At 60.0% G+C, this 56,116-nt stretch carries 53 protein-coding genes (2 of these 53 running past the window's edge); 33 read left to right on the top strand and 20 right to left on the bottom strand.

The genetic code is table 11. The features are described 5' to 3' along the window. Positions 1 to 830 carry the 5' portion of a high-affinity branched-chain amino acid ABC transporter permease LivH gene (gene livH / locus ABIE16_RS04820; protein ID WP_007947264.1) on the bottom strand. 94 nt of this gene lie to the left of the window's left edge, so only the first 830 of its 924 coding nucleotides appear in the window; its start codon is at positions 828 to 830; the stop codon falls past the left edge of the window. Between the two features lie 233 nt (positions 831 to 1,063). Next, the gene (locus ABIE16_RS04815; protein ID WP_046816661.1) at positions 1,064 to 2,191 is read right to left on the bottom strand and encodes a branched-chain amino acid ABC transporter substrate-binding protein; all 1,128 of its coding nucleotides are present in this window, start codon (positions 2,189 to 2,191) and stop codon (positions 1,064 to 1,066) included. Positions 2,192 to 2,541: 350 nt separating this feature from the next. Here ABIE16_RS04815 and ABIE16_RS04810 point away from each other — a divergent pair, with 350 nt between their 5' ends. Further along, positions 2,542 to 2,847: a DUF2288 domain-containing protein gene (locus ABIE16_RS04810; protein ID WP_008052913.1), complete on the top strand. Its 306-nt coding sequence runs from the start codon at positions 2,542 to 2,544 to the stop codon at positions 2,845 to 2,847. A 284-nt stretch (positions 2,848 to 3,131) separates the two neighbouring features. Here ABIE16_RS04810 and ABIE16_RS04805 read toward each other — a convergent pair whose 3' ends face one another. Beyond that, positions 3,132 to 5,330: a hypothetical protein gene (locus ABIE16_RS04805; protein ID WP_154861793.1), complete on the bottom strand. Its 2,199-nt coding sequence runs from the start codon at positions 5,328 to 5,330 to the stop codon at positions 3,132 to 3,134. Positions 5,331 to 5,526: 196 nt separating this feature from the next. Here ABIE16_RS04805 and ABIE16_RS04800 point away from each other — a divergent pair, with 196 nt between their 5' ends. Then, positions 5,527 to 6,423, top strand: a complete 897-nt coding sequence (locus tag ABIE16_RS04800; protein WP_429520644.1) for an NAD(P)-dependent oxidoreductase — start codon at positions 5,527 to 5,529, stop codon at positions 6,421 to 6,423. Here the strand turns inward: ABIE16_RS04800 and ABIE16_RS04795 are convergent. Continuing rightward, complete coding sequence (locus tag ABIE16_RS04795; protein WP_429520643.1) at positions 6,380 to 8,596, bottom strand: putative bifunctional diguanylate cyclase/phosphodiesterase; 2,217 nt, start codon at positions 8,594 to 8,596, stop codon at positions 6,380 to 6,382. The genes ABIE16_RS04800 and ABIE16_RS04795 overlap by 44 nt on opposite strands. Positions 8,597 to 8,743: 147 nt before the next feature. Then, positions 8,744 to 9,109, bottom strand: a complete 366-nt coding sequence (locus tag ABIE16_RS04790; protein WP_046043993.1) for a YkgJ family cysteine cluster protein — start codon at positions 9,107 to 9,109, stop codon at positions 8,744 to 8,746. 267 nt (positions 9,110 to 9,376) lie between these two features. On the opposite strand from ABIE16_RS04790, the gene ABIE16_RS04785 reads away from it, so the two are divergent. Continuing rightward, positions 9,377 to 10,726, top strand: coding sequence for a spinster family MFS transporter (locus tag ABIE16_RS04785; RefSeq protein ID WP_429520642.1), 1,350 nt, complete (start codon positions 9,377 to 9,379; stop codon positions 10,724 to 10,726). Between the two features lie 170 nt (positions 10,727 to 10,896). Here the strand turns inward: ABIE16_RS04785 and rapA are convergent, their stop codons facing one another. After that, complete coding sequence (gene rapA, locus ABIE16_RS04780) at positions 10,897 to 13,743, bottom strand: RNA polymerase-associated protein RapA (protein WP_057716096.1); 2,847 nt, start codon at positions 13,741 to 13,743, stop codon at positions 10,897 to 10,899. 217 nt (positions 13,744 to 13,960) lie between these two features. Here rapA and ABIE16_RS04775 point away from each other — a divergent pair, with 217 nt between their 5' ends. The 3 genes from ABIE16_RS04775 (at position 13,961) to ccoM (ending at position 14,817) form a co-directional block, all read left to right on the top strand. Next, entirely contained in the window at positions 13,961 to 14,302 is a 342-nt protein-coding gene (locus ABIE16_RS04775; RefSeq protein ID WP_057716095.1) for a hypothetical protein, read from the top strand. Between the two features lie 99 nt (positions 14,303 to 14,401). Then, positions 14,402 to 14,563 (top strand): hypothetical protein, encoded by a 162-nt coding sequence (locus tag ABIE16_RS04770; RefSeq protein WP_008016476.1) that lies wholly within the window; start codon positions 14,402 to 14,404, stop codon positions 14,561 to 14,563. A gap of 143 nt (positions 14,564 to 14,706) precedes the next feature. Next, the gene (gene ccoM, locus ABIE16_RS04765) at positions 14,707 to 14,817 is read left to right on the top strand and encodes a cytochrome c oxidase subunit CcoM (protein WP_007976669.1); all 111 of its coding nucleotides are present in this window, start codon (positions 14,707 to 14,709) and stop codon (positions 14,815 to 14,817) included. A 268-nt stretch (positions 14,818 to 15,085) separates the two neighbouring features. On the opposite strand, the gene ABIE16_RS04760 is transcribed toward ccoM, so the two are convergent. Beyond that, positions 15,086 to 16,561 carry an inorganic phosphate transporter gene (locus ABIE16_RS04760; RefSeq protein WP_057716094.1) on the bottom strand — a complete coding sequence of 492 codons (1,476 nt, stop codon included), beginning with the start codon at positions 16,559 to 16,561 and terminating at the stop codon, positions 15,086 to 15,088. Between the two features lie 376 nt (positions 16,562 to 16,937). After that, the gene (locus ABIE16_RS04755) at positions 16,938 to 17,138 is read right to left on the bottom strand and encodes a hypothetical protein (protein ID WP_007986337.1); all 201 of its coding nucleotides are present in this window, start codon (positions 17,136 to 17,138) and stop codon (positions 16,938 to 16,940) included. A 686-nt stretch (positions 17,139 to 17,824) separates the two neighbouring features. Here ABIE16_RS04755 and pcaR point away from each other — a divergent pair. The 11 genes from pcaR to pcaC all read left to right on the top strand — a co-directional run bounded on the left by pcaR (position 17,825) and on the right by pcaC (position 28,672). Beyond that, positions 17,825 to 18,667 (top strand): pca regulon transcriptional regulator PcaR, encoded by an 843-nt coding sequence (gene pcaR / locus ABIE16_RS04750; RefSeq protein ID WP_057716093.1) that lies wholly within the window; start codon positions 17,825 to 17,827, stop codon positions 18,665 to 18,667. 123 nt (positions 18,668 to 18,790) lie between these two features. Further along, positions 18,791 to 20,137, top strand: coding sequence for an MFS transporter (locus ABIE16_RS04745; protein ID WP_429520641.1), 1,347 nt, complete (start codon positions 18,791 to 18,793; stop codon positions 20,135 to 20,137). A 271-nt stretch (positions 20,138 to 20,408) separates the two neighbouring features. Beyond that, positions 20,409 to 21,266 (top strand): CoA transferase subunit A, encoded by an 858-nt coding sequence (locus ABIE16_RS04740; RefSeq protein ID WP_008054173.1) that lies wholly within the window; start codon positions 20,409 to 20,411, stop codon positions 21,264 to 21,266. Continuing rightward, on the top strand, positions 21,266 to 22,045 hold the full coding sequence (locus ABIE16_RS04735) for a CoA-transferase subunit beta (RefSeq protein ID WP_102672185.1): 780 nt from the start codon (positions 21,266 to 21,268) through the stop codon (positions 22,043 to 22,045). The genes ABIE16_RS04740 and ABIE16_RS04735 overlap by 1 nt, the downstream gene beginning before the upstream one ends. Then, positions 22,042 to 23,247, top strand: a complete 1,206-nt coding sequence (pcaF, locus tag ABIE16_RS04730) for a 3-oxoadipyl-CoA thiolase (RefSeq protein ID WP_174245503.1) — start codon at positions 22,042 to 22,044, stop codon at positions 23,245 to 23,247. Before ABIE16_RS04735 ends, pcaF begins: the two co-directional genes overlap by 4 nt. A gap of 37 nt (positions 23,248 to 23,284) precedes the next feature. Next, positions 23,285 to 23,989 (top strand): protocatechuate 3,4-dioxygenase subunit beta, encoded by a 705-nt coding sequence (gene pcaH, locus ABIE16_RS04725; RefSeq protein WP_057716089.1) that lies wholly within the window; start codon positions 23,285 to 23,287, stop codon positions 23,987 to 23,989. Position 23,990: 1 nt separating this feature from the next. Next, a complete protein-coding gene (pcaG, locus tag ABIE16_RS04720; RefSeq protein ID WP_223502358.1) occupies positions 23,991 to 24,557 on the top strand; it encodes a protocatechuate 3,4-dioxygenase subunit alpha in 567 nt (188 codons plus the stop codon). Positions 24,558 to 24,752: 195 nt separating this feature from the next. Continuing rightward, a complete protein-coding gene (locus tag ABIE16_RS04715) occupies positions 24,753 to 26,057 on the top strand; it encodes an MFS family transporter (protein WP_090453557.1) in 1,305 nt (434 codons plus the stop codon). 43 nt (positions 26,058 to 26,100) lie between these two features. Next, the gene (locus ABIE16_RS04710; protein WP_429520640.1) at positions 26,101 to 27,465 is read left to right on the top strand and encodes a 3-carboxy-cis,cis-muconate cycloisomerase; all 1,365 of its coding nucleotides are present in this window, start codon (positions 26,101 to 26,103) and stop codon (positions 27,463 to 27,465) included. Between the two features lie 12 nt (positions 27,466 to 27,477). Further along, positions 27,478 to 28,269: a 3-oxoadipate enol-lactonase gene (pcaD, locus tag ABIE16_RS04705; protein WP_429520639.1), complete on the top strand. Its 792-nt coding sequence runs from the start codon at positions 27,478 to 27,480 to the stop codon at positions 28,267 to 28,269. A 10-nt stretch (positions 28,270 to 28,279) separates the two neighbouring features. After that, positions 28,280 to 28,672, top strand: coding sequence for a 4-carboxymuconolactone decarboxylase (pcaC, locus tag ABIE16_RS04700; RefSeq protein ID WP_008016493.1), 393 nt, complete (start codon positions 28,280 to 28,282; stop codon positions 28,670 to 28,672). Between the two features lie 121 nt (positions 28,673 to 28,793). Here pcaC and ABIE16_RS04695 read toward each other — a convergent pair whose 3' ends face one another. The 4 genes from ABIE16_RS04695 to emhA all read right to left on the bottom strand — a co-directional run bounded on the left by ABIE16_RS04695 (position 28,794) and on the right by emhA (position 36,274). Further along, positions 28,794 to 30,053 carry an OprD family porin gene (locus ABIE16_RS04695; protein ID WP_429520638.1) on the bottom strand — a complete coding sequence of 420 codons (1,260 nt, stop codon included), beginning with the start codon at positions 30,051 to 30,053 and terminating at the stop codon, positions 28,794 to 28,796. A 438-nt stretch (positions 30,054 to 30,491) separates the two neighbouring features. Then, entirely contained in the window at positions 30,492 to 31,952 is a 1,461-nt protein-coding gene (emhC, locus tag ABIE16_RS04690; protein ID WP_057716083.1) for an efflux RND transporter outer membrane subunit EmhC, read from the bottom strand. After that, positions 31,952 to 35,113, bottom strand: a complete 3,162-nt coding sequence (emhB, locus tag ABIE16_RS04685) for an efflux RND transporter permease subunit EmhB (protein ID WP_090453569.1) — start codon at positions 35,111 to 35,113, stop codon at positions 31,952 to 31,954. The genes emhC and emhB overlap by 1 nt, the downstream gene beginning before the upstream one ends. A gap of 3 nt (positions 35,114 to 35,116) precedes the next feature. Beyond that, a complete protein-coding gene (gene emhA / locus ABIE16_RS04680; protein ID WP_057716081.1) occupies positions 35,117 to 36,274 on the bottom strand; it encodes an efflux RND transporter periplasmic adaptor subunit EmhA in 1,158 nt (385 codons plus the stop codon). A 277-nt stretch (positions 36,275 to 36,551) separates the two neighbouring features. On the opposite strand from emhA, the gene emhR reads away from it, so the two are divergent. Beyond that, positions 36,552 to 37,184, top strand: coding sequence for an efflux system transcriptional repressor EmhR (gene emhR, locus ABIE16_RS04675; RefSeq protein WP_057716080.1), 633 nt, complete (start codon positions 36,552 to 36,554; stop codon positions 37,182 to 37,184). Between the two features lie 307 nt (positions 37,185 to 37,491). Here emhR and ABIE16_RS04670 read toward each other — a convergent pair whose 3' ends face one another. The 4 genes from ABIE16_RS04670 to ABIE16_RS04655 form a co-directional block, all read right to left on the bottom strand. Next, the gene (locus ABIE16_RS04670) at positions 37,492 to 38,025 is read right to left on the bottom strand and encodes a hypothetical protein (protein ID WP_057716079.1); all 534 of its coding nucleotides are present in this window, start codon (positions 38,023 to 38,025) and stop codon (positions 37,492 to 37,494) included. Between the two features lie 261 nt (positions 38,026 to 38,286). Further along, the gene (locus ABIE16_RS04665) at positions 38,287 to 39,336 is read right to left on the bottom strand and encodes an alkene reductase (RefSeq protein WP_102672173.1); all 1,050 of its coding nucleotides are present in this window, start codon (positions 39,334 to 39,336) and stop codon (positions 38,287 to 38,289) included. 21 nt (positions 39,337 to 39,357) lie between these two features. After that, positions 39,358 to 40,527 (bottom strand): MFS transporter, encoded by a 1,170-nt coding sequence (locus ABIE16_RS04660; RefSeq protein WP_223502351.1) that lies wholly within the window; start codon positions 40,525 to 40,527, stop codon positions 39,358 to 39,360. Between the two features lie 35 nt (positions 40,528 to 40,562). Then, complete coding sequence (locus tag ABIE16_RS04655) at positions 40,563 to 40,865, bottom strand: ArsR/SmtB family transcription factor (protein WP_008019443.1); 303 nt, start codon at positions 40,863 to 40,865, stop codon at positions 40,563 to 40,565. Positions 40,866 to 41,035: 170 nt separating this feature from the next. On the opposite strand from ABIE16_RS04655, the gene ABIE16_RS04650 reads away from it, so the two are divergent. Then, a complete protein-coding gene (locus tag ABIE16_RS04650; protein WP_429520637.1) occupies positions 41,036 to 41,614 on the top strand; it encodes an ACP phosphodiesterase in 579 nt (192 codons plus the stop codon). A 107-nt stretch (positions 41,615 to 41,721) separates the two neighbouring features. Here ABIE16_RS04650 and ABIE16_RS04645 read toward each other — a convergent pair whose 3' ends face one another. After that, complete coding sequence (locus ABIE16_RS04645) at positions 41,722 to 42,513, bottom strand: lysophospholipid acyltransferase family protein (RefSeq protein WP_150812964.1); 792 nt, start codon at positions 42,511 to 42,513, stop codon at positions 41,722 to 41,724. Next, a complete protein-coding gene (gene olsB, locus ABIE16_RS04640; protein ID WP_057400777.1) occupies positions 42,513 to 43,268 on the bottom strand; it encodes an L-ornithine N(alpha)-acyltransferase in 756 nt (251 codons plus the stop codon). The genes ABIE16_RS04645 and olsB overlap by 1 nt, the downstream gene beginning before the upstream one ends. Before the next feature lie 155 nt (positions 43,269 to 43,423). On the opposite strand from olsB, the gene ABIE16_RS04635 reads away from it, so the two are divergent. From ABIE16_RS04635 to ABIE16_RS04615, 5 genes are all read left to right on the top strand, one after another. Then, positions 43,424 to 44,311, top strand: a complete 888-nt coding sequence (locus ABIE16_RS04635; RefSeq protein ID WP_429520636.1) for an acyl-CoA dehydrogenase family protein — start codon at positions 43,424 to 43,426, stop codon at positions 44,309 to 44,311. Between the two features lie 155 nt (positions 44,312 to 44,466). Then, positions 44,467 to 45,561 carry a serine hydrolase domain-containing protein gene (locus ABIE16_RS04630; RefSeq protein WP_429520635.1) on the top strand — a complete coding sequence of 365 codons (1,095 nt, stop codon included), beginning with the start codon at positions 44,467 to 44,469 and terminating at the stop codon, positions 45,559 to 45,561. Then, complete coding sequence (locus ABIE16_RS04625; protein ID WP_154909684.1) at positions 45,558 to 45,881, top strand: amidase; 324 nt, start codon at positions 45,558 to 45,560, stop codon at positions 45,879 to 45,881. The genes ABIE16_RS04630 and ABIE16_RS04625 overlap by 4 nt, the downstream gene beginning before the upstream one ends. 271 nt (positions 45,882 to 46,152) lie before the next feature. Then, a complete protein-coding gene (locus ABIE16_RS04620; RefSeq protein WP_429520634.1) occupies positions 46,153 to 46,743 on the top strand; it encodes a YceI family protein in 591 nt (196 codons plus the stop codon). A 1-nt stretch (position 46,744) separates the two neighbouring features. Further along, complete coding sequence (locus ABIE16_RS04615; protein ID WP_090453582.1) at positions 46,745 to 47,902, top strand: phospholipase D-like domain-containing protein; 1,158 nt, start codon at positions 46,745 to 46,747, stop codon at positions 47,900 to 47,902. Positions 47,903 to 48,041: 139 nt separating this feature from the next. Here ABIE16_RS04615 and bglX read toward each other — a convergent pair whose 3' ends face one another. Continuing rightward, positions 48,042 to 50,333 (bottom strand): beta-glucosidase BglX, encoded by a 2,292-nt coding sequence (bglX, locus tag ABIE16_RS04610; RefSeq protein WP_057716068.1) that lies wholly within the window; start codon positions 50,331 to 50,333, stop codon positions 48,042 to 48,044. A gap of 263 nt (positions 50,334 to 50,596) precedes the next feature. Here bglX and ABIE16_RS04605 point away from each other — a divergent pair, with 263 nt between their 5' ends. The 6 genes from ABIE16_RS04605 to ABIE16_RS04580 all read left to right on the top strand — a co-directional run bounded on the left by ABIE16_RS04605 (position 50,597) and on the right by ABIE16_RS04580 (position 53,699). Next, on the top strand, positions 50,597 to 51,202 hold the full coding sequence (locus ABIE16_RS04605; RefSeq protein ID WP_150717735.1) for a LemA family protein: 606 nt from the start codon (positions 50,597 to 50,599) through the stop codon (positions 51,200 to 51,202). 37 nt (positions 51,203 to 51,239) lie between these two features. Further along, positions 51,240 to 51,995: a TPM domain-containing protein gene (locus ABIE16_RS04600; RefSeq protein ID WP_057716066.1), complete on the top strand. Its 756-nt coding sequence runs from the start codon at positions 51,240 to 51,242 to the stop codon at positions 51,993 to 51,995. A 28-nt stretch (positions 51,996 to 52,023) separates the two neighbouring features. Continuing rightward, a complete protein-coding gene (locus ABIE16_RS04595; protein ID WP_057716065.1) occupies positions 52,024 to 52,641 on the top strand; it encodes a TPM domain-containing protein in 618 nt (205 codons plus the stop codon). 131 nt (positions 52,642 to 52,772) lie between these two features. Next, a complete protein-coding gene (locus tag ABIE16_RS04590; RefSeq protein WP_090453585.1) occupies positions 52,773 to 53,075 on the top strand; it encodes a helix-turn-helix domain-containing protein in 303 nt (100 codons plus the stop codon). Continuing rightward, positions 53,062 to 53,421 carry a putative holin gene (locus ABIE16_RS04585; protein WP_090453587.1) on the top strand — a complete coding sequence of 120 codons (360 nt, stop codon included), beginning with the start codon at positions 53,062 to 53,064 and terminating at the stop codon, positions 53,419 to 53,421. Before ABIE16_RS04590 ends, ABIE16_RS04585 begins: the two co-directional genes overlap by 14 nt. After that, positions 53,418 to 53,699 (top strand): phage holin family protein, encoded by a 282-nt coding sequence (locus tag ABIE16_RS04580; RefSeq protein ID WP_090453589.1) that lies wholly within the window; start codon positions 53,418 to 53,420, stop codon positions 53,697 to 53,699. Before ABIE16_RS04585 ends, ABIE16_RS04580 begins: the two co-directional genes overlap by 4 nt. A 16-nt stretch (positions 53,700 to 53,715) precedes the next feature. Here the strand turns inward: ABIE16_RS04580 and ABIE16_RS04575 are convergent, their stop codons facing one another. Further along, entirely contained in the window at positions 53,716 to 54,144 is a 429-nt protein-coding gene (locus tag ABIE16_RS04575; RefSeq protein WP_057716061.1) for a helix-turn-helix domain-containing protein, read from the bottom strand. Between the two features lie 300 nt (positions 54,145 to 54,444). On the opposite strand from ABIE16_RS04575, the gene ABIE16_RS04570 reads away from it, so the two are divergent. From ABIE16_RS04570 to ABIE16_RS04560, 3 genes are all read left to right on the top strand, one after another. Next, positions 54,445 to 54,723, top strand: a complete 279-nt coding sequence (locus ABIE16_RS04570; protein WP_349733369.1) for an ogr/Delta-like zinc finger family protein — start codon at positions 54,445 to 54,447, stop codon at positions 54,721 to 54,723. 2 nt (positions 54,724 to 54,725) lie between these two features. Continuing rightward, complete coding sequence (locus tag ABIE16_RS04565; RefSeq protein WP_429520633.1) at positions 54,726 to 55,088, top strand: hypothetical protein; 363 nt, start codon at positions 54,726 to 54,728, stop codon at positions 55,086 to 55,088. A gap of 133 nt (positions 55,089 to 55,221) precedes the next feature. Then, a protein-coding gene (locus ABIE16_RS04560; protein WP_218495083.1) for a class I SAM-dependent methyltransferase crosses the window boundary here: on the top strand, positions 55,222 to 56,116 show its 5' portion. 320 nt of this gene lie beyond the right edge of the window; 895 of the gene's 1,215 nt are visible here — the first part of the coding sequence; it begins with the start codon at positions 55,222 to 55,224; the stop codon falls past the right edge of the window.

The following is a 56,116-nucleotide window of genomic DNA, read 5'->3' as shown; positions in this document are numbered from 1 at the left end:
TGGTCGCCGAAGATATCGGCACCAAAGGCTTCCGCCACACCCAGTACCAGCCCGCCGAGCATGGCGCCCGGAATACTGCCGATACCGCCCAGTACCGCGGCGGTGAAGGCCTTGAGGCCGACGAGGAAACCGGCGTTCGGGTTGATCACGCCGTATTGCATGCTCAGCAGCACGGCGGCGATGGCTGCCAGAGCCGCACCGATGACGAAGGTCAGGGCGATGATGTTGTTGGTGTTGATACCCAGCAGGTTGGCCATCTTGATGTCTTCGGCACAGGCACGGCAGGCGCGGCCCAGGCGAGAGCGGGAGATGAACAGGGTCAGGCCGAGCATGGCGACGAGAGTCACCACGAACACCACGATTTGCATGTAGGAAATCAGCACTTCATGTGCGCCACCTGGCCCAAAGGCAAAGTTGCCCGGAATCAGGTTGGGGATGGATTTGTCCTTGGAGTCTTGCGCCAGCAGAACGGTGTTCTGCAGGAAGATCGACATGCCGATGGCGGAGATCAGCGGGATCAGACGGTTGCTGCCGCGCAAGGGGCGGTAGGCGATCCGTTCGATGCTGTAGCCGTAGGCACTGGTTACAACGATGGTTGCGAGAAAAGCGGCGGTCATCAACAGCGGCACGCTGTCGAGTCCCAGCATGGCCAGCCCGGCGATGGCGATGAACGCCACGTAGGAGCCAATCATGTACACCTCGCCATGGGCGAAGTTGATCATTCCAATGATGCCGTAGACCATCGTATAGCCGATGGCGATCAGGGCATACGTGCTGCCAATGGTCAGGCCATTAACCAGCTGTTGGAAGAAGTGATAGATGTCAGGCATTACAGCGCTCCTAAAAACCTGATACGCATTTCACTGGTGGAGTCATTTTCCCGCCCGAGCCCCGTGGATCTGCATCCACTTCGAATTCGGGGTTTGCCAGCGAACCGCTGATGACGGTTTTGAGATTTTCAGGTGGGGAGACTGGCGGATCACGCCAGCGCGGCCCAGATACGTTCGTAAAACAAAGCCCACGGCACGCCGTGGGCTTTATTGGCAGTCAGTCTGGCAACGCCTTACTGAGGCTTGGCTTCAGTTTTTGGTTTGCCGAAGTGCCACTCGTAAACCACGAATTTGAAGTCTTTCAGGTCGCCTTTCTCGTCGAAGCTCAGGTCGCCGGTAGGCGTCTTGAAGGTGCCGGCGTGGATGGCTTCAGCCACTTTGGCGGAGTCTTCGGACTTGGCAGCCTTGATGCCGTCGGCGATCACGGTCACAGCCGAGTAGGCCGGGAACACGAACGGACCGCTTGGATCTTCTTTCTTGGCTTTGAACGCATCAGCCAGGGCAACGTTGGCCGGATCCTGGTCGAAGGATTTCGGCAGGGTCACCAGCAGGCCTTCGGAAGCGTCCTTGGCGATCTGCGAAATGGAGTCGTTACCCACGCCTTCCGGACCCATGAACTTGGCTTTCAGGCCTTTTTCCGCAGACTGACGCAGGATCAGGCCCAGCTCCGGGTGGTAGCCGCCGTAGTAGACGAAGTCGACGTTGGCTTGCTTGAGCTTGGCGATCATCGAGGAGAAGTCTTTGTCGCCGGCGTTGACGCCTTCGAACACGGCAACCTTGACGCCTTTTCCTTCCAGGGTTTTCTTCACGGCAGAGGCGATGCCTTCACCGTATTGCTGTTTGTCGTGCAGAACAGCAACGATCTTCGGTTTTACGAAGTCGGCAATGTAGTTACCGGCGGCAGGGCCCTGGGCGCTGTCCAGACCGATGGTGCGGAACACCATTTTGTAACCACGGGCGGTGATGTCCGGGCTGGTGGCAGCCGGGGTGATCATGATCACGCCTTCGTCTTCGTAGATGTCCGAAGCCGGTTGAGTGGAGCTGGAGCACAGGTGACCGACTACGAACTTGACGCCGTCGTTGACGACCTTGTTCGCGACTGCCACAGCTTGTTTCGGATCACAGGCGTCATCGTATTCAACGGCTTCGAGTTTCTTGCCGTCCACGCCGCCCTTGGCGTTGATTTGCTCGATGGCCATTTTGGCGCCACTGAACTGCATGTCGCCGTATTGGGCTACAGGGCCGGTCTTAGGGCCGGCGATGCCGATCTTGATGGTGTCAGCTGCGAACGAATGGCTGGCAACCCCGGCCAGAACCATAGCGGCAAACAGTTTGGAAATCTGCTTAGTAGCCTTAGTCATAGTGCTCCACTCTTACTGTTGTAGTTTTTATAGTCCTGGCGCCGAAAGCAGCAGAACCGGGTCGGATATCTGCGACATTCCCCGGAAAAGTCCCTCGGCAACTGTACCGGTACAGTGTAGAGCGCCGATTGTCAGCCTGGGAAGGCAGCGCCGGGGGACAAAACCTGCAAGTGTCGCTTTATTGAAAGTAAAAGACAGAATTGCGGCGGGGTGTTGAGGGGCTTATAGCCGTATTCAGTGCATTCCCTGGCTTTCCTGCGCTTTTCATTTCGGTCACTCAATTGCATCCGGGTTTTTCTGCCAGTCCACCGACGTTATCATTCGCGTCGATTTCTTTTCCGGACAGTCCCATGAATCAAGAACCTAGCACCCTCTATGCCAAGCTGCTTGGTGAAACCGCATCTATTACCTGGAAAGAGCTGGAGCCGTTCTTCGCCAAGGGTGCCCTATTGTGGGTCGATCCTGGCCTGGATCTGATCGCCGCCGCCGAGGCCGTGGCCCAGGATGAAGGGGAGAAAGTGGCTGCCTGGCTGGCCGCCGACAAGCTCGGCAAGCTCTCTGAAACGCGGGCGCTGGATCTTTTTGAACGTGATCCACAGCTGTGGGCCGTGGTTGTTTCGCCGTGGATTCTGATCCAGGAAAGGGCGCAGGCTTAAAAGGTTGCACCTGATTGGTGCGTTCATTTCTGAGGGAAAAGTGTGTAGCCGAGTAGCGTGATGGCATGTTGCCGTAGAGAAAGGCCACAGCCTCACGGTGACGTAAACGTAACGGGAACAGTTGGGAGGGCAACTGAACGTCTGCTCAATTGTTTCTGAATGTTGAATTGCGTTGATTGTGGGGCCGCCTTCGCGAGCAAGCCCGCTCCCACATTTAACCGTGTTCTTCCAGAAGGAATGCAGTCGAATGTGGGAGCGGGCTTGCTCGCGAATGGGGACGACGCTTAGTGAGCGGTCTTACCCGTATGGTTATTCAACGAAATAACCTTGGTCTTGCCGATGCGGTGACGGTAGATCTCGCGCAGGTACTTGATCGATTTCTTCACGCAATCCCGGGACAGGCGGATGTCGTTGATCGAGACGAACTTGTCCTTGTCGTTGATCAGCTCACGGTACTTCTTCTCGTACATCGGCTTGATCGCGTACCAGTTGGTATCGAGGATCTTCGCCGGGTTCTCGAATTCGTTGAGTAGTTCGTCAATCCGGTCTTCATCGAACTGTTCGTTGATGATGAAGTCCAGGATCGAGTTGTCCAGGGTCTCGTCGAAGCGGTACGGGTTTTTCGCGAAGCAGCGCTTGATGAAGGCCACGATCAGCGTCAGGAAATCGTCCGACAGGCACGGGCTCTTGGCGATCAGGGTGGTCAGCGACAGGTTGGCCGAAGCACCGATCACCAGCGCGTAGCGCTTGAGCGTGGTGTTGGGGAACAGGCTGTTGAGATGAGTCTTCAACCGGTTCAAATCCATGTAGGACAGCTTGTAGTCCTTCGGCAACGAAACGATCGACACCACCGACGAGCAATTCTTGAAGAAGTGCAGGTCATGCAGGGCCGCCGCGTCGTAACCCGAGTTCTTGTACTGCTCCAGTGACGCACGATAGCGCTTGGACTCGATCGGCAACAGGCTGATGCCCTCGATGGCCTGGGTGACCTTGTTGAAGTGCGGCAGGTCGATCGAGCGGAAGAACAGGTCGTCGATGTTCAGGCGTTGCGGCTCTTTCTCGAACACCTTGAATTTGTCGCTGCTCGGCGCCGGGGTTTCCGGCACCACGGACTCGGCGTAGGCAATCGCCACCGGACCGGCCAGGCTCATGAACAGGTCGTTGGCGTCCAGGCGGATGGTTTCGCCGATGTCGATGCCGGCGCGACGGAAATAGTTCTGGTCGTAGTCGGTGGTCACCGCCTGGGCCGTCAGAATGTTGAAGATCTGCTGCGAGATATATTGGTTGGCATGCTTTTCCATGGCATTGACATCAATGTTCTGGATATTGCCGTCATCGTTCTCTTCGGCGTAACGCATGATGTCGTTGGAGATCAGCATCATCGCGTTCCATGGGCGGATGCGGCCCATGACGCTGGCTTCGCTGCTGTCTTCGTTGGCGAAGTTGTAGGAGAAGTCCCACTCTTCCGACAGGTATTTGCACAACAGGCGACCGGCGTTGATGTGCAGCGCCTCGGACATTTCACTGCGGTGATCTGAAATGTTCGGCAGTACACAGATGCCACTGGTGAAGATCGGTTCGAAGACGAAGGAGTGGCCGCTCTTGCTGTCGTGCTCGTCCATCGGCTTGGTGTCGAACGTCTTGTTCATGTACGAGTGCTGCTGGGCCAGGCCGAACTCTGAGGCCATGCCCGAGCCGGTACCGCCGCCGGCACTGAAGATCGAGAAATACAGGCGCGACTGGTTGGCCTTGATGCCGCAGCTGTCGATCAGGTACGAGTGAATCATTTTCCAGTCGGGGCTGGAGAAGCGCTGGGTGTCCTTGTTCAGGATGATCTTGGCCAGGTACTGGCCGAGGATCGGCGCGTTACCGGCGCCACCGGCGTGGACTTCCGACAGGTCCATGATCTTCATCTTGCTGTAGTCGCGCAGAAAGCCGCTTTTTTCGCCCTTGCGCGAGAAACGGATGCGCCCGGCGATGTCCTTGTCCAGGTCGCCGAGCATCACCAGCGGCTCGACCAGAAACACCGGCTTGGTGTTTTTGTTCTGGCCCAGGCGCAGGTTGTTGCGGATCCACTGGGCCGGGCTGTAACCCTTTTCGGCAAAGCGCTTGTCCGGCGACAGGCGATCTTCGTTATTGAATTCATTGAGGTAGAACTTGCGGGCGTTGTACACCAGTTCCGCCACGTCCAGCGCAATGTTCGAGCCACAGCGGCCCAGGCCGATCAGGCATACCGACGGGAATTCCTGATCGCTGTGCTGTTCGCTGTCGCCTTCCAGGTGCGGTGCGCGCGGGAACACCATGTCGCGCAGGCCGTCGAGGTTGTCGAGGATGCGGTCGGTGTTGGTTTCGGTGAAGTACAGGTATTGCTGGGTCGCCAACGGGCGCGATTGAATCAATGGCTTAGGTGATGACGGGCTGTTGGCCGCGGGGCTCAACGTCAGATCGGTTACCGCAGTGGCCGGGTTGTTTTTAGAAGTCATAGTTCGCCATCTACCTGGGCTGATTGGTTGGCCGACTCACTGTCGTCGAACCGTCACGGAATACAATCGCGTCTTTTTTCAGCGCGTACTTGGACCATGCCTTGGTCTTTAGCCTGAGCATTGCTCGGAGTGAATCCTTTCCTGAGTCATGATGAATCGGCCAATATTCAGTGATCTTTAATCAAGAAGACGCAAAATGATGTCAACGCTACCTTCGCTAGGGTTTGCCGGGATCGGCCTGATGGGGCTGCCGATGTGCCGGCGCCTGCTGGCCGCGGGTTATCCGCTGGCGGTATGGAATCGCAATCCGGACAAGTGCAAGCCGCTGGTGGAGGCCGGCGCGCGCCAGGTCGCCAGCCCGGCCGAACTGTGCCAGCACGCTGACGTGGTGATGCTGTGCCTGGCCGATACCTCGGTCGTACGCGAGGTGGTGTTTGGTCCGGCAGGTGTTGTGGAGGGTGCCAAAAAAGGCCAGCTGCTGGTGGATTTCTCCAGCCTGGAGCCCAACGCTACGCGGGAAATGGCCGCAGAACTTGCCGCTAAAGCCGGTATGGGCTGGCTCGATACGCCGGTGTCCGGTGGCGTGGTCGGTGCCGAGGCTGGAAGCCTGGCGATCATGGTCGGCGGTGAGCTACAGGATCTGGAGCGGGTCCGGCCTGTGCTGTTGAACCTGGGGCAGCGTGTGACCCACATGGGCGGCGTCGGGGCGGGGCAGGTGACCAAGGCGTGCAATCAGATGATCGTCGCCTGCAATGCATTGGTGATTGCCGAAGTGGTGGCGCTGGCGGAGCGTTCCGGGGTTGATGCCAGCCTGATCGCCGAAGCGCTGGCCGGCGGCTTTGCCGATTCGAAACCCTTGCAGATCCTGGCTCCGCAGATGGCGGAAAACCGATTCGAACCGGTCAAGTGGCACGTACGGACGTTACTCAAGGATCTGGATACAGCGGTGAAGTTTTCCCGTGAACAAGGCTCGGCGACACCGATCAGCGGTTTGGCCGCGCAGTTGATGCGCCTGCATGGGAGTCAGGGGTTTCTTGAAAAGGACCCGTCTACATTAGTACAGATGTACCGTGAACCAGGCTCAGCGTCGTGACGGTGAAGGCGTGCTTGCGCTGGTTGATTTCGTTCAGCACCGGATGCAGTTCGGCCAGTGGCACCGGCCGACTCAGCAGGTAGCCCTGAACGAAGTCACAGCCATGGTCTTCCAGGAACTGGTATTGCTCGAAGGTTTCGACCCCTTCGGTGACCACTTGCAGGTGCAGGGTATGGGCCATGACGATAATCGCCTGGACGATTTCCATATCCTGGGTCGCCTTGGGAATGTCCTGGATGAACGAGCGGTCGATTTTCAGCGTGTTGAGCGGCAAGCGCTTGAGGTAGGCCAGGGATGAATAGCCGGTGCCGAAGTCATCGATCGACAGCGAAACGCCAAGGGCGCGTATCTGGCGCAGCAGCACCAGGGTGTCGGCGATATTGCCCATCAAGGCGTTTTCGGTGACCTCCAGTTCCAGACGGTGGGGCTCTACACCGGAGGCCCGCAATGCGTACTCGATTTCATCGGCCAGTTCTTCGCGCGCCAGGTTCAGGGGCGAGCAGTTCACGGCGATCTTCAGGTCTTCACAGCCTTGGCGCGATAACTCGCCCAGATCCTCGCAGGCCTTGCGCAGCACCCAGTTGTCCAGCTCGGCGATCAGGCCATTGGCTTCGGCGATGGCGATAAAACGATCCGGTACGAGGAAACCGTGGACCGGGTGTTGCCAGCGGATCAAGGCTTCGAGCTTGCTCACCTGACCGGTCTTGAGGTCATAGATTGGTTGGTAATAGAGCATCAGGCCGGTGTCTTCACGCAGGGCGTGGCGCAACTCTTCTTCCAGTTGCAGCTCGAGTGTGGCGCGGGTTTTCAGGTCGGCACTGAAAAAACTCAGCCCGTTGCGGCCGCTGCCCTTGGACTGATACAGCGCCAGGTCGGCGTTTTTCAACAGTTCCTCACAGGTCTTGCCGTCTTCCGGAAACAGGCTGATGCCGATGCTGGTGGTCATGACCATGCGCCTGCCGGCCAACTCGATGGGCTCCTTCATTTTCAGCATGATGCGTTGGGCCATCTGCCGCGCTTCGTCACGATCACGCAGGTCGATGAGCAGGCAGAACTCGTCGCCGCCGAAGCGAGCGACCACATCCTCATGACTGCGAACAGAGCTCTTGATGTGCCCGGCAAGCACTTTGAGCAGTTCGTCACCGGCATCGTGGCCAAGGCTGTCGTTGATCCGCTTGAAATGGTCGATGTCCAGGAACATGACCGCCAGCATCCCGCCTTTGTTGCTTTTCTCGATGAGTTTTTCAGCGAAGACCTGGTTGAACCCGCGGCGGTTGATCAGGTTGGTCAGCGCATCGTAGTGCGCCAGTTGTTGCAGCGACATGCGCGCCTGGTCAAGTTGGCTTAGCAGGGAGTTGACCCGTTGCAGGTCGTGGTCCTTGTGTTGCAGCTTCTTGTCCGCCAGTGCCGCGCTGATGCTGCTGCCGATGATCAGCAGGGTGATGACCGTCACGGTCAGCGCCAGTTGCAGATGGCTGTGTTCGCCGGTTTGCGCTGGCAGGCTGTCGCTGGGCATCACCATGTTGAAGGCGGCCATGGCAGTGAGGTGCATACCGAGGATGCCCGCCCCGAGCACCAGGCTGGCGCAGAATTTGAAAAGCTGATGCAGCATGCCGGCGCCGTCGCGCAGATACCATGCCAGCAACAAGGCGGCCAGCGCGGCACCGATCGCGATCGCGATGGAAAGGGCGAACAGGCCCGGATGGTAATAGACCGAGGCATTGGAGTGCATGGCCGTCATGCCCACGTAATGCATGGTCGCGATACCCAGGCCGATCCCGACCGATGACGTGAGGCACTGTCGAAAACTCAGCTCAGGAAGGCTGAGGGTACGCATCGCCAGCCATGCGGCGAACAGCGCGATGGTTAGCGAGAACACCGTGACAGGCAGTTGGTAGTGAAGATCGATAGGCGCCTGGAATGCCAGCATCCCGACAAAATGCATGGCCCAGATGCCGCCGGCCAGGCATCCGCTGCCCACCCAGCGCCAGAGCGTTTGGGACGCGGATTTTTCAGCGTGAGCAACCCGTTCGGCCATGTCCAGTGTCGCGAAACCGCCGACACAGGCGACCAGATAAGCCAGCAGCACCAGAAACGGGTCATGTGTGCAATTAAGTATGACCTGCCCAGTCTCTGGTAGCTCGGTAATGAAATGCAAACCAAGCCACTCCATAGCATGCCCCATCGTTAAGCTTCAGGTCGGCGCAAGGAGCGTCGGCGAATGTCGTGGAGTATAGAGGGCGTGGATGGAGCGCAAGCGGTAGTGGCACATTGATGCCAATTTTTTTGATATTAGCCTAATAGCGATTAGTGCTATGACTCAGGCGATTTGCTTCTGAGGCGTCTCGAACGCGGGTTGCAGGGCCGGCAAGCCGAAAGCGGCACGGGCCGCGTCGCAATCGGGATTTGCCAGGCCGTCGACCCACGAAGCGTCGAACTCCCGACAGGTGCTGGAGCGTTTTTCGTAAATGGAGCACTGCACCGTACTGCCCACGTCTCCGACCAGGCTGGTGCAGCGCACGGGTTTGCAGCCGGTTCCGAGCATCGCGACCCGACTGGGGCTGATCTGCTCGACAAGCTCATCGGGTACCGTCCCCCCGGACGAGGCGCATTCACCCCAGAAAAATGACACGCGAAAATGAGAACAGCAGGCACCGCAATTCAGACACGGACTGGCTTCGGACATGGGCGATTATCTAAGGAGGAGTGGAGACACAGGGGGGAAACAAGGCCGCTATTCTAGGCTTCGCCAACGGCTTGGGAAGGGGGGCTGAAAGGTATTTTTCATCGGTCGGACGGACTGCGAAATACCCGTCCCGCGAAAGCTCCTACAGGTTGCGTCCCATGGGTTGGTATCAGCCTGGCGAATAATGAAAGACAGGCGCGGCCGGCCTGTCTAGATTGCAAAGACCGGGGGCAGTGACGCCCCAAAAACAATAAAAGAGACGGACCCATGCAGAACTCGACCCAAGCGGCCAATGCCTGGCGCATTCTGTTCCTGTTGTTCCTGGCCAATCTGTTCAATTTTTTCGACCGCACCATCCCGGCCATCATCATCGAGCCCATTCGCATGGAATGGCACCTCAGTGATTTCCAGTTGGGGATCATCGGGACGGCATTCACCATCGTCTACGCCATTGCCGGCTTGCCGCTGGGGCGCATGGCCGATACCGGATCGCGCAGCAAGCTGATGGGTTGGGGGCTGGCGGTATGGAGCGGGTTGACCGCCGTCAACGGCATGGTGGGCAGTTTCTGGAGCTTCCTGATCGTGCGCATGGGCATCGGCATCGGCGAGGCCAGTTACGCGCCAGCCGCCAACTCGCTGATCGGCGACTTGTTTCCGGCGCACCGTCGGGCGCGGGCCATGGGGATCTTCATGCTGGGGCTGCCCTTGGGGCTGTTGCTGGCGTTCTTCACCATTGGCGCGATGGTCAAGGCCTTCGATAGCTGGCGCGCACCGTTCTTTATCGCGGCGGTGCCCGGGCTGATCCTGGCGATCTTCATGTTTTTCATCAAGGAACCGAAGCGCGGCGCTGCCGAGAGCGTTCAGGTTTCGCAGGAAAAAATTGATCGGCCGATCCGTCGGGTATTGGCAGTGCCAACCTTCCTGTGGCTGGTGATGGCCGGCCTGTGTTTCAACTTCGCCACCTATGCTTGTAACTCGTTTCTGGTGCCGATGCTGCAACGCTACTTCCTCATGCCGTTGCAGGATGCCGCAGTGGCGACCGGGGTTATTGTCGGTGTGACCGGGCTGGTCGGCCTGACCCTCGGTGGCTGGATCGCGGACAAGATTCACCAGCGCATCGCCAACGGGCGGCTCCTGTTTGCCGCCTTCAGCCTGGTGATTTCGACGGCCTGCACCGCGTGGGCGCTGCATTCCGGGCGAATCGAGATCGGTGTGTTTGTCGCGGTATTCAGTATGGGCTGGCTGTTCGCCTACAACTTTTACACCTGCGTGTACACGGCGATTCAGGATGTGGTCGAGCCGCGGTTGCGGGCAACGGCGATGGCGCTGTTCTTTGCCGGGCTGTACCTGTTGGGCGGTGGCCTGGGGCCGGTGGTGGTCGGGGCCTTGTCGGATCACTTCGCCCACACGGCGATGCTTGCGGCGGGCGCGGAGCAAATGACTGAGGCGTTTAAAGCGGTCGGCCTGCATGACGCGATGTACCTGATACCGGTGGCGCTGTTGCTCACCGTGGTGTTTCTGTTCCTGGCTTCGCGGTGTTTTGTGAGGGACGCCAAGCGGATGAAGGACGGGTTGGTAGCGGTGGTTGAGCCTGAAGGTTCTGTGGCGACTGCTTGACCGCTATCGCGAGCAGGCTCGCTCCCACAGGTATCTCATAGGCACTGAAGATCCAATGTGGGAGCGAGCCCGCTCGCGATGAGGTCATCAGCAGCACTACTGAATTTGAAGTAAACAAAAAAGGCCCGCATCGCTGCGGGCCTTCTTTTCATAGCGGTGGAGGAGGGTTGTTAACCCGCCACCAGCACCCGAATCGCTTCCAGTCGCAGCGCAGCCTTGTCGAGCATGGCCAGGCCTTGCTCGCGTTGTTTGCGCAGGGCCACCAGTTCGCTGTCGCGCACGGTCGGGTTGACCGCTTGCAATGCGGTCAGGCGCGCCAGTTCTTCGTCGGTATCGGCGGCCAGGCGACGCTGCGCCTCGGCGACACGTTCAGTGTGGCGCGGCAGGATCTTCGCTTCACCGGCGTTGATCCGAGGCGTCAGTTGGTCACGCTGGGCCTGGATGAACTTGTTGGCGCTGGCACGTGGCACGCTTTCAAGCTGATCGTTCAAGGTTTCGAACGACACGCGGGCCGACAGGTCGTTGCCATTGGTGTCGAGCAGGCAGCGCAGGGCGGCCGGTGGCAGGTAGCGGCCCAGTTGCAGCGAGCGCGGGGCAACCACTTCGCTGACATAGAGCAGTTCCAGCAACACGGTGCCAGGTTTCAGCGCCTTGTTCTTGATCAGCGCCACGGCGGTGTTGCCCATGGAGCCGGACAGCACCAGGTCCATGCCGCCCTGAACCATCGGGTGCTCCCAGGTGATGAACTGCATGTCTTCGCGAGACAGCGCCTGGTTACGGTCGTAGGTAATGGTCACGCCTTCGTCGTCGCCCAGCGGGAAGCTGGCGTCGAGCATTTTTTCGCTCGGCTTGAGGATCAGCGCGTTTTCCGAATGGTCTTCGCTGTCGATGCCGAAGGCGTCGAACAGGGTTTCCATGTAGATCGGCAGGGCGAACTGATCGTCTTGTTCGAGGATGTCTTCAACCAGCGCATCACCTTCGCCAGCGCCACCGGAGTTGAGCTCCAGCAAACGGTCGCGGCCGGTGTGCAGCTCGGCTTCCAGACGTTCACGCTCGGTGCGGGCTTCGTCGATCAGCGCTTGCCACTCGCCATCGTCGGCTTCTTCGAGCAGCGGCAGCAGGCGCGGGCCGAACTGGTGCTGCAAGGCGTTGCCGGTCGGGCAGGTGTTGAGGAACGCATTCAGCGCTTCGTGGTACCACTGGAACAGGCGCTCTTGCGGGCTGGTTTCCAGGTACGGCACGTGCAGTTCGATGATGTGCTTCTGGCCGATCCGGTCCAGTCGACCGATACGTTGTTCCAGCAGGTCCGGGTGGGACGGCAGATCGAACAGCACCAGGTGATGGGAGAACTGGAAGTTGCGACCTTCACTGCCGATTTCCGAGCAGATCAGCACCTGCGCTCCAAATTCTTCGTCGGCGAAATAGGCGGCGGCGCGGTCACGCTCGAGGATGTTCATGCCCTCGTGGAACACCGTGGCCGGGATGCCGGAACGCACGCGCAGGGCGTCTTCCAGGTCCATGGCGGTTTCGGCGTGGGCGCAGATCACCAGCACTTTGGTGCGCTTGAGCATCTTCAGTTGATCGATCAGCCATTCGACGCGCGGGTCGAATTTCCACCAGCGTTCTTCTTCGCTGGCGTCCGGTTGGGCCTGGAAGCTGACTTCCGGGTACAGCTCGGCGTGATCGCCCAATGGCAGTTCGAGGTATTCGTCCGGGCACGGCAGCGGGTACGGGTGCAGCTTGCGCTCCGGGAAACCCTGCACGGCAGCGCGGGTGTTGCGGAACAGCACGCGGCCGGTGCCGTGGCGGTCGAGCAATTCACGCACCAGACGCGCGCTGGCTTCAGTGTCGCCATCGTTGACGGCGGCCAGCAGGGCTTCGCCTTCGTTGCCGAGGAAGCCGTGGATGGTCTTGTGGGCTTGCGGCGACAGGCGTCCCTTGTCCAGCAACTCCTGAACGGCTTCAGCCACCGGGCGATAGTTTTCGCTCTCGGCGCGGAAGGCTTGCAGGTCGTGGAAACGGTTCGGGTCGAGCAGACGCAGACGAGCGAAGTGGCTGTCCTGGCCCAGTTGTTCTGGGGTGGCAGTCAACAGCAGCACGCCGGGAATGGTCTCGGCGAGTTGCTCGACCAGGGAATACTCAGGGCTGACCTGATCTTCGTGCCACACCAGGTGGTGAGCCTCGTCGACCACCAGCAAGTCCCAGCCCGCCGCGAACAGCGCGTCCTGGGCTTTCTCGTCGTCCACCAACCACTCAAGCGCGACCAGTGCGAGCTGGGTGTCTTCGAAGGGGTTGCTGGCATCGCTTTCGATGAAGCGTTCTTCGTCGAACAGCGCGACCTGCAGGTTAAAGCGGCGGCGCATCTCGACCAGCCACTGGTGCTGCAGGTTTTCCGGAACCAGGATCAGCACGCGGTTGGCGCGGCCCGAGAGCAATTGGCGATGGATCACCAGGCCGGCTTCGATGGTTTTGCCCAGGCCCACTTCGTCGGCCAGCAGAACCCGTGGCGCGATACGGTCGGCGACTTCGCGGGCAATGTGCAACTGGTGCGCGATCGGTTGCGCACGCACGCCACCCAGACCCCAAAGGGAGGACTGCAACTGGCGACTGGTGTGTTCCAGTGTGTGGTAACGCAGGGAGAACCAGGCCAGCGGGTCGATCTGGCCGGCGAACAGACGGTCGCTGGCCAGGCGGAACTGGATGAAGTTCGACAGTTGGGTTTCCGGCAGGGTGACCACTTCGTTCTGCCCGTTGAGGCCGTGGTAAACCAGCAGGCCATCGACGTCGTCGACTTCGCGAACGGTCAGCTTCCAGCCTTCGAAGTGAGTGATGGAGTCACCGGGCGAAAACCGCACACGGGTGAGGGGCGCATTCCTTAGCGCGTACTGGCGAGTGTCGCCAGTGGCCGGATAGAGCACGGTCAACAAGCGGCCGTCCTGTGCCAGAACGGTGCCTAAACCCAGCTCGGCTTCGCTGTCACTGATCCAGCGTTGCCCCGGTTGATACTGCTGCGCCATGCTGCCTGACTCCCACCTGAAAAAGCGGGCTATCTTAACGGAATGAGGGCTTCAGGGCCAAAGGACTCTCAGAAAAACTCACAGTCATACGTTAGCCCACCTGTGCATGACGCGCCGCCCGGTGCACTAATGAGTGCCAAATGAGTCACAGTTTGCGACCGATGGCTCAAGTCGCCATCCCCGCAGCCGACAGCCTGCTGACAGGAGACTGAAAACCATGCTGCCACCGATGCTCCCCTTGAGTGCCGTGCCGATCACTTCACAGACCGACCCGATCCGTCAGCGTCCGGATATTCCTCCGGTGGTGCCGGTGCAGGAAAGCTCCAGTGAAAGCACGATCGACCTGCAAAAGCGCAATCCTGAGGAGGACGGACTGGTGCTGCGCGAGGAACAGCGCCGCAGGCAGGAGCAGGAACGACGTCGCCACGAAGCTGATAATGACCCGCAGGCTCACCTGGCGATTCCCGGGGATGAACTCAATGCCGACAACACCGTGCCGGTGGCGCCGCTGATGGAAGATCAGCCGCGGCAAGGGTTGTGGGTCGATATCGAGATTTGAGCGCAGGCTGGTCAGCACGGCCGTCAGGCCGCATTATTGGCGCAGGGTTGCCGAACGCTACGGCGGCTTAAACTCATTTCAAGCGATGCACTGACTGCCATGAGCCAAGACGACAAACTGATTGACCTCAATGCCGAGCGCGCCAAGCGTGTTCATGACCTCAATGACAAGCGGCTCAATGAAGTTCGCCAGGCGTTCGAGCAGGCCATGCCATTGGGCAAGGCCAAAAAAAAGCCGAAAAACAAACCGAAAAAGCGCTGAAATCCCCCGCATTCATTGATGCGGGTCAAACTTCTCCCTTCCTCTTGCCCAGTCTCGGGCGACATTGATCCCGGTCAATATTCTCTCCTGCCCGTTTGGTTAACTTAGCCCTATCGCAACAGGGCAGGTACAGGAGACGCGTCATGTTTTTCGACAACGTGGTGATCGCCGGAGTGCTGACTGTCAGCCTCATGTTTGTATTTTTTGCAGGGTTCGGACTTTTTATCTGGAAGGATTCGCACAAGCGGAAATAACCGTCGTTCTTTCTGGATGTAATGAGCACGCAAGGCATTTTGGGCAACTTCGGTTGCCCTTTTTTTTGCCTGCGATTTCTGGACGGTGTACACAAAACCAGTGTGGGAGCGGGCTTGCTCGCGAATGCTGACTGACATTCAACATCAATGTTGACTGACACACCGCTTTCGCGAGCAAGCCCGCTCCCACAGTTGATTTGTGGTGTTTGGAGGAGGCAATAAAAAAGGCGCGGTCCTTGCGGAGCGCGCCTTTTTCGATGCAGCTGTATCAGCTACCCAGCGCCTTCGAGGCCAGCCAGAACAACCCGGCCGACAGGGCCACGGTGGCTGGCAGGGTCAACACCCAGGCCAGCAGGATGGTTCTGACGGTGCCGCCTTGCAGGCCGCTTTTGTTGGCGACCATGGTGCCCGCCACGCCGGAGGACAGCACGTGGGTGGTGGAAACCGGCAGGCTGAAGATATTCGCCATGCCGATCAGGCTGGCGGTGGTGATCTGCGCCGACATGCCTTGGGAGTAGGTCATGCCTTGCTTGCCGATTTTCTCGCCAATGGTCAGTACCACGCGTTTCCAGCCGACCATGGTGCCCAGGCCCAGGGCCAGTGCTACCGCCAGAATCACCCAGAACGGGGCGTATTCAGTGGTGGTGGTCAGGTCTTTGCGCAACTTGTCCAGGTCAGCCTTTTCACGCGCCCCGAGAGTTGGCAATTTGCTGACTTTCTTCGCGGTGTCATCCAGGCAGAGCAGGTAACGACGTACTTCGATGCGGCTTTCCGCCGACAGCGAATGGTAGTCGGCTACACCCTTGAGGGTGCCGAGCAGGGCGGTGATGGTCGGTTCGGTCTGTTGCGGGTTGCAACGGAATTTCTCCGGCAAGTCGCCGTTCAAGCTCTTGCCCAGGGCCAGGAACTCGCCCAAGGTTTCGGAGTTGCGCTGGTAGAACTGGCTCAGGTGCAACGTAGCGTCGCGAGTCCGTTCGATCTGGTAGGTCGTGCTGTTAAGGTCGAGGACGAACTGGGCCGGCACGATACCGATCAGGACCAGCATGATCAGGCCGATACCTTTCTGGCCATCGTTGGAACCGTGAACGAAACTCACGGCCATGGCCGAGATCACAAGTACCAGGCGATTCCAGAACGGCGGGTGTTTCTTGTCGTCGATCTTGCGGCGCTGTTCCGGCGTCTTGTGCATCTTCGACAGCGGACGCCACCATTTAAGACCGATCAGGATCAGCGCGGCGATCAGGAAGCCTGCCATTGGCGAGAATACCAGCGACATGCCGATATCGATCGCCTTTTGCCAGTTCACCCCGTCAGCCAACGGAATTTCGTTGATCAGGGCGTTGGCCAGGCCCACGCCGAGGATCGAACCGATCAGCGTGTGGGAACTGGAGGCGGGGATACCGAAGTACCAGGTGCCCAGGTTCCAGGTGATGGCTGCGGCGAGCAACGAGAACACCATGGCCAGTCCGTGACCGGTGTTCACATTGATCAGCAGTTCTACCGGCAGCAGGTGGACGATGGCATACGCCACGCCGACCCCGCCCAGCAGCACGCCGAGGAAGTTGAACACACCGGAGAAGAACACCGCCAGGTGAGGCGGCATGGCTTTGGTGTAGATAACGGTCGCCACCGCGTTAGCGGTGTCATGAAAGCCGTTGATGAACTCGAAGGCGAGGACAAAGGCCAGGGCGAGCAAGAGGCTCACAAGCACCCAAGCATCCAGTCCGCTGAATAAATCGATCATGAAGGTTTTCTGACCCGGTCATAAGGGGGCGCGATTATGCCAGAAAAGACTGCTAATCAATGCACTAGCTGCTCATCGGTAACATTCTTCAACGAATTTTTTTGCCGCAGGACCTGAAAACCCACGGTTTTGCTGTGTTTTTTAAGTCATTGATTTTATTGAAAAAATAGACTGTCACAAAACCTTCACGGCCCGGTAAGAGGGGCTTGAACGGTTGTGAGAAAAATCTGAGAAATAGGTCAGATACCGGAAATCTGCCTGATTCGACGACGGTGATGGCCGCTGCCCGCTCGTAGCGGGCGCGAAAGGCAACATCAATACATCCCGCTTTTAACGGGTGCAGAGGCAGGCCCTTGTAAGGATCAGGCCGAAGCAGTCACGGCTCTTCGGCTTTGAGTTCCTTTTCCATTTTTTGAAGTTCTTGCTGGAAAACCTGATCCTGAACGGTGGCGCGTTTACGCCAGGGTTTGCGTTCCGGTTCGGGTTGAGCGGCGTAAGTGGTGACTTCTCCGCCGTAAACTTCCTTGTAACGTTGTTCCTGGCGCTCTAGTTCCGCGCGCAGTTCGTCTTTCGTCACAGTGCTACCTGATTGAGTTGGGATAAATTCTGGTGAAAACGCGCTGCATCAAATCGTTTGATCACGTTCGTCGAGTGGGCAATGCCCGTCAAGGCATCGTTTTTGGCAACAACGTGATCAATACTTCCATGTCACAGGCGGCCACGACACCAGAGATAAATAGCTGACGTAGCTTCAGTTTCCTGTTTCGGCAAGCGCGATGGCAAGGCTGTGCAATGCGGATCTGGCGCTTGCAACGGGCAACGGCGATGGAACATCGCCTGGCCGGGCAGCGGGTTCGGCAAGTAAAAAACCGAAGCGCTACTGAATTGTATTATAGCGGCCGATTTGAAGAACACTATCTCCAAAGAGTTAAAAGTGAATCTTGGTGTGTGACCGTTTTGTTGCTCGAAACTTTGCGATTAACTAGAACGTCGACGGATACCGCATTGCTGCGATGCCTTTCTGACGCCATTAAATCAGGCAAGTTACGGTAATTGGATTGCCCCATTAAGTCCTGCGTCGAGTCGGCGCAAACATGGGGCGCAAGTCAGCGAAAACCGGACATCAGCGCATGTGATTTGTACGACGGATTGCGATTATCGGTCGAGTGTTCGATAATCGCACGGAGTTGGCGGGCCGGGCTTGAGCGCCAGGCGCTCGCCCTTTGTAATAGTCGCTGATCCGAATGGGTAAAAGGACCTTGTATGAACGATCAAATGCGCAATTCCTTCGCTTCAGTGGCTCCTCCCATCGTTGCCTCACCTGCCAAACGGATCCAGGCACTGACCGGCGACCCGGATTTCATGACGTCCCTGGCCCGTGGCCTGGCCGTGGTGCAAGCGTTCCAGGAGCGCAAACGGCACCTGACCATCGCCCAGATCAGTCACCGCACGGAAATTCCCCGCGCCGCCGTGCGTCGTTGCCTGCACACCCTGATCAAGCTCGGCTACGCCACCACCGACGGCCGCACCTATTCGCTGCTGCCCAAAGTGCTGACCCTCGGCCATGCCTATGTGTCATCAACGCCGCTGGCGGTTTCCGCCCAGCCATACCTGGACCGCATGAGCGAGCAACTGCACGAGGCCTGCAACATGGCCACGCTGGAGGGTGATGACATTCTGTACATCGCGCGCTCCGCGACCACCCAGCGGCTGATTTCGGTGGATCTGTCGGTGGGCGGGCGCTTGCCGGCCTATTGCACCTCGATGGGGCGGATCCTGCTGGCCGCGCTGGATGACACCTCGCTGGGCGAATACCTCGACCACGCCGAATTGCAAGCCAAGACCAGCCGCACGATCCACACCCCCGAGGCGTTGCTCGAATGCCTGCAAGAGGTGCGACAGCAAGGCTGGTGCATCGTCGACCAGGAACTCGAGCAAGGGCTGCGTTCGATTGCCGTCCCGGTGTACGACGCTTCCGGGCAGGTGGTCGCGGCCCTCAATGTCAGCACTCACGCCGGGCGAGTCAGCCGCAATGAACTGGAACAGCGTTTCCTGCCCGGTTTGTTGAGCGCCAGCCGCGACCTCAGCGCCCAGTTGTTTGCCTAAGCCGTTCGATAAACGCACAGAGTCGCGTTTATCGAATTGACGCTGTTTCCTCCGGATCATTACTGTCGCGGCTTCGTCGGCATCTGCTGACATCGTTCGACCGCGATCCGTGGGATAAAAATAATGAACCAGCCTCAGTCTGCTGTAGGTAACTGCCTCGACGTGCAGTCCTTCATCAATGCCCAACCCATTTCGCGCTACCAGTGGCGCGTGGTGATCCTGTGTTTCCTGATTGTCTTCCTCGATGGCCTCGACACCGCGGCAATGGGCTTCATCGCCCCGGCCCTGTCCCAGGACTGGGGTATCGACCGAGCCAGTCTCGGCCCGGTGATGAGTGCGGCGTTGATCGGCATGGTCTTCGGCGCACTGGGCTCAGGCCCTCTGGCTGACCGCTTCGGGCGAAAAGTCGTACTGGTCGGCGCGGTGCTGTTGTTCGGTGCCTTCAGCCTGGCCTCGGCCTACAGCACCAATGTCGATCAGCTGTTGGTGTTGCGCTTCCTGACCGGCCTGGGTCTGGGCGCCGGCATGCCGAACGCCACCACGCTGCTGTCGGAATACACCCCTGAGCGCAAAAAGTCCCTGCTGGTGACCAGCATGTTCTGCGGCTTCAACCTCGGCATGGCTGGCGGCGGATTTATCTCGGCCAAGCTCATTCCGGCCTTTGGCTGGCACAGCCTGCTGCTGATCGGTGGAGTGCTGCCGCTGATCCTCGCCGTCGTTTTGCTGTTCTGGTTGCCGGAGTCGGCGCGTTACCTGGTGGTGCGCAACCGCGGTACCGACAAAGTACGCAAGGCACTGGCGCCGATTGACCCGACGGTGGTGGCCCAGGCGTCCAGTTTCAGTGTGCCGGAACAGAAAACAGTGAAGGCGCGCAATGTGTTCGCGGTGATCTTCTCCGGCACCTACAGCACCGGCACCTTGCTCTTGTGGCTGACCTACTTCATGGGCCTGGTGATCGTTTACCTGCTGACCAGTTGGCTGCCGACGCTGATGCGTGACAGTGGCGCGAGCATGGAGCAGGCCGCCTTCATCGGCGCGCTGTTCCAGTTCGGTGGCGTGCTGAGTGCGGTGGGCGTGGGCTGGGCAATGGACCGGTTCAATCCGCACAAGGTCATCGGCACTTTCTACCTGCTGGCCGGGGTGTTTGCCTACGCGGTAGGGCAGAGCCTGGGCAACATCACAATCCTGGCGACCCTGGTGCTGGTGGCCGGGATGTGTGTCAACGGTGCGCAATCGGCAATGCCGTCACTGGCTGCGCGGTTTTATCCGACTCAGGGGCGGGCCACCGGCGTGTCGTGGATGCTCGGGATCGGCCGCTTCGGCGCCATCCTCGGAGCGTGGATGGGCGCGACGCTGCTGGGCCTGGGCTGGAACTTCGAGCAAGTGCTGACGGCGCTGGTGATTCCGGCGGCGCTGGCGACGACGGCGGTGGTGATCAAGGGCATGGTCAGTCATGCGGATGCGACCTGAGGCCATCACTCGGGTTCTTTATTGCTGTTGCGGGCCTCTTCGCGAGCAAGCCCGCTCCCACAAGGATCACACTTATCCCTGTGGGAGCGGGCTTGCTCGCGAAGCTTTTGATCTGGATTGTTAGCTGAGCAACAATGTGTTCGATAATCGAACGCTCAGTCGATTATCGGATTGTTTGGCCTTTTTCAGAAGCTTAACCTTCAGTCATTCCGGCGCTGCGCATCGGCGCCTTCTTCCACTGTCGGTTAACAATAAACGGGAGCCTGCCCCAATGGCTGAAATCCTTTCGCTGCACGACGCGGTGAAGCAATTCGTAAACGACGGCGATACGGTCGCGCTCGAAGGCTTTACTCACCTGATCCCGACGGCCGCCGGTCACGAAATCATTCGCCAGGGCAAGAAAGACCTGACCCTGGTGCGGATGACCCCTGACTTGATCTACGACCAGTTGATCGGTGCCGGTTGTGCCCGCAAGCTGATTTTCTCCTGGGGCGGCAACCCGGGTGTCGGCTCACTGCATCGCCTGCGTGACGCTGTGGAGAAACAGTGGCCCCACGCGCTGGAAATCGAAGAACACAGCCACGCCGACCTGGCCAACGCCTACGTCGCCGGGGCATCCGGCCTGCCGTTCGCGGTGTTGCGTGCCTACGCCGGTTCCGATTTGCCGAAGGTTAACCCGCTGATCAAATCCGTGACCTGCCCGTTCACCGGTGAAGTGTTGGCCGCCGTGCCTTCGGTGCGCCCGGACATTACCGTGATTCATGCGCAGAAAGCCGACCGCAAGGGCAACGTGCTGCTCTGGGGCATCCTCGGCGTGCAGAAAGAAGCTGCGCTGGCGGCCAAGCGCTGCATCGTCACCGTTGAGGAAATCGTCGACGACCTCAATGCGCCAATGAACTCCTGTGTATTGCCAACCTGGGCCTTGAGCGCGGTTTGCCACGTACCTGGCGGCGCGCATCCGTCCTACGCCCACGGTTACAACGAACGCGACAACCGCTTCTACCAGGCCTGGGACCCGATTGCCCGCGACCGTGAAACCTTCACCGCGTGGATCAACGAATACATCCACGGCAGCGCTGACTTCAGCGAGTTCCAGGCCAAACTGGCCGCCGCTTCGGAGGCGAAGTAATGACTTACACCACCAATGAAATGATGACCGTTGCCGCTGCCCGTCGCCTGAAGAACGGCTCGGTGTGCTTCGTGGGTATCGGCCTGCCGTCGAAAGCGGCCAACCTGGCGCGCCTGACTTCCTCGCCTGATGTGGTGCTGATCTACGAATCGGGCCCGATCGGTGCCAAGCCAAGTGTATTGCCACTGTCGATTGGCGACGGTGAACTGGCGGAAACCGCCGACACCGTGGTGCCGACCGGCGAGATTTTCCGTTACTGGCTGCAGGGCGGGCGCATTGACGTCGGTTTCCTCGGCGCGGCGCAGGTCGACCGTTTCGGCAACATCAACACCACCGTCGTGGGTGATTACCACGCGCCGAAAGTCCGTCTGCCGGGTGCAGGTGGCGCGCCGGAGATTGCCGGTTCCGCCAAGAGCGTGTTGATCATCCTCAAGCAGTCGTCGCGCTCCTTTGTCGACAAACTCGACTTCATTACCTCGGTCGGCCACGGCGAGGGCGGCGATTCGCGCAAGCGTCTCGGTCTGCCAGGCGCCGGACCGGTGGGGATCATCACCGATCTGTGCATCATGGAGCCGGAAGCCGGTACCCATGAGTTCGTGGTCACTGCACTACACCCGGGTGTGACCCGCGAGCAAGTGGTTGCTGCCACCGGTTGGGCGATTCGCTTTGCCGACCAGGTTGAGCAAACCGCCGAGCCGACTGAAGTCGAACTGACCGCGCTGCGCGACCTCGAAGCCCGTACCGCTGCCGCACACGGCCAAGCCCCCGGAGAAGCGTGATGCGTGACGTTTATATCTGCGACGCGATTCGTACCCCCATCGGCCGTTTCGGCGGTGGCCTGTCGACGGTGCGTGCCGACGACCTGGCTGCCGTGCCAATCAAGGCCTTGATGGAGCGCAACCCGTCGGTGGACTGGAACGCGGTGGACGAGGTGTTCCTCGGCTGCGCCAACCAGGCCGGTGAAGACAACCGCAACGTTGCGCGTATGGCACTGTTGCTGGCCGGCCTGCCGGAAACCATTCCCGGCGTGACCCTCAATCGCCTTTGCGCTTCGGGCATGGATGCCATCGGCACCGCGTTCCGCGCCATCGCCAGCGGCGAGATGGAGCTGGCGATTGCCGGCGGCGTCGAGTCGATGTCCCGTGCGCCGTTCGTGATGGGCAAGGCCGATGCCGCTTTTTCGCGCAACATGAAGCTCGAAGACACCACCATCGGCTGGCGCTTCATCAACCCGTTGATGAAGGCCCAGTACGGCGTGGATGCGATGCCGCAGACCGCTGACAACGTGGCCGACGATTACAAGGTGTCCCGCGCCGATCAGGACGCGTTCGCCCTGCGCAGTCAACAACGCACGGCCGCCGCACAAGCCGCCGGGTTCTTCGCCGAAGAAATCGTTGAAGTGCGCATAGCCCACAAGAAGGGTGAAACCGTGGTCAGCCAGGACGAGCATCCTCGCGCCGACACCACCCTGGAAGCTCTGACCAAACTCAAACCGGTCAACGGCCCCGACAAGACCGTCACCGCCGGCAATGCCTCGGGTGTAAACGACGGCGCCGCCGCGTTGATCCTGGCTTCGGCCGAAGCGGTAAAGAAACACGGCCTGACTGCCCGTGCCAAAGTGCTGGGCATGGCCAGCGCCGGTGTTGCCCCGCGGGTGATGGGCATTGGCCCGGTGCCGGCGGTGCGTAAACTGATCGAGCGCCTTGGTGTGGCGGTCAGCGATTTCGACGTGATCGAGCTCAACGAAGCCTTCGCCAGCCAAGGCCTGGCGGTGCTGCGTGAGCTGGGGATCGCGGACGACGCGGCCCAGGTCAACCCGAACGGTGGCGCGATTGCCTTGGGGCACCCGTTGGGCATGAGCGGCGCGCGGCTGGTGTTGACCGCATTGCATCAGCTGGAAAAAACCGGTGGCAAGAAAGGTCTGGCCACCATGTGCGTCGGTGTCGGTCAGGGGCTGGCCCTGGCGATCGAGCGCGTCTGACGCGCTCTGAAGACTTATAAGAACTGAGGAATGTTTCATGACTGACAAGCCTGGTTACCGTCGCCCGCAGGAAGGCACCCAGCCGGAGTACCTGCACCCGACCTATCAATCCACCAACCTGCGCTCGCCGTCCAAGCCGTTGGTGTTCCTGCCGCATTCGCTGTCGGAAATCACCGGTCCTACCGTCGGCGCCGAGCGCATCAACGAGAAGGATAACGACCTGACCGCCCAGCACGAGGGGCAGCCTCAGGGTGAGCGCATCATCATCCACGGCCGTGTGCTGGATGAAAACGGTCTGCCGGTGCCGGGGATTCTGGTGGAGATCTGGCAGGCCAACGCCGCCGGTCGCTACGCCCATGCCCGCGACCTGCACGACGCACCGCTGGACCCGAACTTCACCGGCACCGGCCGCACCGTGACCGACGCCGATGGCTGGTACCAGTTCCAGACCATCAAGCCCGGCGCCTATCCATGGGGTAACCACCACAACGCCTGGCGCCCGGCGCACATCCATTTCTCGCTGTTCGGGCCGAGCATCCTGACGCGCCTGGTGACGCAGATGTATTTCCCGGGCGACCCGCTGCTGGCGTACGACCCGATCTACAACTGCGTGCCCGATACCAGCGCCAAAGAGCGTTTGATCGCGACGTTCGATCTGGAAAAAACCATCCCTTCCTATGCCCTCGGTTATCGCTGGGACATCGTATTGCGCGGCCGCGACGCCACGCCGATGGAGAAATAAGATGACGCTGACTGCGACCACGTCCCACACCGTCGGGCCGTACTACCACATCGGCCTGACCTGGCTGAACCGCGAAAACCTGACCGTCGAACAAACCCTGGGCGAGCGCGTAGCGATCACCGGGCAAGTGGTCGACGGCAATGGCGACATCGTCAACGACGCGATGCTGGAAGTCTGGCAGGCCAACGCCGCCGGCAAATATGACCACCCGGAAGACGACCAGGACAAACCCCTGGACCCGAACTTCGAAGGTTTTGGCCGGGTGCCGGTAGATGCCGAAGGACGCTTTCGCTTTACCACCATCAAGCCCGGTTCGGTCGAGGGCCTCAAAGGCACGACCCAGGCACCGCACCTTGTCGTTCTGGTGTTTGCCCGTGGTTTGGTGAAGCACCTGCTGACGCGGATCTACTTTGAAGGCGAGGCGGCCAACGTCAACGATCCGTTGCTGGAGTGCGTGCCGGCCGAGCGCCGCAGTACCTTGCTGGCCAAGAAGGATGCGTCGGGTGTTTATCAGTGGAATGTGATTCTGCAGGGTACCGATGCCGAGACGGTGTTCTTCGACTATTAAGTGAACACTGCAAAAAACTGTGGGAGCGGGCTTGCTCGCGAAAGCGGTGTATCAGACAACATTGATATCGACTGATACGACGCCTTCGCGAGCAAGCCCGCTCCCACAGGGATGTGTGTTCGCTGAAACATCTGCGGAACGGGAGTGTTGCAAAGTGTGTCTAGACTCTCACTTTCCCCATTGAGTGAAAAAACAATGACAACACCCACAGCGCCTATAGCTCTTTATACGGGCGAAGAACGCAGCAAGCGGATCTTCGCCATTGTCGGTGCCTCGTCCGGCAATCTGGTTGAATGGTTCGACTTCTACGTCTACGCCTTCTGTGCGATCTACTTCGCACCGGCCTTTTTCCCGTCCGATAACCCCACCGTGCAGCTGGTCAATACCGCTGGCGTGTTCGCCGCCGGGTTCCTGATGCGGCCGATTGGTGGCTGGATTTTCGGGCGCTTGGCGGACAAGCACGGGCGCAAGAATTCGATGTTGATCTCGATTCTGATGATGTGCTTCGGCTCGCTGCTTATCGCCTGCCTGCCGACCTACAGCAGCATCGGGGTCTGGGCGCCGATCCTGTTGCTGTTCGCCCGTTTGCTGCAAGGCTTGTCGGTGGGCGGTGAGTACGGCACTACCGCAACCTACATGAGTGAAGTGGCGCTCAAGGGCCAGCGCGGTTTCTTCGCCTCGTTCCAGTACGTGACCCTGATTGGCGGCCAATTGCTCGCGGTGTCGCTGGTGGTGGTCCTGCAACAGTTCCTCACCGAAGATGACCTGCGTGCCTACGGCTGGCGGATACCCTTCGTGGTGGGTGCCATGGCGGCGCTGGTTTCGCTGTATCTGCGTCGTTCGCTCAAAGAAACCACCAGCAAGGCAATGCGCGAAAACAAGGACGCCGGCAGCATCAGCGCCCTGTTTCGCGACCATAAAACCGCATTCATCACCGTACTCGGTTACACCGCCGGTGGTTCGCTGATCTTCTACACCTTCACCACGTACATGCAGAAGTACCTGGTGAACACCGCCGGCATGCCGGCCAAGACCGCCAGCTACATCATGACCGGCGCGCTGTTCCTCTATATGTGCATGCAGCCGATTTTCGGCATGCTCGCCGACAAGATCGGCCGGCGTAACTCGATGCTCTGGTTCGGCGCCCTCGGCACGCTGTGCACCGTGCCGATCCTGTTGAGCCTGAAAAGCGTGACAAGTCCATTTCTGGCCTTCGTGTTGATTACCCTGGCGCTGGCGATCGTCAGTTTCTACACCTCCATCAGTGGCCTGGTGAAAGCCGAGATGTTCCCGCCCGAGGTGCGTGCATTGGGTGTCGGCCTGGCGTATGCGGTGGCGAATGCGATTTTCGGTGGTTCGGCGGAGTATGTGGCCTTGAGCCTCAAGGCCGTGGGCATGGAAAACTCCTTCTACTGGTACGTGACGGTGATGATGGCGATAGCGTTCCTGTTCAGCCTGCGTCTGCCGAAACAGGCGAAGTATCTGCATCACGACCTTTGATCTTCACGCGCGGACCGCAGGCCCGCGCCTCCAGGAATTGTTTATGAACCAGCGACCGGGCAATCAATTGTTCGATGCCTATTTCACGGCCCGCGACATGCGTGAGGTGTTCTGCGATCAGGGGCGGGTCCAGGCCATGCTCGATTTCGAAGCGGCATTGGCCCGGGCCGAAGCACGGGTCGGGATGATTCCGTCGAGTGCTGTCGCGCCGATTGAAGCAGCTTGCCGTGCCGGGCTTTATGACTTTGCGACGTTGGGCGAGGCCATTGCCACGGCGGGTAACTCGGCGATTCCGTTGGTCAAGGCGCTGGGCAAGCAGATCGCGGCCACCGATGCCGAAGCCGAGCGCTATGTGCATCTGGGCGCGACCAGCCAGGACGTGATGGATAGCGGCCTGGTGCTGCAACTGCGCCGGGCGCTGGAACTGATCGAGAGCGACCTGGCACTACTGGGGCAGACACTCGCGTCCCAGGCCCAGCGCTACGCGACCACGCCATTGGCCGGACGCACCTGGCTGCAGCATGCGACACCGGTCACCCTCGGCATGAAGGTCGCCGGCTGGCTGGGGGCGGTGACCCGCAGTCGCCAACGCTTGGCCGAACTCAAGCCGCGTCTGCTGGTGCTGCAATTCGGCGGTGCGTCCGGAACCCTTGCGGCCCTTGGCGAACAGGCCATGCCGACGGCCCAAGCGCTGGCCGAAGAACTGCAACTGACTTTGCCCGATCAACCTTGGCACACCCAGCGCGATCGCGTGGTGGAGTTCGGCGCTGCACTCGGCCTGATCGCCGGCAGTCTCGGCAAACTCGGGCGTGATATCAGCCTGTTGATGCAAACCGAGGCCGCCGAAGTGTTCGAGCCTTCGGCGCCGGGCAAGGGCGGTTCCTCGACCATGCCGCACAAACGCAATCCGGTAGGCGCAGCGGTATTGATCGGTGCGGCAACTCGCGTACCCGGTTTGCTTTCGACGCTGTTCAGCGCCATGCCCCAGGAGCACGAGCGCAGCCTCGGTCTGTGGCATGCCGAGTGGGAAACCCTGCCGGAAATCTGCTGCCTGGTGTCGGGCAGCCTGCATCAAGCATTGTTGATCGCCCAAGGGCTGGAAGTGGATGCCGAGCGCATGGCGCGCAATCTCGATTTGACCCAGGGCCTGGTGCTCGCCGAAGCGGTGAGCATCGTCCTCGCGCAGCGGGTTGGGCGCGATACCGCGCATCATCTGTTGGAGCAATGCTGTAAACGCGCCGTGGCCGAACAACGTCACCTGCGTGCGGTCCTCGGCGACGAACCACAAGTGACCGCCGAACTGTCGGCGGCTGAGCTCGATCATCTGCTGGACCCTGCCCATTACCTCGGCCAGGCCAAAACCTGGGTCGAGAGGGCGGTGGCTGAACATTCTGCATTGACTGCCTGAAGGAGACTTGCTGTGGCTTTTGTACAACTCGCCGAGGGCGAACTGCATTACCAACTCGATGGACCGGTCGATGCGCCGATGCTGGTGCTGTCCAACTCCCTGGGCACGGACCTGCACATGTGGGACGCGCAGATCCCGGCGTTCTCCAAGCATTTTCGCGTGCTGCGTTTCGACACCCGCGGCCATGGCCAGTCATTGGTGACACCGGGGCCTTACAGCATCGAGCAACTGGGCCGCGACGTGCTCGCATTGCTGGATGCCTTGCACATCGAACGCGCGCATTTCTGCGGTTTGTCCATGGGCGGGCTGATTGGCCAGTGGCTGGGGATCAACGCCGGCGAACGCCTGAACAAACTGATCGTGTGCAACACCGCAGCGAAAATCGGCGATCCGTCGGTATGGAACCCGCGTATCGAAACGGTGCTGCGCGATGGTCAGGCGGCCATGGTTGCCCTGCGTGATGCGTCGATTGCCCGCTGGTTCACCCCGGATTTCTCCGAAGCCAACCCGGCGGCGGCCAAGCAGATTACCGACATGCTGGCGGCGACTTCGCCAGAAGGTTACGCGGCCAATTGCGCAGCTGTGCGCGATGCCGATTTCCGCGATCAGTTGTCCTCGATCAAGGCGCCGCTGCTGGTGATCGCCGGCACTGAGGATGCGGTCACGCCGCCGTCGGGTGGGCACTTCATTCAGGAGCATGTGCCGGGCGCCGAGTACGCCGAGTTCTACGCTGCGCACTTGTCCAATGTGCAGGCTGGCGCTGATTTCAGCGAATGTGTTCTGGCCTTTCTGAAGGCTCGTTGAGGGATATTCCGTGGACGAGAAACAGCGTTACGACGAAGGCATGAAAGTCCGTCGCGCGGTACTGGGCGATGCTCACGTCGACCGCAGCCTGACCACCCTGACCGAGTTCAACTCGGAGTTCCAGGAAATGATCACCCGCCACGCCTGGGGCGACATCTGGACTCGCGAGGGGCTGCCACGCCATACCCGCAGCCTGATCACCATCGCGATGCTGATCGGCATGAACCGCGAGGGCGAACTCAAACTGCACCTGCGCGCTGCCGCCAACAATGGCGTGAGCCGTGGCGAGATCAAGGAAGTGATCATGCAGAGCGCGATCTACTGCGGCATCCCGGCAGCGAATGCGACGTTCCACCTGGCTGAGTCGGTGTGGGATGAGTTGGGGGTTGAGTCGCGGGAGTAAGCGGTAACGGTGAACAACCTGTGGGAGCGAGCTTGCTCGCGATAGCGTCGGCACATTCACTATTGATGTCGCCTGATACACCGCCATCGCGAGCAAGCTCGCTCCCACATTTGTTTTGTGTTTACAACAGGCTGATCGGGTAGCTAATGATCAGGCGGTTCTCATCGAACTCGTTGTTGCTGTAGTCGCGGCGCATGGTCGAGTTGCGCCATTTCAGGTTCAGGTCCTTCAGCGCACCGCTTTGCACGGTGTAGCCCAGTTCACTTTCGCGTCCCCATTCCTTGCCGTCGGTGATGGTGCCGGTGTGCACATTGTCACCGCTGATGTAGCGGTTCATCAGGGTCAGGCCCGGAACGCCCAGGGCGGCGAAGTTGTAGCCGTGGCGTACTTGCCAGGATTTCTCCTGGGCATTGTCGTAGCTGGAGTTGTAGCTGTCGTTGGCCAGGGTACCGCCGCTGGTGCCGTTGACCCGCATCCAGGCGTTGTCGCCGGTGAGTTTTTGCAGGCCGACGTAGAAGGTGTTGCCGCCGTATTTGGCCGAGAACAAGCCGTACATGGTCTTGTTGTCCAGCTCGCCGGCCCGGGCGCTGCCGTCATCCTTGCCGTAGAAGAAACCCAGGTTGGCGCCCAGGGTCCAGTCACCCAATGGCTGGCTGTGGGTCAGGTTGATGAACTGCTGGCTGTAGATGTCCTTGAGCTCGGCGTTCCACAGGCCGATCTGGGTGCGCTTTTCGTTGAACAGGTATTCGCCGCCCTGAAAGTTGAAACGGTCGGAGGTGAACGCCGCTTTGCCGGTCATCGACATGTCGTCCATGCTGCTGTCATCGCGGGGGCTGTTCTGCCGGAACTGGCCGCCGTAGAGCGTCAGGCCATTGATCTCCTTCGACGTGATCTGGCCGCCCCGGAAGGTTTGCGGCAACGAACGACCGTCGTCCGAACGCAGGATTGGCAACACCGGCATCCACTCGCCGACTTTCACTTCGGTCTGCGACAGCTTGGCCTTGAACGCGACATTGGTGCGCCCGAAGTTATCCGCCGGGCGACCGTCATGATCCAGCGGCAGTAGTTGCGTACCGCCTGTGCCTTTACCGCCGTCGAGCTTCACCGAATACAAACCGAGCACATCCATGCCGAATCCGACGGTGCCTTGGGTGAAGCCGGACTTGGCGTCGAGGATGAAACTTTGCGTCCACTCTTCAGCCTTGCCTTGGGCCTTGGTCGGGTTGGTGAAGTTGCGGTTGATGTAGAAGTTGCGCAGGTTCAGGTTGACCTTGGCGCCTTCGACAAAACCCGACTCTTCGGCGATGGCGGGCAGGGCCGCGCTGGCCAGGGCCATGGCAATCAGGCTGGGAACGAAGTACTGCGCGGGAGAAGGCGTCATGGGCTCGGGTCTCTCTAATTCTTTGGGATGAAGCGGGGTGATGCCGCAACCCTGGGTTGCAGACGAATATTCGAAATCAGCACGAACGAAGCGGATCAGCCGGAGAGGGCAGGGCGCGGGGGCATGGTGTCGAACCTGTTGTTATTGGTTTTGTGGTTCGGATGGTGCGTGGAATGTACTGGATGGTTCAATTGTTAAAAGCAGGTTTTGGGCGATTATCGAACGCAACATGTCGCTGGATTTTGTGTGGCCTGTGCGGGCCTCATCGCGAGCAAGCTCGCTCCCACAGTGGACTTACAGCGTGCATAAGATTTTTGCCAAACCCAGCCTCCTGTGGGAGCGAGCTTGCTCGCGATGGGGCCATCACTGAGAACACACCTTTTCCCGCAGCCAACAAAAAGCCCACCAATCGGTGGGCTTCGTGTTCTCACTGCGCTATCAGAAATACTTCATCTTCGGCGCTTCTTCTTTCAACGGCTCGTTCTTCGCCGTCTGTTCGTTCCAGCCACCACCCAGGGCCTTGTACAGGTTGACCTGGCTGACCAACTGCGCCAGTCGGTCGGTGATCAGCACCTGTTGCGCGCTGAACAGCTGACGCTGGGCATCGAGGAAGGTCAGGTTGCTGTCGACACCAATGCGGTAGCGACGCTCGGCCAGGCGGTAGTAGTCCTGGTTGGCACTGACGAAATCTTTCTGTGCCTGCAACTGCTGGACGTAGGTCTGGCGGGCAGCCAGGCCGTCGGCGACTTCCTGGAAGGCCGTTTGAATGGACTTCTCGTAGTTCGCCACGCCGATGTCTTTCTGGATTTTCGAGTAATCCAGGCTGGCGCTCAGGGCGCCGGCGTTGAAGATCGGCAGGTTGATCTGCGGTTGGAACAACCAGGTGCCCGAACCACCCTTGAACAGACCGGACAGGTCCGGGCTCAGGGTGCCGGCATTGGCCGTGAGGCTGATGCTCGGGAAGAACGCAGCCCGCGCCGCGCCGATGTTGGCATTGGCGGCCTTCAGGTTGTACTCGGCCTGAAGGATGTCCGGACGACGATGCAGCAGGTCCGACGGCAGGCCGGGTGGAACGTCGCTCAGCAGGTCGTCGTCAAGTGGTTTGGCCGCTTGCAGGTTGGCCGGGACACCGGTGCCGAGCAGCAGCACCAGGCTGTTCTCGTCCTGGGCGACCTGACGGGTGTACTTGGCCAGTTGCGCACGGGCGTTTTCCACCGAAGTGCGCGACTGTGCCAGGTCCAGGGCCGAGGCGACGCCGACTTCGTTGCTGCGGGCGGTGAGCTTGTAGCTCTCCTCGAAGGCGGCGAGGGTGTCCTGGGTCAGCTTGTACAGTTCCTTGTCGGCCTGCCAGGTCAGGTAGGCATTGGCCACGCTGGCCACCAGGCTGATCTGCGTGCTGCGGCGACCCTCTTCAGTGGCGAAGTACTTCTGCAACGCTTCTTCGTTCAGGCTGCGAACCCGACCGAACAGGTCGAGTTCATAGGCGCTGACGCCAACAGTTGCCGAGTAGGAACTGCTGATGCCGGCTTCGCCGGTCTGGGAAGCATCAGCCGGAAGCCGCTGACGGCTGCCGCTGCCATTGGCCGAGACGGCCGGGAACAGATCGGCACGGGAGATGCGGTATTGAGCCGCGAACGCGTCGATGTTCAGGGCCGCGACACGCAGGTCACGGTTGTTTTCCAGGGCAACCTGGATCAGCTGTTGCAGCGCCGGGTCATGGAAAAACTGCTTCCAGCCCTGCTCGGCAGCCGCTTGCGCCGGTGCCTGGGCCGGCGAGTACGCCGGGCCCTGCGGGTACTGGCCCGCCACCGGCGCTTCGGGCTGCTGATAATCAGGTATCAGCGAGCAGCCACCGAGCACGAAGGCGGCGACTGCCAGGGAGAGTAGCGACTTGCTCATTAGCCAGCCTCTTTAGAAGTTTCAATAGCGTCATCCTGGTCGGCGATTTTGCGCTGGCCAATGGACGACACGGTGACGAAGAACAGCGGGACCCAGAAGATCGCCAGCACAGTGGCCGTGATCATACCGCCGATTACGCCGGTACCGATTGCATGCTGGCTACCGGAGCCTGCACCGGTGGATATCGCCAGTGGTACCACACCGAGGACGAAGGCGAGCGAGGTCATGATGATCGGTCGCAGACGCATGCGGCAGGCTTCGATCGCTGCATCGCGCAGGCTACGCCCTTGTTCGTGCAATTCCTTTGCAAATTCGACAATCAGAATGGCGTTTTTCGCCGCCAGACCGATAGTCGTCAACAAACCTACCTGGAAGTACACGTCGTTGGACAAACCACGCAGGCTGGTGGCCATCAGCGCACCGATGATCCCCAGCGGTACAACCAACATCACCGCGATCGGAATCGACCAGCTTTCATACAACGCCGCCAGACACAGGAACACCATCAGCAACGACAGGGCGTACAGCGCTGGTGCTTGCGAACCGGACAGACGCTCTTCGTACGACAGGCCGGTCCAGGAAATACCGACACCCGCCGGCAGTTTCTTGGCAATGGCCTCGACTTCGAGCATGGCTTCACCGGTGGAATAGCCTGGCGCCGGGGCACCGAGGATTTCCATCGCTTCCACGCCGTTGTAACGGGCCAGTTTCGGCGAACCGTAAATCCACTCGCCCTTGGCGAACGCCGAGAACGGAACCATGGTGCCGGTGCTGTTGCGCACGTACCACTTCTGCAGGTCTTCAGGGCCCATTCGAGCGCCTGGCTGGCCTTGCACGTACACCTTCTTCACCCGGCCACGGTCGATGAAGTCGTTGACGTAGCTACTGCCCAGAGCAATCGACAGGGTGTTGTTGATGTCGGCGATGGTAATGCCCAGGGCACTGGCCTTCTCGTCATCGATTTCCAGCTGGTATTGCGGTTCGTCGTTCAGGCCGTTCGGACGCACCTGAGACAGAATCTTGCTTTGTGCGGCCATGCCGAGGAACTGGTTGCGCGCTTCCATCAGTTTTTCGTGGCCGATACCGGCACGGTCCTGCAGGAACACGTCGAAACCGGTGGCGTTACCCAGTTCCAGTACCGCCGGTGGCGCGAAGGCGAACACCATGGCATCGCGGAAGGTGAAGAAGTGCTGCTGGGCACGGGCCGCCACCTTGAACACATTGTTGTCGGCGTTACGTTCGTCCCACGGTCTGAGCATGATGAACGCCATACCCGAACTCTGGCCACGGCCGGCGAAGTTGAAGCCGGTCACGGTAAACACCGAGTTCACCGCATCGCCTTCGCCGCCATCCTTGCCAGGGCGCAGCAGGAATTCACGCATTTCGTCCACGACCACCTGGGTGCGCTGGGACGTCGAACCGGCCGGGGTCTGCACCTGGGCGAACAGTACACCCTGGTCTTCTTCCGGCAGGAACGCCGTTGGAATGCGGGTGAACAGCCAGATCATGCCAACCACGATCAGCAGGTACGCCAGCAGATACGGGATCTTGCGCTGCAGGATATTGCCGACACCGCGCTCGTAACCGCGAACGCCACGGTCGAAATTGCGGTTGAACCAGCCAAAGAAACCACGCTTGGGTACGCCGTGCTCGCCTTTGGGAATCGGCTTGAGCATGGTGGCGCAAAGCGCCGGGGTGAAGATCAGCGCGACCAGTACCGACAGGGCCATGGCCGAGACGATGGTGATCGAGAACTGCTTGTAGATCACACCGGTGGAACCGCTGAAGAACGCCATCGGCAGCAGAACCGCCGACAACACCAGGGCGATACCGACCAGTGCACCCTGGATCTGGCCCATGGACTTCTTGGTGGCTTCCTTGGGTGACAGACCTTCTTCGCTCATCACCCGTTCGACGTTTTCCACCACGACGATGGCGTCGTCCACCAGCAAGCCGATGGCCAGCACCATGCCGAACATGGTCAGGGTGTTGATGCTGAAACCGGCGGCCGCGAGGATGCCGAATGTACCGAGCAATACCACCGGCACGGTCATCGTGGTGATGATGGTGGCGCGGAAGTTCTGCAGGAACAGGAACATCACCAGGAACACCAGCGCGACCGCTTCGACCAGGGTGTGAACCACGCCCTTGATCGATTCGGTTACGACCGGAGTGGTGTCATACGGAAACACCACTTCCATCCCTTGCGGGAAGAACGGCTTGAGGCTGTCGATGGTCGCGCGCAAGGCCTTGGCGGTATCGAGAGCGTTGGCACCGGTGGCCAGTTTCACGGCCAGGCCGGAAGCCGGGGCACCGTTGAACTGGGCGTTGATGCTGTAGTTCTCGCCACCCAGACCGACTTCGGCAACATCCCTCAAGCGAACCTGGGAACCGTCCTTGTTGACCTTGAGCAGGATCTTTTCGAACTCTTCCGCGGTCTGCAGGCGGGTCTTGCCGATGATGGTCGCGTTCAACTGGGTGCCGGGCAGGGCAGGCAGGCCGCCGAGCTGGCCGGACGACACCTGGACGTTTTGCGCAGCGATAGCGGTCTTGACGTCGATCGGGGTCAGGTTGAAGTTGTTCAACTTGGCCGGGTCGAGCCAGATTCGCATAGCGTACTGGGAACCGAACACCTGGAAGTCGCCGACACCGGCGGTCCGCGAGATCGGGTCCTGCATGTTCGACACGATGTAGTTGGACAGGTCGTCCTTGGTCATGCTGCCGTCACGCGACACCACGCCGATCACCAACAGGAAGTTCTTCACCGCCTTGGTGACGCGGATACCTTGCTGTTGCACTTCTTGCGGCAGCAGCGGGGTGGCCAGGTTCAGCTTGTTCTGGACCTGGACCTGCGCGGTGTCGGAGTTGGTGCCTTGCTCGAAGGTCGCGGTAATGGTCATGGTGCCGTCGGAGTTACTTTCCGACGAGACATAACGCAGGTTGTCGATACCGTTGAGCTGTTGCTCGATCACCTGAACCACGGTGTCCTGAACCGTTTGTGCCGAAGCACCCGGGTAGGCCACGGAGATGGCGATCGCTGGAGGCGCAATGCTCGGGTACTGGTTGATTGGCAGTCTGAGGATCGATAGTGCCCCGACCAGCATGATCACCAGGGCAATTACCCAAGCGAAAATCGGACGGTCGATAAAAAATTTCGACATGGTTTACTCCCCTTTGCCGCCAGAGGCTTTATCAGCTACCTGGGCGGGGGCCGGGTTCTTTACGGCTACGTTGGTCGCTTCACTGGCCTTGACTTCGATGCCAGGTTTGACGAATTGCAGACCTTCGGTGATCAGGCGATCGCCGGCCTTCAGGCCGTCTTCGATCAGCCATTGATTGCCGACGGTGCGGTTGGCCTTGAGTTGACGCAGTTCGACCTTGTTGTCCGGGCCGACAACCAGTGCGGTCGGCGTACCCTTGAGGTCGCGGGTCACGCCTTGCTGCGGGGCCAGGATCGCCGCGCTGTTCACACCGGCCAGCAACTTGGCGTGCACGAACATGCCAGGCAGAAGGGTGTGATCAGGGTTCGGGAAAATGGCGCGCAGGGTGACGGAACCGGTGGTCTGGTCAACCGAGATTTCGGAGAACTCCAGCTTGCCGTCCAGCTTGTAGTCGCTGCCGTCTTCGAGGGTCAGCTTGACCGAAGCCGTGTTGTCGCCGGCTTTCTGCAGGCGACCGCTTTCCAGCTCACGGCGCAGTTGCAGCAGCTCGACCGAGGACTGCGTCACGTCGACGTAGATCGGGTCGATTTGCTGAATCACCGCCATCGCATCGGCCTGGGCATTGCTCACCAGCGCGCCTTCGGTCACCGAGGAGCGGCCGATGCGGCCGGTCAGCGGGGCATAGACCTTGGTGTAGCGCACGTTGATCTGTGCGGTTTGCAGCGCGGCTTCCGATTGCAGGCGGTTGGCCACGGCGGTGTCGTATTCCTGACGGCTTACGGCTTGTTCGTTGACCAGTTGCTGGTAGCGGTCGGAAATCGACTTGGTCGAGCGCAGGTTGGCTTCAGCGCTTTTCAGCGTCGCTTCATAGACCGACGGATCGATCTGGTACAGCTGCTGGCCGGCCTTGACGTCGCTGCCTTCCTTGAACAGGCGCTTGAGAATGATGCCGTTGACCTGCGGGCGGACTTCGGCAATGCGGAACGCACTGGTACGGCCGGGCAGATCGGATGTCAGGGTGAAAGCTTGAGGTTGCAGAGTCACGACGCCGACCTGAGGCGGTGGGGCGGCCGGTGCTGCCTCTTCCTTTTTGCATCCGCTGAGCAGCGATGCCAGGGCGACGGCGGCGACCAGAGCGGTAACAGCTGGCTTGAATTGCATGAAAATCCTCGGGTCAGGCACGCAAGGTGCGCACTAGAAAGGTGGAAGGTTGAAAAATGTTTGCCGAGTGGATAAGTAGCTTGCTAAGGAATATACTTACGTACATGGCTGTTTGTAAATACCCAGGCTGCGTATCAACGCCGTTACACAAGCCGCTACACAAGCCGTTGAAAGGTTGGAATTGTAGGCCGGGGACGAATCCCCGGAACGTTCGCCCCACTTTTATTCAGCTGATGTTCAGGCATCGCTGAAGCACCCTGATTGAGGTTGTACTGCCATGGTCCGTCGTACCAAAGAGGAAGCTCAGGAAACCCGCGCGCAAATTCTCGTGGCGGCCGAAAAGGCCTTTTTCGAGCGAGGCGTGGCACGCACGACCCTGGCGGACATCGCGACCCTGGCCGGCGTCACTCGAGGGGCCATCTACTGGCATTTCAGCAACAAGGCCGATCTGGTGCAGGCCATGCTCGACACTCTGCATGAGCCGCTGGAAGAAATGGCCAAGGCCAGCGAAAGCGAAGACGAACTCGATCCTCTGGGCTGCATGCGAAAGTTGCTGATTCATTTGTTTCATCAAATTGCGCTGGACCCGAAAACCCGACGCATCAATGAGATTCTTTTTCATAAGTGCGAATTCACCGATGAAATGTGCGACCTGCGCCAACAACGGGTGTCAGCCAGCCTCGAATGCAATGTGCGGATCGGTCTGGCCCTGAGTAATGCAGTGAATCGCGGTCAGTTGCCGGAAAACCTCGACACGGCCCGCGCCGCGATCAGCTTGCATGCTTATATTGATGGCATCCTGTACCAGTGGCTGCTGGCCCCCGACAGCTTTGAATTGCACGCCGAAGCCGAGCGTTGGGTCGATACCGGGCTGGATCTGTTGCGCTTTAGCCCCAGCCTGTGCAAATGAAACAAAATGATAAATTGGCTCTCTGCAAGTCAACCGTTGAAGTCACCGAGGATCATTTTACTTCGCGTGCCTTTTTTGCAATGGGGGCTTTTATATACGGACGTGTGCCAGGTTGACAGCTGCCAGGCTACATAATTTGTAGGAATTTTGTGTCGAGCTTGCATGGGGAGTGAACCTCGTGCGGATTCCACTACTGCTAAAAAGAACCCCGGTTTTGCGAGCCGGGGCCTGGAATGTGGCGAAGAAAATGCATCAGCAAGCTGATTTGATACGTTTTTTCACCGGCGTCTTTTCTATCTGATCAGTATCAACCGACTATCAAGTCGACGCTAAAACTGAAGGGCGCCTCTTTATTCTTTTTCGTGATGTCGGCAGTGACCTTATATGAGCTGTTGCTGTTGCCGGATCGCGTTATTGTTTTTGACCAATTTGGTTTCAGGTTCGGATGCAGGACGCCGAAAACCACTGAAACTGTCAGCTGAATAGCTAGCGTGAATATTAATCCATCTTCGGTAATGTACGAGAACTGTTGCAGGATCGGGGCGAACTTTCTTTTATTGTAATACATTCCATTACTTGAGAAGTCCCGAAGGTAAGGAAGATCGAGGGTTTGCTCATCGTTCGCTTCGATTTCGAAAGCTGATAGCGAGGTTCCGGTCAAATCCCAGCCAGCTTTCAAGAGCCGGATCGGGCCATCGGTGTTGTTGGAAATGTTAATGGTCATTATGGTGTATTGATTGGGGAATTTACTGGCTGAAGCAGAAAAAATGCTGGAATCATCAGGTTCATATTCTGTGCGTGCAATGATGCGAGGCACGTTTATCGGGCCATTGTTGTTCATGCTGTTAATCCTTTAAAGTTATTGAGAGGCTTTCCGTGGCGCTCGAAATGTTGTAGCGAAGCGTTGTGAAGTATTAGGTTGTTCTGTTGGGTTTGTCTGGGGTTTAATTGTAATTTTGTATTGAGGTGCGTGCAGGTGTGATGCAAATTTAGATGGCAGGTAAGTTGTCAGAGATTTAAGTATGACAAGCGGGTTTTGGCTTGTTTAAAGCAAAAAAAACCCGACGTCCAAAACGCCGGGCTATTCGAGTTTTTCGCAGGCCTACAAGGTTGGATAGTCGATGTAACCGACCGGGCCCTTGGCGTAGAACAGTTCTGGACGCGCTTCGTTCAACGGCGCGTCAGCCTGCAAGCGTGCCGGCAGGTCAGGGTTGGCAATGAAAGGTACACCGAAGGCGACTGCATCGGCCTGGCCACTGGCGAGCAACGCGTTGGCGCTGTCCTTGGTGAAACGTTCGTTGGCAATGTAGGGGCCGCCGAAGGCTTCCTTGAGTTGCGGGCCGAGGCTGTCGGCACCTTCTTTCTCCCGCGAGCAGATGAAGGCAATGCCACGCTTGCCCAGTTCGCGAGCGACATAGGTGAACGTTTCAGCGAGGTTGTCGTCGCCCATGTCATGCAGGTCGGCGCGTGGCGACAGGTGCACACCCACGCGGCCGGCGCCCCAGGTTTCGATGGCGGCGTCGGTCACTTCCAGCAGCAGGCGAGCACGGTTTTCCAGGGAACCGCCGTAGTTATCGGTGCGCTGGTTGGTGCTGCTTTGCAGGAACTGGTCGAGCAGGTAACCGTTGGCGGCATGGATTTCCACACCGTCGAAGCCGGCGGCCTTGGCGTTCTCGGCACCGACGCGGTAAGCGTCGACGATGTCGGCGATTTCAGCGGTTTCCAGGGCGCGCGGCACAGGGAAGTCGGCCAGCGGACGAACCAGGCTGACGTGGCCCTTGGGCTGGATGGCACTCGGGGCGACCGGGGCTTCATCGTTCAGGTACAAACCGTGGGAAATGCGACCCACATGCCACAGTTGCAGGAAGATCTTGCCGCCCGCGCCATGGATAGCCTTGGTCACGTTGGACCAGCCACGCACCTGATCGTTGGACCAGATGCCCGGGGTGTCCGGGTAGCCGACGCCCATTGGGGTCACCGAAGTGGCCTCGCTGAGGATCAGGCCGGCGGTGGCACGTTGCACGTAGTACTCGGCCATCAGCGCGTTGGGCACGCGGCCTTCGTCGGCGCGGCAGCGGGTCAGTGGCGCCATGATGATGCGGTTGGCCAACTCGAGGTCGCCCAGTTTGATCGGATCGAAAATAGTCGTCATTTAGTGGCTCTCTTTTGGAGATCAGTTAGAAGTAGCTGGGGCCAGGTCGGGATTGCCGCTCTGACGGAAAGTAATCAGGGTCACCAGCAGGGCGAGTACCGCCAGGGCCGCTGCGGCGAGGGGGACGCTGGTCAGGCCGAAGCCGTGGGCGATCACACTGCCGCCGACCCAGGCACCCAAGGCGTTGCCGATGTTGAAAGCGCCGATGTTCAGGGTCGACACCAGGTTCGGAGCGGCCTTGCCGAAGGTCACCACGTTCACTTGCAGCGCCGGTACGGCGGCGAAGCACGCGGTGGCCCAGAGGAACAGGGTGATTTCGGTAGGGATCAGCGCGACGCTGGTCCAGGTCAGCACGGTGGACACCACGGCCATGGTGACGAACACACCGATCAGCGTCGCGGCCATGCCTTTGTCGGCCAGCTTGCCGCCGATGATGTTGCCGACCGTCAGGCCCAGGCCGATGAGCATCAGGGTCCAGGTCACGCCACGGGGCGAAACGCCGGTGACTTCGCCGAGCAGCGGGGCGACGTAGGTGAACAGGGTGAACACCGAGGCGGCGAACAGCGCGGTCATGCTCAGGGACAGCCAGATGCCGCCGCCCTTGAGTGCGGCCAGTTCGGCGCGCATGTCGAGTTTCTCTTCATCACGCTTGGCCGGCAGGAAGCGGATCAAGCCGATCAGCGCGATCACACCGATCACGGTCACGGCCCAGAAGGTCGAACGCCAGCCGGCTTCCTGACCGAGTGCGGTGCCCAGCGGTACGCCGAGGACGTTGGCCAGGGTCAGGCCGGTGAACATCAGGGCCACGGCCGAAGCGCGTTTGTTCGCAGGCACCAGGCCGGCGGCTACCACTGAACCGATACCAAAGAAGGCGCCATGGCACAGAGCGGTGACCACACGGGCGAACATCAGCACGTTGTAGTCGCCGGCCACTGCGCAAAGCAGGTTGCCGACAATGAAGATGCCCATCAACGCCACCAGGGCTGCCTTGCGCGGCAGTCTGGCGGTGGCCAGCGCCATGAACGGCGCGCCGATGGCCACGCCCAGGGCGTAACCGGTCACCAGCCAGCCGGCACCGGGAATCGACACACCGAGGTCCGCCGCCACGTTGGGCAGCAGGCCCATGATGACGAACTCGGTGGTGCCGATGGCGAAGGCGCTCAAGGCCAGGATGAGTAGCGAGAGAGGCATTGTTTAATTCCTTGTCGGCCGACTGACGTTAAGGGTCAGAGCTCTTTACTGAAGGTTTTGAGGAATTCCTGGATGGTTTCCTCGTTGCGTTTGAAAAAATGCCACTGGCCGACTTTGCGGCTGCTGATCAGGCCGGCGCGTTGCAGGGTCGCCAGGTGTGCGGACACCGTGGACTGCGACAGGCCGCAACGTTGATCGATCTGCCCGGCGCAAACGCCGTGCTCGTTACTGTGGGACTGGTCGGGAAATTCGACGGTCGGGTCCTTGAGCCAGTGCAGGATGTCTCGCCGTACTGGGTGTGCCAGGGCTTTTATTATTTCGTCGAGATTGATGGTCATGATGTGGGCTCGTGATGTTTAAAACGCTATATCGCGATGAGGCGAACTTTAAATCGGTATTTCGCGATATACAAATATGATTTGGCTCTGACCAGCTCACATTTCGGTATATCGAGTTATAACGATATGTTGAGTGTAACAAGGCAAGGGGGCAGTGCTAAGCTGCGCCCATGAACTATCTCGCACATCTTCACCTCGGTGGCCAGCGTCCCGGCCAATTGCTCGGCAGTCTGTATGGCGATTTCGTCAAGGGACGCCTGCAAGGGCAGTTCGCTCCGGACATCGAGGGGGCTATCCAGTTGCACCGCAGCATCGATGTGTTCACCGACCGCCATCCGCTGGTGGACGTCGCGTTGTCGCGTTTCTCCCTGACCCGTCGTCGCTACGCGGGTATCGTGCTCGATGTGTTTTTCGACCATTGCCTGGCCCGGGACTGGACGCTGTATGCCGACCGGCCCCTGGCGTTGTTCACTTCGGACGTTTACCGGGTGCTGTCCAGCGAACGGCAATTGCCGGAGCGGCTGGCGAAGATTGCGCCGCACATGGTGGCCAATGACTGGCTGGGTTCGTATCAGGAATTCGAAGTGCTGGAGCAGGTGTTGCGCGGGATCTCGCGACGCCTGACCCGGCCGGAAGAACTGGCGGCGGCGATGCAGGAATTGCGGCGGTTGTATGAACCGTTGAGCGAGGACTTCAGGTTGTTCTATCCGCAGCTTCAGGATTTTGCCCGGACCTATCCAACACCATAAACCCCCTGTGGGAGCGGGCTTGCTCGCGAAGGCGGTGTATCAGCTGACATCTGAGCTGAATGACATTCCGCCTTCGCGAGCAAGCCCGCTCCCACAGGGGATGTTTTTCAAGCTGCGATAGCTGGGCGCATCGGCACTTGCTGTTTTTCCGGAATCGCCCCGAACAACACCTTCTGCACCGCCTGCTGCGCCTCGAACGCCAATGCCGCGCGTTCCCGGCCTTCGCAAGCGATTGGCTTGAGCAGATGAATCTCCACGCCGCCACGGTCATTGGCGAACAACCGCATCAGATGCGACAGCAAGTCATCGTCGCCAATGAACGGCGCCAGCGCGCAAGTCTCGCCGTCACGCACATAACGAATCGCCACCGGCTGCATCGCCACTTCGGAATCGATGGCGGCGGACAGCAGGCGGCCGTGAAAAGTACGCAGCGAACGGCCATCGGTAGTGGTGCCTTCGGGGAACATCAGCAGTGGGTGTGCCTGTTCCAGGTGACGGGTCATCTGCTTGCGGATCAACTGGCTGTCACCCGAGCCACGGCGGATAAACAGGCTGCCGGCCTTGGCCGCCAACCAGCCGGCTACCGGCCAGGTGCGCACTTCGGCCTTGGACAGGAACGACAGCGGCGTGAGCATGCCCAGCAGCGGGATGTCGGTCCAGGACACGTGGTTGCTGACCCAGAGCATCGGTGCCTTCGGCAGCTCGCCGTGGACGGTCACGTCGAAGGGCAGGGCATTGCTCAGCCGGGCCATGAAAAACCGCGACCAGCGTTGCCGGCGCGCCATCGAATGGGCCATGCCCAAACGCTCGAACAGCCCGAACACGCTGGCCATGCCCAGGCCCAGCGTCACTACCATCAGCACTCGCGCGATTCGCGCGTACACCCGCAACCGGCCCATTACACAGCCGCCTTGAAGTGTTTGGCGTAACGCGGGCAGAGTTCGTCGCGCTTGAGCAGGATGAACACGTCGGCGACCTGGAAGTCTTCGTCCCAGCATGGCTCGCCGCAGATCTTCGCGCCCAGGCGCATGTAGGCCTTGAGCAGCGGTGGCATTTCGGCGATCACGTTCGACGGAATGTCGAGGCTCGGCAGCGGGTTTTTCGGCTCGGCGCGCAGATGTTCGGTGCACAGGTAGCGTTCGCGCAGACGCTGCATGATCGCGTGGGCCTGCACGCCACCATCCTGCATCGGAATGCTCGCACAACCCATCAGGTAGCTGTAGCCGCCCTGGTTCAGGACTTCGGCCAGCTCGCCCCAGAGCACGGCGATGGTGCCGCCATTGCGGTAGGCTGGGTCGACACAGGTGCGACCGATTTCCAGGATTGGGCCTTGCAGGTGCACCAGACCGTGGAGGCTGAACTCTTCTTCGCTGTAGAATTTGCCCAGGCTGCTGGCAGCCGTGTGGTCGAGTAAACGGGTGGTTGCCACCAGGCGCCCGGTATTCAAGTCACGCACGCCGATGTGGGCGCAGTGAACGTCGTAGTCATCCATGTCCAGACCCAGTTCAGCGCCTTTGAGCCTGGCGTTGAATTCGCCGCTGAACACGTTGAAGCGCAAGGCCTGGGCTTCCTGCAAAGCCTCGGCGCCCACCAGGCGTTCGGCTTGCAGGCGGCGTTCGTTGCCGGTGTCGCTGATGCGGGCGATCTGAGTCATGGCGAATCTCCGTGCGGGCTGCTCACCCGTCTTTGGGCTACAGCGAATCGACTTTCTTTGTCTAGCCGTGTTGTGCAAAGTCAGGCTATGTAGCCCCGGTGTCATCGCCATTAAGCTTTGGTGATGCTTATATGACAGCCTTCGAGGAGACTCTTATGCCCTGGCAAACCCTGTTGAACCGCCGTGATCGCTTGCCCGCCAACCCGGATCTGGCGGAAGGTTTCGCGACCTTGTTGCAGCAGTTGGGAACGGTCACTCCGTTTGAATTGGCGGTGCTTGGCGGGCGGTTGATGGCGACACCGGGGCTAGCGTTTCTGGTGGGGTATCAGGCGGCCTTGCGCATGCTCTGGCCGAGCGCGCCACTGAGCCTGGGCGCGTTGTGCGCCACCGAGCAGCGCAGCCTGCGCCCGGCCGATATGCAAACCCGACTGAGCGATTTGCGCCTGAGCGGACGCAAGGATTTCGTCACCGCCGGCAATGCCGCCGACTGGCTGCTGGTGGCGGCGCGCAGCGAGGAGCCCGACGCCGATCCACGCTTGAGCCTGGCGGTGATCTATCGCGATGAGCCGGGTGTGCGGGTGGAAAAGCTGGCGCCGCTCCCGTTGATGCCGGACATCAGTCATGGCCGGTTGTTTCTGGATAACGCGCTGTGCGAGTTGCTCGCAGGGGATGGTTGGGACGCATACGTCAAACCGTTCCGAACGTTGGAAGACATCTATGTGCTGAGCGCCATGACAGCGTGGTTGTATGGCGTCGGCCAGGAATGCGATTGGCCGCAAGGCTTGCAATTGCGGTTGCTGGGGTTGCTGGCGGGGTGCGCGGAAACCAGCCGCCAGCCACCCACCCATCCGGCCGGGCATGTGTTGCTTGGCGGGTTGTTTGCGCAGTTCGAAGGGCTCAAGGCTGAGGTGAATGAGGCGTTGGCCGGAGGGCCTCAAGAGTGGGCGGCGATGTGGCAGCGGGATCAGGCGGTGATGGATTTGGCGGCAGGGGCGCGGGGCAAGCGGTTGGCGAAGGCATTGGCGCAATCTTCACTGCCCTGACTGGCCTCTTCGCAAGCAAGCCCGCTCCTACATTTGGAATGCATTCCCCTGTGGGAGCGAGCTTGCTCGCGATGGCGGCCTGATTGGCAGCATGAATTCCTGAACTGTCATCAACCTCGACTAGGCTCAGCAGGTTCAATCTTCGAGCCCCCGTCATGCCCAAAGGCCTGTCCCTGATTTTCCTGCTGTTGCTCAGCCTCACGACCCAGGCTGAAAGCTGGCCCGCCGAGCAATGGCCGACCGCGCCGACGCCCGCTGGCCCGGCGCTTCAAGCCCTGGAGGCCTATGCCTTCCCATCCCGCGATGACACCACTCGCCAGGGCATTCGCACCGATGCCTTGCTGGTGATCCGCGACGGCCAGTTGATCTACGAACGCTACGCCGGCCCGACGACGGCCGAGACGCCGCACCTGACCTGGTCGATCAGCAAGAGCCTGATGGCGACGGTCCTCGGTGTGGCCTACGGCGAAGGGCTGTTCAAGTTACAGGATCCGGTGCAGAAGTTTTATCCGCCGCTGGCCAGACACCCAAGCCTGACCATGGCCGACCTGCTGCACTGGGCCTCGGGCCTGGATTGGCAGGAAGACTACGAATATGCACCGCTGAAGTCTTCGGTAGTGGCCATGCTCTACACCCGCGGTCACCACGACATGGCTGCGTTCACCGCGGCCCATGCCGAGTACGCGGCGCCGGGCCAGGCGTTTCGCTACTCCAGCGGTGACAGCAACCTGTTGTCCGCCGCGCTGAAAACCATCGTCGGCCCCGGCCGCTATCCGGATTATCCGTGGACTGCGCTGTTCGAGCCGCTGGGTATCCGCCAAGCCGTGTGGGAAACCGATGCCACGGGCACTTTCGTTGCTTCGTCCTATGCCTACCTCACTGCACGGGACCTGGCCCGGGTCGGTCTGTTGATGGCCCGCGAGGGGCGCTGGGCAGACAGGCAACTGCTGCCCAGGGACTGGGTGGCATTCAACCGCGAGCCATTCGCTCACTATCACGCCGATCAAGACGAGGCCGTCCCCGGCGGCCAGTGGTGGCTCAATCGAGCCGTTGAGGGCGCGGCACGACCCTGGCCCGATGCTCCCGCCGACACCTTCGCCGCGCTGGGGCATTGGGGCCAGGCGATGTACATGATCCCCAGTGAACAGCTGGTGATCGTCCGCTACGGCGATGACCGCGACGGCACTTACCGGCACAACCAATTGCTCCAGCTCGCGCTCAAGGCCTTTGCCGGGAAGGTGCAGCCATGAGTGGTTTCATTCGCCGTCGACCGCTCAGTTCCCTGTTGTTGATCCTGCTGATCGCCTTGCTCGGCTGGATCTGGCTCGAGCGGGCGGCGCTGTGGGCGTTCCCCGACATCATCAGCGCCTACACCGCCAAGGAATATTGTTCGTGCCGCTACGTGATGAACAACGATGCCGAGTACTGCCACGGTTATGTGAAACAGTGGCTGCCCGCCAGCGGCTTTACCGATGACCCGGCCGGCAAGCGTGTCTCGGTCAGTGGCATGGGCCGCAGCAACAGCGCGGTGTGGATCGGCGAGCGTCAGGGTTGTCGTTTGCAGCCTTGAGCGGGGTATGTGCTTTGGGTGGTGGTGAGTTTTTGTGGCGAGGGGGCTTGCCCCCGTTCGGCAGCGAAGCAGACGCAAAGCCAGCCTCCCCGGTCCGTCAGGCTTACTTGGTTGTAGACTTCAGCACTGCTTCGCAGCGCAACGGGGGCAAACCCCTTCGCGACAAAAGCTCACTTGCCACAGGTAATGTGTTCAAAGGGCAACAGAAAGTTTGCAACCTGTGACAAGCCAGTTAAGGTTCAGCACAGGTTTATCTGCCCCACGAGTCTCTATGTTCAAGCGCTCCACCTTCCAAACCCTCACTTTCCTGCTGCTGGCCGGTGCCGCGTTGTCGGCCCGCGCCGACTGGTACCTCGATGGCGAGTCTTCGCGCCTGTCGTTTGTCAGCACCAAGAATGCCAATGTTTCCGAAGTGCAGCGCTTCCTGGTGCTGCACGGCAAGGTCGACCCCGAGGGGCTGGCGCAGGTGGAAGTCGAGCTGGAGTCGATCAACAGCGGCATCCCGTTGCGCGATGAGCGCATGCGCAAGGAACTGTTCCAGATCGACCGGTTTCCCGACGCCATGATCACCACGAAAATCGATCTGCGCCCGATCAACGACCTCGCTCCCGGCGCGCAGTTGGAGTTGCGCCTGCCGCTGATGGTCGACCTGCACGGCAAACAACACGAATACCAGGCCGAACTGTTGGCGACCCGACTCGATGACCGGCGCTTCCAGGTGGTGACCCTCGAACCGCTGGTGATCAACGCCGAGGATTTCGATTTGGCTCCCGGCCTGGAAGCGTTGCGCAAACTGGCCGGTTTATCAGCTATCAGTCTTTCCGTACCGGTGGGTGCGGTACTGATTTTCACGGCGCGCTGACATGGCCGGAGCGATTTTTCCGTGGCGTGAAGGCAACCGCTTCGAACTGCTGATCGACGGTCCGCAGTTTTTTCCGCGCATGCTGGTGGCGATTGCCCGGGCTGAAGAGCAGGTTGAGCTGGAACTGTATCTGGTGGAGGCGGGTGCCTGCGCCGAAGCCATGGTCCAGGCATTGGTGCAGGCCGCCGAGCGCGGTGTACGGGTGCGCTGTCTGTTCGATGATTACGGCAGCCTCGCTTTCACCCTGGCCTTGCGTCAGCGGCTGATGTCCGCTGGCGTGGAGCTGCGTTTTTACAATCGTCTGAGCTGGCGACGTTGGGTCGGCAACTTCTACCGCGATCACCGCAAGCTGTTATTGGTGGACCAGAGCCTGGCCGTGGTCGGCGGCACCGGTGTCACTGATGAATTCTGGACTCCGGGGGAAGACGCCAGCGAATGGCACGAAGTGATGGTGGAAATCACCGGCCCGCTGGTACTCGATTGGCAGCTGCTATTCGATCGTCAGTGGATTGCCAACCGCCATCGACGTGCCTGGCGACCGGCTTCGCATTTCGGTCTGCCGCGCCTGCCACGGGTGCCGTCCATAGGCGAGGGCATGGGCCGGGTGGCCTATGCCGACGCCCGTCAACACCGGGACATTCTGCAATCGCTGGTGCGTGCCCTGAACAGTGGTCAGCGACGGATCTGGCTGGCCACGCCGTACTTTTTGCCGACCTGGAAAGTCCGCCGCTCCCTGCGCCGGGCGGCTGCCCGGGGCGTCGATGTGCGGTTGCTGCTGACCGGGCCCCGTACCGATCACCCATCCGTGCGTTATGCCGGCCATCGCTACTACCCGCGACTGCTCAGGGCCGGGGTGAAAATCTACGAGTACCAGCCGTGTTTCCTGCACCTGAAAATGGTCCTGGTCGACGACTGGGTGAGCATCGGTTCGTGCAACTTCGATCACTGGAATCTGCGCTTCAACCTGGAAGCCAACCTGGAAGCCCTGGACCCCGGACTGACCCGGTCGGTGGCGGCGAGTTTCGAACGGGACTTTGGGTTGAGTGAGCAAGTCAGCCTGGAGGAATGGAAGCGCCGGCCACTGTGGCGGCGGGTCAAGCAACGGGTGTGGGGATGGGTGGATCGGGTGGTGGTGAACCTGCTGAATCGAAGGGGTTGACCCCAGTTTTCTGAACACTGAAACCACTGTGGGAGCGAGCTTGCTCGCGATGAGGGCTTAACATTCAACATCTCTGTCGACTGTCAGTCCGCTATCGCGAGCAAGCTCGCTCCCACAGGGTTTTGCGGTGTTTGATTAATTACAGCAGCTCAAAACTCTGCTGCGTCACGTCCTCTGAATCCAGGCCGATCTGCACGTTGAACTTGCCTGGTTCAGCCGCGTACTTGAGCTGGGTGTTGTAGAACTTCAGGTCGTCCTCAGTGATGGTGAAGTGCACGACTTTCTGTTCGCCGGCCTTGATCATCACTTTCTGGAAGTTCTTCAGTTCCTTGATCGGACGAATCATCGAGCCGGTCTCGTCCTGGATGTACAACTGCACCACGGTTTCGCCGTCGCGCTTGCCGGTGTTTTTCACGGTGACACTGGCGTCGAGCTTGCCGGTCTTGTTCAGCGTGGTCGACGACAGCGCCATGTCGCTCAGGCTGAACTCGGTGTAGCTCAGGCCATAGCCGAACGGGTACAGGGGGCCCGTGGTGTCATCGAAGTACTGCGAGGTGTAGTTGCCCGGTTTGCCCGGAGTGAACGGCCGGCCAATGGTCAGGTGGTTGTAGTAGGTCGGAATCTGGCCTACCGAACGCGGGATGCTGATCGGCAGTTTGCCCGACGGGTTGTAGTCGCCGAACAGCACGTCGGCGATGGCGTTGCCGCCCTCGGTGCCGCTGAACCAGGTTTCCAGGATCGCGTCGGCCTGTTCCTTCTCTTCGAGGATCGTCAGTGGACGGCCATTCATCAACACCAGTACCAGCGGTTTGCCGGTGGCCTTCAGGGCACGGATCAGCTCGCGCTGGTTTTCCGGGATGTTCAGGTCGGTGCGGCTCGACGATTCGTGGGACATGCCACGGGATTCACCGACGGCGGCAACCACCACATCAGCATCCTTGGCCGCTTTCACCGCTTCGTCGATCAGCACGTTCGCCGGGCGCGGGTCGTCCACCACTTCCGGTGCATCGAAGTTGAGGAAGTTCAGGTAACCGAGGATTTTCGGGTCGCTGGTGATGTTGGCGCCACGGGCGTAGATCAGTGTCGATTTGTCTCCCAGGGCGTTGGTCATGCCATCGAACAGGGTCACCGATTGAGCAGGGCGACCGGCGGCGGCCCAGCTGCCCATCATGTCGATGGGCGCCTTGGCCAGCGGACCGACCAGGGCGATTTTCGCGGTCTTCTTCAGTGGCAGGGTGTCATTCCGGTTTTTCAGCAGCACCTGGCTGCGGCGTGCCACATCACGGGCCTCGGCGCGGTGCAGGCGGCTGTCGGCGTAGGTGTCGACCGGATCATCCTCGGCCTTGCCGATGCGCAGGTACGGGTCCTTGAACAGGCCCATGTCGTACTTGGCGCCCAGTACCGCACGCACGGCGTTGTCGATGTCGCTCTGCTGGATCTCGCCGGACTTCAGCAGCCCTGGCAGCTCTTTGCCGTACAGGGTGTCGTTCATGCTCATGTGGATGCCAGCCTTGATTGCCAGCTTCGCCGCTTCGCGACCGTCGGCGGCAACACCGTGCTTGATCAGCTCGAAAATCGCCCCGTGGTCGCTGACGGCCAGGCCCTTGAAGCCCCACTCCTTGCGCAGCAGGTCGTTCATCAGCCAGGTGTTGGCGGTGGCCGGCACGCCGTTGATCGAGTTCAGCGCGACCATGACCCCGCCGGCGCCGGCATCGATGGCGGCGCGGTACGGTGGCAGGTAGTCCTGGTACATCTTGACCGGGCTCATATCGACCACGTTGTAGTCGCGGCCACCCTCGACCGCGCCGTACAAGGCAAAGTGCTTGACGCTGGCCATGATGCTGTCGGCTGCGTTCGCGCCAGTACCCTGGAACGCCTTGACCATCACGCCGGCAATGCGCGACACCAGGTAAGTGTCTTCACCGAAGCCTTCGGAAGTACGACCCCAGCGTGGGTCGCGAGAGATGTCGACCATCGGTGCGAAGGTGATGTCGAGGCTGTCAGCCGCGGCTTCCTTGGCGGCAATGCGCCCGGACAGGCCGATGGCGTCCATGTCCCAGCTCGAGGCCAGGGCCAGCGGGATCGGAAATATGGTGCGGTGGCCGTGGATCACGTCGTAGGCGAAGAACATCGGGATCTTCAGGCGGCTGCGCATGGCCGCGTCCTGCATCGGCCGGTTTTCCGGGCGGGTGATCGAGTTGAACGTACCGCCGATGTTGCCTGCCGCGATTTCCTTGCGGATCATTTCGCGCGGCATTTCCGGGCCGATGCTGATCAGGCGCAGCTGGCCGATTTTTTCATCGAGGGTCATTTGCTTCATCAGGTTGCTGACGAAGGCTTCCTTGTTCTCCAGGGGTGCGGGCGTCGTGGCGGCCAATACGTTATGACTGGCCAGGCTGACGAACAGGCCCAGCAAACACAGCTTCTTCATGAATAGTTTTCTCAAGGGCCCAAACGGCGATGTACACGCCGGCCAGCCAAAATTTAGGGAGCGTCTATTGTTGTTCGGGTACCGGCTCAAAAGACCAGAGCCAAAAAACCACAGCCAGATGGCGGATGCGTTTTCGCGCAGGGCCTCTTTTTAGCCCATCGGCCCGTTGCAATCCAGAGGCGCGGGCGATTATGCCCCAAGAGCCGGCCCAGAAGGTTTCACGGTCGGTTTTTTCATGAAATGCACAAGGGAGCATCATCCTGATGAATGTAAGTCCAACCTACCGCTCGCGTTTGCAGGTCGTCACGTTGCTGATGCTGGCTACGTTGCTGACCGCCTGCGGCATCAACAACATCCCGACGCTCGATGAACAGGCCAAGGCCGCCTGGGGCCAGGTGCAGAACCAGTATCAGCGGCGCGCCGACCTCATTCCCAACCTGGTGGAAACCGTCAAGGGCTATGCGGCCCACGAGAAGGAAACCCTGACCGCCGTCATCGAAGCCCGGGCCAAGGCCACGTCGATCCAGGTGGATGCCTCGACCCTCGACAACCCGGAAAAGCTCAAGCAGTACCAACAGGCCCAGGACCAGCTCAGCGGCGCCTTGAGTCGCTTGATGGTGGTCTCCGAACGTTATCCGGACCTCAAGGCCAACCAGAACTTCCTCGCCCTGCAATCGCAGCTTGAAGGCACCGAGAACCGCATCAGCGTGGCCCGGCGCGATTTCATCCTCGCGGTGCAGAAATACAACACCGAGATCCGCACCTTCCCCGGTCGCCTGTGGCACACCGTGATGTATAGCGACCTGCCGATGCGCGAGACCTTCGAAGCCACGCCGGGTTCGGAAAAGACCCCCGAGGTCAAATTCTGAACAGCGCTAATCGGCGTCACCACGCAAGAGGTTGCCAATGCGCGTCCTGAAAACAGGCCTGTTGCTGTTGTTGTGGGTGGTGGCGATCGCTGCCCGCGCCGAGCTGAGCTTTCCGGCGCTGACCGGGCGGGTGGTCGACACTGCGCAGATGATCGAGCCATCGGTGCGCCAGCAGCTCAGCCAACAACTTCAGGCCCATGAGCAAGCCACCGGCGAGCAGCTTGTGGTAGTGACGTTGCCGGATTTGCAAGGTACCGACATCGCCGATTTCGGTTACCAACTCGGCCGCCACTGGGGCATCGGGCAGAAGGACAAGAACAACGGCGCCTTGCTGATCATCGCCCGGGACGAGCGCCGGCTGCGTATCGAAGTCGGATACGGCCTGGAGGATCGCCTGACCGATGCCCAGAGTTCGGTGATCATCAACCAGGTCATCACCCCGTCATTCAAGACCGGCAATTTCAGTAAAGGCATCAGTGACGGCGTAGCGGCGATGCTGGTGGTGCTGGGCGGCAACCCCCTGGACGAACCCTCCACGGCGTATGAATCCAGAGGCGATCCGGGGGACGATTTCATCGCGCGGCATCCCGGGTTGTTCGTGTTTTTTGTGATGTTATTCATCCTGACTGTTTTTGTGTGCCAGATGCTCGGTATTCTTCCCGCTGGCCGGGGCGGCTCCGGTGGATCCGGGGGCGGCTTTGGCGGTGGTGGATTTGGCGGCGGCGGTGGAGGGGGAGGCTTCAGCGGCGGCGGGGGCAGTTTCGGCGGGGGCGGTTCGTCCGGCGGCTGGTGATAATAAAAACGAGCAGGCACTTCACGACATGGCATTACTGACTGAACACGAACAACGCAAGGTGGCCGAGGCCATTGCCCGGGTCGAGCGCGAGACAGACGCAGAACTGGTGACAGTACTCGCAGCCCGCGCCGACGACTATGCGTACATCCCCTTGCTGTGGGCCAGCCTGCTGGCGCTGCTGGTGCCGGGCATCGTGCATTACCTCACCGGCTGGCTGACCATGCACAGCCTGCTGATGGTGCAATGGGCCATCTTCATCGTGCTGTGCCTGGTGTTCCGCCTGCCGAAAGTCACCACCCATCTGATCCCGCGCTCGGTGCGCCACTGGCGTGCCTCGAACCTGGCGCGCCGGCAGTTCCTGGAGCAGAACCTGCACCACACCGAGGGCAGCACCGGCATGCTGATTTTCGTTTCCGAGGCCGAGCGTTACGTGGAGATCCTGGTGGATGAAGGGATTTCCAGTCGCCTGGACAACAAGAACTGGGACGCGATCGTCGCGACGTTCACCCAGCAGGTGAAACAGGGGCAGACGCTGCAGGGCTTTGTCAGTTGCGTCGAGGCCTGTGGCGAGTTGCTCAAGGTACATGTGCCGGTGACCCATGTGCGCAACGAGCTGCCGAATCGTCTGGTGGTGCTGGGTTAAGCCAGTGCTTCATGTGCTTTTGTAATGCGCCGCGACACAGTTCCTGAACGTTGTCCGGCGGGGAGCTTGTCTTCAACATCTCTCTCATGGTGCACGCCCTGCGATGGGCGTTCTGTGTAGAGGGAGTTCTTATGAAAACGCAACAAACGCTGGAGACCTTGGTGGAGGATGCACCCGGTAGCGCAATGCTTACTCCGCTGGTGCAACTGACAACGAAAGAGACACAAGCCCTGGAGTGGTGCCTCAAAGGCAAGACGTCCTGGGAGATCGCCAGGATTCAGAGTTGCTCGGAATCCACCATCAACTTCCACTTTTCCAATATCCGCCGCAAGTTCGCCGTCAGATCTCGCAACGCTGCCGTGTTCAGGGCGCTGGAGTCGGGGGCCATCACTGTTGAGCCATTGCAGTCGCGAGATACCCATGAGCCTGACTGATTCGACCTACAACAGTATCAGCGGGCTCATGGTGGGGTTGGGTATTGCGACGTTGCCGGCTATCGATGGAGAAGCCCTGTTCGGCGCGACACTTGGCGCGTGGCTGGTCACGACCACTCGCGCCAACTTCAAGGCCTGGCAACGCATCGGTTCCTGGCTGTTGTCGGCGGGTGTCGGTTACCTGTTTGCCCCGGTGGCCCAGCCAATGGCGCCTTTTCTGACAGCCGGCGTGACGGCCTTTCTGTGCGCGTTGCTGGTCATTCCCATCAGCATCAAGCTCATGCAGTGGATCGATGGAGCCGGCCTCGGTGACATCCTTCGTCATCTCAGAGGGCGAGGGCAATGACCTTTGAGATGGCGGCTCTGGTGTGGGTGGCGGGCGTGGCTCACCTGGTCAGTGCGTTCAGGCTGGCGTGTTACCAGCGCGACGAACAACGTTACCACTGGTGCGACAGGATATTGATCAGCTTGCTTGGCGCAGTGTTCTGCCTTGCCGGCATCGATGTATTGCTGACATTCCTGCCGGTGAGCCCATGGCATGCAGTGGTGAGTGTTTTTTCATGCGTAATGATTGTTCGCAGTAGTGGCAACATTATTGTTTTGTGGCATGCCTTCAAGCATTGAAACGTCGGACTTCAAGTCAGGTTTTGTTTGAGTGTCCAAGTGAGGCCAGGGTAGCGGCCATTTCGGAAAGTTGTGTTTCCAGATCCCGCAGGCGTCGTTTTTCCTCCAATGCGTTTTGTATTGCGCAGCGGTCATCCTCATCAAGTAATCGCCACAGCGAAAGGATGGTGCTTTCCTGCGTTGTTGCAGTTTCCGCAGCATTTGCAGGAGCGTTGACATGGGGCTGCCGCAGCATTGGCCCCTCGCCCAGCAGCAACCAGTCAAGGGAGATGCCGCGAGTCTGTGCAATATCTACGCATAATGAGTATGGTGTGCTGTCGCGGCCTTTCCAGCTGCTGAGTGTCTGGGGGCTGATCTGTAGCGCAGTAGACAGGGAGGCGTCAGTTTTTGTACCCGTGATTTGCTTCAGGCGGGCCAAAACAGCTTGTGATTTTTTGCTACGCAATTTGAGCCTCTTCCTTTTGATATATGCTTTTTGAGTGCTTAACGTATGCGTAATGAGTACGTTTTTTCTTGTAAGTAATCAATCGTCAACTATGAATCTGAAGAATACGATGTCGAAACTTCCTAATGGTATCAGGGTGATTTCCTACGAGCTTGGCTCGTATCTATTACGTGTCCACCCGTTGCACTTCCTTTTGTCTGGCGGACGTTATTTGCAGCACCTGTCTTTCACCAATTGTGTTTCAAACAGTATTGCGTTTGATCAATTCGATTACCACCGGATGGCCCAAGGGAAGCATGTATGAGTACTTACAAGATGGTGTGCCCGCACTGCCTGAACCGGATGCGCATACGTACCAGCGAAGGGCGGCATATCTTCCTGCGGGTGGCATACCTGCAATGTACGTCGGAGGCCTGTGGCTGGTCGGTACGGGCCGAGTTCGAAATGACCCATGAGCTTTCCCCCAGTGGCATGCCCAATCCGGCCGTGCACCTGCCGTGCGCCGGACCTGACTTGCGCCGCGCCGCACGGCCTGTCGTCGAGAGTGCTCCGGCGGCGCAAGCGCAACAGGAGTCTTGAGCATGAAGGAGGTTGATGAACAGGCCCATTTGAATGAGGAGCTATTGGCCATAGCGCAGGCGTTTCTGACCCGTCATGAAGGTGAGGGTGTGATTGATGATCAAGTGCTGTTCTGCCGTGCGGTGAGGCATTTGCAGAGTCTGGATATGCCGATGCACCAGGCGGAGCGGCTGGTCAGCCATGCATATGGATTACTCAAATCCAGCAACGATCGCCGACATCTGGATCTGGCTGCAAGTTCCGAAACTGTCGCCGTGGTCACTGATCCGGTCAACGGTCTGACGTGGGCGGTGCCGGTAGGGTTGATCGTCAAGTTCGTCATCAACTCGCCGACCAATCGCAAACTTCGACTGGTGGAGCCATGAGGTAGCGACGGTTGAATTCAGGTCCCGATCGGCGGGAACGGGACCTGGCGCAAAATTACCCCGTGCCCAAAACCCTCGTCCCCCCTAAAATACCCGGCATCCCCCCGATTCGTATTGCCGAGGCCGTTTTTCCATGTCCGTCACCGCCACTCCCGCCAGCCTCGCGCCGGATCATCACGCCCAGTTCATCGACCTGCTGCAATCGAGCCTCGAGCACAACGCATTCATCAAACTGGTGCTGGCCAAGTACGTGGGTGATGAAACGGACCTGCAGCGGATCATCATCAAGCCGGTGACGGTTAAGGCGCAGCCTTGCCTGTCTTTTGTCTACCGCTACAAGACCCGCGATATCACCAAGAACCTGCCGCTGGTCGAAGGTGTGGCGAGCATTGCCGGGCTGCTACCGGCGTCGTTCAAAAATGCGCATTTGTTGTCGTTGACCGACGAAGCCCAGCTCGAATACAGCAAAAAAGGCAAGTCATCGCTGTTCAAGAGCCAACCTCAGCAATTGCGCGAAGTGCCATCGGCCGAGCACAACCGTGAGAAAAACCGTTTTCTTGACCTGAGTCGGCCGTTTCTCGCCGACCTCGGTGTGACCAACCGCAAGCACGAGCTGATCCCGGCGATGTCGCGCAAGTGGAAGCAGATCAACAAGTTCATCGAAGTGTTCAGCCATGCGCTGACGTCGTCCCCCCTGGCGCTGGACAAGCCGGTGCGTGTGGCGGACTTCGGATCGGGCAAGGGCTACCTGACCTTCGCCATCCACGATTACCTGCGCAACACCTTGAAGGCCGAAGGCGAGGTGACCGGCGTCGAACTGCGTGAAGACATGGTCACCCTGTGCAACACCGCCGCCGCCAAGCTTGAACACCCCGGCCTGGTGTTCAAGTGCGGTGACGTGCGCAGCGTGGCGCCGAGCGAGCTGGACGTGATGATCGCCCTGCATGCCTGCGATATCGCCACCGACTATGCGATCCACACCGGCATCCGTTCCGGAGCGGCGATCATCATGTGCTCGCCGTGCTGCC

This window comes from Pseudomonas sp. 2725, from assembly GCF_050434585.1.
Taxonomy (GTDB): Bacteria; Pseudomonadota; Gammaproteobacteria; order Pseudomonadales; family Pseudomonadaceae; genus Aquipseudomonas; species Aquipseudomonas jessenii.
This window is presented reverse-complemented; position numbering and strand designations above follow the sequence as displayed.

What these genes read in the sequence shown, in the direction of transcription:
- ABIE16_RS04710 (WP_429520640.1), top strand. Translation starts at nt 26,101, where the DNA reads ATGAACCAGCGACCGGGCAATCAATTGTTCGATGCCTATTTCACGGCC.
- ABIE16_RS04770 (WP_008016476.1), top strand. Translation starts at nt 14,402, where the DNA reads ATGAGCCAAGACGACAAACTGATTGACCTCAATGCCGAGCGCGCCAAG.
- ABIE16_RS04655 (WP_008019443.1), bottom strand. Translation starts at nt 40,865, where the DNA reads ATGACCATCAATCTCGACGAAATAATAAAAGCCCTGGCACACCCAGTA.
- ABIE16_RS04620 (WP_429520634.1), top strand. Translation starts at nt 46,153, where the DNA reads ATGTTCAAGCGCTCCACCTTCCAAACCCTCACTTTCCTGCTGCTGGCC.
- emhB (WP_090453569.1), bottom strand. Translation starts at nt 35,113, where the DNA reads ATGTCGAAATTTTTTATCGACCGTCCGATTTTCGCTTGGGTAATTGCC.
- ABIE16_RS04760 (WP_057716094.1), bottom strand. Translation starts at nt 16,561, where the DNA reads ATGATCGATTTATTCAGCGGACTGGATGCTTGGGTGCTTGTGAGCCTC.
- ABIE16_RS04660 (WP_223502351.1), bottom strand. Translation starts at nt 40,527, where the DNA reads ATGCCTCTCTCGCTACTCATCCTGGCCTTGAGCGCCTTCGCCATCGGC.
- rapA (WP_057716096.1), bottom strand. Translation starts at nt 13,743, where the DNA reads ATGGCGCAGCAGTATCAACCGGGGCAACGCTGGATCAGTGACAGCGAA.
- ABIE16_RS04775 (WP_057716095.1), top strand. Translation starts at nt 13,961, where the DNA reads ATGCTGCCACCGATGCTCCCCTTGAGTGCCGTGCCGATCACTTCACAG.
- pcaG (WP_223502358.1), top strand. Translation starts at nt 23,991, where the DNA reads ATGACGCTGACTGCGACCACGTCCCACACCGTCGGGCCGTACTACCAC.
- ABIE16_RS04585 (WP_090453587.1), top strand. Translation starts at nt 53,062, where the DNA reads ATGAGCCTGACTGATTCGACCTACAACAGTATCAGCGGGCTCATGGTG.
- ABIE16_RS04785 (WP_429520642.1), top strand. Translation starts at nt 9,377, where the DNA reads ATGCAGAACTCGACCCAAGCGGCCAATGCCTGGCGCATTCTGTTCCTG.
- ABIE16_RS04800 (WP_429520644.1), top strand. Translation starts at nt 5,527, where the DNA reads ATGATGTCAACGCTACCTTCGCTAGGGTTTGCCGGGATCGGCCTGATG.
- emhC (WP_057716083.1), bottom strand. Translation starts at nt 31,952, where the DNA reads ATGAGCAAGTCGCTACTCTCCCTGGCAGTCGCCGCCTTCGTGCTCGGT.
- ABIE16_RS04805 (WP_154861793.1), bottom strand. Translation starts at nt 5,330, where the DNA reads ATGACTTCTAAAAACAACCCGGCCACTGCGGTAACCGATCTGACGTTG.
- ABIE16_RS04665 (WP_102672173.1), bottom strand. Translation starts at nt 39,336, where the DNA reads ATGACGACTATTTTCGATCCGATCAAACTGGGCGACCTCGAGTTGGCC.
- ABIE16_RS04590 (WP_090453585.1), top strand. Translation starts at nt 52,773, where the DNA reads ATGAAAACGCAACAAACGCTGGAGACCTTGGTGGAGGATGCACCCGGT.
- pcaH (WP_057716089.1), top strand. Translation starts at nt 23,285, where the DNA reads ATGACTGACAAGCCTGGTTACCGTCGCCCGCAGGAAGGCACCCAGCCG.
- ABIE16_RS04580 (WP_090453589.1), top strand. Translation starts at nt 53,418, where the DNA reads ATGACCTTTGAGATGGCGGCTCTGGTGTGGGTGGCGGGCGTGGCTCAC.
- ABIE16_RS04740 (WP_008054173.1), top strand. Translation starts at nt 20,409, where the DNA reads ATGGCTGAAATCCTTTCGCTGCACGACGCGGTGAAGCAATTCGTAAAC.
- ABIE16_RS04645 (WP_150812964.1), bottom strand. Translation starts at nt 42,513, where the DNA reads ATGGGCCGGTTGCGGGTGTACGCGCGAATCGCGCGAGTGCTGATGGTA.
- ABIE16_RS04810 (WP_008052913.1), top strand. Translation starts at nt 2,542, where the DNA reads ATGAATCAAGAACCTAGCACCCTCTATGCCAAGCTGCTTGGTGAAACC.
- ABIE16_RS04650 (WP_429520637.1), top strand. Translation starts at nt 41,036, where the DNA reads ATGAACTATCTCGCACATCTTCACCTCGGTGGCCAGCGTCCCGGCCAA.
- ABIE16_RS04735 (WP_102672185.1), top strand. Translation starts at nt 21,266, where the DNA reads ATGACTTACACCACCAATGAAATGATGACCGTTGCCGCTGCCCGTCGC.
- emhA (WP_057716081.1), bottom strand. Translation starts at nt 36,274, where the DNA reads ATGCAATTCAAGCCAGCTGTTACCGCTCTGGTCGCCGCCGTCGCCCTG.
- ABIE16_RS04600 (WP_057716066.1), top strand. Translation starts at nt 51,240, where the DNA reads ATGCGCGTCCTGAAAACAGGCCTGTTGCTGTTGTTGTGGGTGGTGGCG.
- olsB (WP_057400777.1), bottom strand. Translation starts at nt 43,268, where the DNA reads ATGACTCAGATCGCCCGCATCAGCGACACCGGCAACGAACGCCGCCTG.
- pcaR (WP_057716093.1), top strand. Translation starts at nt 17,825, where the DNA reads ATGAACGATCAAATGCGCAATTCCTTCGCTTCAGTGGCTCCTCCCATC.
- ABIE16_RS04565 (WP_429520633.1), top strand. Translation starts at nt 54,726, where the DNA reads ATGAAGGAGGTTGATGAACAGGCCCATTTGAATGAGGAGCTATTGGCC.
- ABIE16_RS04595 (WP_057716065.1), top strand. Translation starts at nt 52,024, where the DNA reads ATGGCATTACTGACTGAACACGAACAACGCAAGGTGGCCGAGGCCATT.
- ABIE16_RS04670 (WP_057716079.1), bottom strand. Translation starts at nt 38,025, where the DNA reads ATGAACAACAATGGCCCGATAAACGTGCCTCGCATCATTGCACGCACA.
- ABIE16_RS04605 (WP_150717735.1), top strand. Translation starts at nt 50,597, where the DNA reads ATGAATGTAAGTCCAACCTACCGCTCGCGTTTGCAGGTCGTCACGTTG.
- ABIE16_RS04625 (WP_154909684.1), top strand. Translation starts at nt 45,558, where the DNA reads ATGAGTGGTTTCATTCGCCGTCGACCGCTCAGTTCCCTGTTGTTGATC.
- ABIE16_RS04790 (WP_046043993.1), bottom strand. Translation starts at nt 9,109, where the DNA reads ATGTCCGAAGCCAGTCCGTGTCTGAATTGCGGTGCCTGCTGTTCTCAT.
- ABIE16_RS04630 (WP_429520635.1), top strand. Translation starts at nt 44,467, where the DNA reads ATGCCCAAAGGCCTGTCCCTGATTTTCCTGCTGTTGCTCAGCCTCACG.
- ABIE16_RS04615 (WP_090453582.1), top strand. Translation starts at nt 46,745, where the DNA reads ATGGCCGGAGCGATTTTTCCGTGGCGTGAAGGCAACCGCTTCGAACTG.
- ccoM (WP_007976669.1), top strand. Translation starts at nt 14,707, where the DNA reads ATGTTTTTCGACAACGTGGTGATCGCCGGAGTGCTGACTGTCAGCCTC.
- ABIE16_RS04570 (WP_349733369.1), top strand. Translation starts at nt 54,445, where the DNA reads ATGAGTACTTACAAGATGGTGTGCCCGCACTGCCTGAACCGGATGCGC.
- ABIE16_RS04695 (WP_429520638.1), bottom strand. Translation starts at nt 30,053, where the DNA reads ATGACGCCTTCTCCCGCGCAGTACTTCGTTCCCAGCCTGATTGCCATG.
- ABIE16_RS04745 (WP_429520641.1), top strand. Translation starts at nt 18,791, where the DNA reads ATGAACCAGCCTCAGTCTGCTGTAGGTAACTGCCTCGACGTGCAGTCC.
- ABIE16_RS04815 (WP_046816661.1), bottom strand. Translation starts at nt 2,191, where the DNA reads ATGACTAAGGCTACTAAGCAGATTTCCAAACTGTTTGCCGCTATGGTT.
- ABIE16_RS04635 (WP_429520636.1), top strand. Translation starts at nt 43,424, where the DNA reads ATGCCCTGGCAAACCCTGTTGAACCGCCGTGATCGCTTGCCCGCCAAC.
- ABIE16_RS04795 (WP_429520643.1), bottom strand. Translation starts at nt 8,596, where the DNA reads ATGGAGTGGCTTGGTTTGCATTTCATTACCGAGCTACCAGAGACTGGG.
- ABIE16_RS04715 (WP_090453557.1), top strand. Translation starts at nt 24,753, where the DNA reads ATGACAACACCCACAGCGCCTATAGCTCTTTATACGGGCGAAGAACGC.
- bglX (WP_057716068.1), bottom strand. Translation starts at nt 50,333, where the DNA reads ATGAAGAAGCTGTGTTTGCTGGGCCTGTTCGTCAGCCTGGCCAGTCAT.
- emhR (WP_057716080.1), top strand. Translation starts at nt 36,552, where the DNA reads ATGGTCCGTCGTACCAAAGAGGAAGCTCAGGAAACCCGCGCGCAAATT.